Below are 57377 nucleotides of genomic sequence, written 5' to 3'. Positions count from 1 at the left end.
GCCAGCGAGCAGCGCCGCCCGCCGATGCTCCACGTCCGGCAGATCCCCATCGGCGTCGAGCCCACGCTGGATCCACGCGTTGCGCAGGCCAAACTCGATCTCCAGCGAGCCATCGCGGCGTCGCTTGCCAAGCTTGGCCGCGCGCCACGAGAGCATCGCCGTGTCGAAGTGGACCCGCATCGCCAGGCTCAGCCGCACGACCTCAGCCAGCGTGCCTTCACGGCGCCCGCTCAAGGGTCGCAGCGGCGCGGCGCTCAGCGACATGGCCCGCAGCGCCGCGACCCGCTTGCCGCGATCTTCGGGCTCGGTCAGGCCCAGCTCCTCGGCGAGCCCAAACCGATCCTCGACCTGAACGGCCCCGCGGATGTACTCGACAAAGTGATCCAAGCGGCGACGCTGGGGCCCATCGGGCGGCAGCAAGGTGCGCTGGCGCAGCGCGTCGGCCAGCAGCGTGCGGGCCTGGGCGGTGACCTCTTCGCGGATCCGGGCCTGGCCGACCCGCTGCCCTTGGGGCGTGAGCAGCAGCCGACCCGAGACCCGACCAAGCGGCTCGGGCAGCTCGAGCTCGCCAACCCGCAGCCCGCTCGCCCACAGGCCGATCCCGTCGGAGCTGGCGTCGCCGGCCACCTGCAGCCGACCGATCACGAACGCGTGCACGACCGAGCTCGCCAGCAGCGGTGGAACCCCGCGGGCGCGTCGGCGGATCGCGGTGGTGGTGCTTCGCTCGCCGCGGGGATCGTCGATCGTGACCACGGACTCGCCGCTGGTCCGCGCCGTCGATCCCGGCTCCAAGTCTTCGACCTGCGCGAGCAGATCCGCGAGCCCCGGGCCGACCTCGAGCATCGGCCGCGGCAGCTCACGGTGAACCGCGCCAGCTGGGACCAAGCCAGGCCGCGGGCACTCGCTCAGCACCGAGGCCAGGCTGACCAAGCGCGTGGGACTGAGCGCGCGCGGATCATAGCGATCCAACAAGGGCACGGTCTCGAGCCCCTGCGCGTCGGGCCCCTGCGCATCCAGCCCGAGCCCGCGCGCGACCAGCAGGTGGCCAAGCAGCCGCTGACGCGCGAGCGGATCGGTCGGGCTGCGCTGCAGGTCACGCTCGATCGTCTCGCGTCCGCGCAGCAGGTGGCGCTGGTCCTCGAGGGGATGCGCGACCACCAGCGGGTGCGCCTCGGCGACGACCGGCATGTCGAGCACGGTCGCGGCCCCGACGACCCGGACCAACAGCGCCCGCGCGGCGTCGTCGTGGAGCAGCCACGGGTACAGCCGCGGATCATCGGAGATCAGGCGATCGTAGCGCTTGTGCGGGTGGGCCACGAGCACGAAGCCGCGCTCGCGCAGCTGACGAAGCGCGTCGCGCAAGGTCTTCGCCGGCCCGAGCTGATTGGACCGGATCAGCGCGCGGCCAAGCTCGACGTCGAGCAACACCGTGTCGCGCCAACCCAGGCGCAGCCCGTCTTCGGTCGTTTGGTAGCGAAGATCGATCGCCCGCGGACCAAGGCCGTCGAGCGCCGAGCGCAACAGCGGGTTCTCCCACGGCTTGGCGCGGCTCATCGCGTGGACCAACAGCGCCTCCCAGTGGGCCCGAACGCGGACGCGACACAGATCGGCGATCTTGCCGATCGCAGCGTGATCCCGGCGCAGCTTGGCGACGTCGAGCTCGGAGCCCTCGCCGCGGACCCGACAGATCAAGGTGACGCCGGGGATGACCTTGGCGTGCTCGTGGATCTGCGCGACCCGGCGCTCGTACGCCAGGATCACGATGAAGCCAGTGGTCGCGGTCGCGGCCCGGTGCACGTAGGCGTCCACGGAGACGCGCAGATCCACCATGAGCGCGCCCTGGTCCTCGCCGGTGTTGATCGGGCTGTCCTTGATCAGCGCCAGCGCCTCGTAGCTGCCGGCCTGCAGTGAGGTGAGATCCGCCGGATCGACGTCGCCCTGCCCCCCGAGCGCGCGCAGCGGGACCAAGCGCAGCTCTGGAAACCGCTCGCGCAGCAACAGCTCTTGCGACGGCGCCAGGGCCACGACCTGGGCCCGCGCGTGGGCGGGGACCTCACCGGCTTGGTGGCGCCACACATAGATGAGCTCGCGACCGCGCCGGGCGTCTTCGGTCAGCTGCGCGAGCGAGACCGGGCGGCCGCTCGCGCAGGTCAGGCCGTCGCTCAACCCCGTGGGCCAGCTGACCTGACCCAGGCCGTCGCTGCGGCCTTGATAGTCGTGCAGCCAAGCGACCAGGAGCTCGAAGTTGGCGTCGCGGACCACGCTGCGCTCGTCGGCGGTCAGGCGCAGCTTGGGGCAGTCGATCCACCCGACCAAGCTCCCCACGTCGACCTGCTGCTCGCGCAGCGCCGGGCCCAGATCCACAAGCAGCAGGCCGTCGCGAACCAGGAACAGCGAGCCCCACTCGCGTCCGCCCCCCTCGTCAGAGGCGACCGCCCGCGCCGGTCCATACAGCGCGTGCTCGCCGAACATCACCGGCGCCCGCTGCAGCGCCGGACCCAAGCTCAGCGCGCCGTCCTCACCCAGGTTGTCCACGTCGCGATCGGCGAGCCGCTGCGATCGCCACAAGGTTGCGAGCTCTTGGGTCACCTCGCCGCGGCGCCGCAACCACCGACCCAGGCGCGAGCTCAGGCCGGGGCGCGGCTCGGTCACCCGCACGACAAACCGACTGCTGCCGACGCACGGGCCCAGCTTGCGCTCGATGTAGGGATCGCGCCCCTCGCTGAGTTGCTCGCGCCGCTCGAAGCGACGCCCGCCAACTGGGGTCTCGAGCTCCAAGGCGATCGGCTCGCGCGCGAGCGCGGCGTTGATCGCCCGGCCGATCAGCATTCGAAACCGGCCGACACGCAGGTGGGGATCCCCCCCGCCCACCGGCTCACCCAGGTCGGGCTCGAGCGCCCCGGCCAGGATGTCGGTCAGATCCAGCCCGTCGAACGAGGTGCCGGGCGTGATCACGTCGATCGTCGTGACCCGCAGCTGCTCGTCGGCGCCCTCGCCAAGCTCGACCCGGGCCTCGGGGATCTCGCTCATGGCATTCGCGGCGCGGACCAGCAGCAAGGTCCAGTCCCACGGCCCGTCGTCGCGCTCGCTGGCCTGCTTGCGCAGCTGCAACAGCGCTTCTTCGCGCGAGACCGTGAACCGATGGCGCGAGTCCGCGAGGCTGCCGAGCCGCCGACTCTCGAGCAGCGCGGCGATCCCAGGGTGCAGGGCCGCGCGCGTCACTTGCGGGCCCCCTGGCTGTCGCGCTCGAGCTGCTCGGCGAGCTTCGCTACGTCGCTGACTTCGGGCGCGTGATCCAAGTGGCCAAGCAGGCCGCACGTCAGGGCCAAGCCTGCGACCAGCGGGCGCTCGGTGAAGCGATCGATCGCGGCCTCGACCAGGCTGTTGTGGAGGTTGAGCCAGACCGTTCGCCGGGCCAGGCTCGAGGCCGGGATCGTGCGGCCGCCATGAAACGCGAGCGGCGCGGCGGCGCCAAACACCTCGGGACCAAACACCGGGCTGTGCTCGGGGCGCCCGAGCAGATCCACGAACTCACCGACGCAGACCACCGCCTGTTCGAAGCCGAGCCCGCGCAGCAGACTCTCGACCACGCCGCACAGACCTGCCGCCTCACCCTTGCGCGGCACGACCCGGGCGATCGCTCGCTCGACCGGCAGCAGCTCGGTGCCCGTGAGCGCGGTCAGAGCCGTCAGCCACGAGCGATCGTCTCGCAGGTCGCCCGCGAGCACCGGGAAGCTGGTCGGTCGCAGGTCACGGACCAAGCGGGCGAGCCCGGCGGCGATCGGGGTCTCGGTCTCGCCCGCTCCACCCGCGCGCAGGGCCGCTGGCGCGACGACCAGCAGCGGCCGCCCGCCCATGGTCCGGACCGCGACCGCGAGCCCAACCGCGCACCCGTGGGCGACGTCTCGCAGGATCGCGCGCGACCGAACCTTGCGCTCGAGGTGGCCATACTCGAGCTCGAGGTGCGCGTGCAGGGCCCCGTAGATCGCGTGGCGCTCGTGGGTCCAGCGCGGGTCCACGGCCGGGTTGTCAGGCGCGTCAGCCTCGTCGAGCTCGCCGTCGCCAGTCGCCGCGAGCTGCTCGAGCCGCGCGAGCAAGTCTTCGCGCAGCTGGTCCAACAGCGCGAGCAAGCGCCCCTCCACCGCGTCGCGGCCCTCGTCGTGGAGCACCGTGTCCCGCGCCAGGCTGGTCCGCAACAGCGGGCTGTCGGCCCAGATCTGCAGGTGCTCGGCGCTGGCCCCGAGCGCATCGGCGACCTTGGCCATGAGCTGCCTGGGCCCGCCCTCGGCCAGGATCAGGCCGCGCCGCAAGAACACCGCGTTGGGCGGGACCGCGAAGCTGACCCGCAGCGTCGACTCCCCGCGGACTTCGGCGCGGGTCAGCCCGGCCCCAAGCCCGAGCTCGGTCGGCTCGGGTGAGTCTTGGATCAGCTCGGCCGGCTCGTCGCCGCCGAGATCCTCGAACGAGAGCTCGATCGGACAGAACCGACACCAACGCCACAGGCTGTCGCGGATCGCCTCCGCGATCGGCTCGCGCTCGGTCGCGCGTCCGCGCCGAAACAGCGAGATCGTCGTGCCCTCGATCGGGTCTTCGACCGCGACCTTTTCGAAGCTCCGATCCCCATGAAACACCAGCTCCCAGCTCTCGCCCGCCCGCCCGGTGTGGAGCAGCACCGCCTCTGGCTCCCACGCGAACACGCTGACGAAGCCGATCCCAAACCCCCCGGCCATGGTCCGATCCCCGCTCTTGCCCGACGAGAACAAGCGCGTGAGCTCTTGATCGATGATCGCCTCGTCCATGCCCGCGCCGGTGTCGATGACCGTCAGCTCGAAAATGACCTCGTCGCTGCTGCCATCGAGCGGGTGGGTCTCGAGCGTGACCTCGACCCGATCGCTACCCGCGTCCATCGCGTTTTGGACCAGCTCGCGCAGGAAGTCGTAGGGTGACTCGAACTGCGCGACCAACCGCTCGAGCAACGCGTCGACTTCGGCGGCGGACATCGGCCGCTGCGAGTGTGCCAGATGACCGGCGCCGCGCCCATCACCCCGCCGCTGACACGAGGCGCCTGCTATGCTCGCCGCGGTGAAGCCGGCAGACACGCCGCCGTCGCAAGACAGCACGCTGGTCGGCGACCTCCCCGAAGCCCCCAGTTCGCTGCCCAGGCTCAACCAGTCCAAGAACGCGTCCGCGAGCGGGCGAGCAGCCCTCGCCCGAGCAGAGAGCAGCTCCGCGCAAGACCCCGAGCACGCGACCCGCGTCGAGTTTGGCGACGACCAGCAGCCAACGCACCGAGCTCGTCGCAGCGGCGCGACCCAGCGCCCGCTCGCCCGCGGCGACGAGGTCGGGCGCTATGTGATCCTCGAGCGCGTCGGCGCGGGCGGAATGGGGGTCGTCTACGCCGCGTGGGATCCCAACCTCGATCGCAAGGTCGCCCTCAAGCTGCTCCACGGCGACCGCCAGGATCACAGCCAACGGCTGCAGCGCGAGGCCCAGGCGCTCGCCCGCTTGACCCACCCCAACGTGATCTCGGTCCATGACGCCGGCTCGCTCGCGGGCCTCGACGATCGCGTGTTCGTGGCCATGGAGTTCATCGAAGGTCAGACCCTGCGCGGCTGGGCGAGGATCGAACGCGACGGCGCCAAGCGAAGCCACCCCGCCCCAGCGCGGGTCTGGTCGCAGACGCTCGAGGTCCTGCTCGCGGCCGGGCGCGGGCTCGCGGCTGCCCACGACCACGACCTGATCCATCGCGACTTCAAGCCCGACAACGTGATGATCGGCGACGACGGTCGCGTGTGCGTGATGGACTTCGGGCTCGCCCGCGCGGCCCGAGGGGGCGACTCGCTCGGCGCGTCCACCGACGGCCAGCTCCAGCCCGCGAGCGCGTCCGCGAGCGCGCTGCGGGCGGTCATCCACGAGCAGCGGTCGCCGGCCCCCGCGACGCCGGCCGTGTCCGACCCACCCAACCCCGCCGCGTCACCCGAGCACGCCAGTCGGGTCCCGCCCCAGACGCTGCTCGAAGACCGCTCGGTGCTCGAGTCCGAGCTGACCATGGCCGGCTCGCTGCTCGGGACCCCGGCGTACATGGCCCCCGAGCAGCTGCGCGGCGACGTGACCGATGCGCGCGCGGATCAATTCTCCTACTGCGTGACCGCGTGGCAGTGCCTCTACGGCGTTCGTCCATTTAGCGGCGACTCGCCGCTGGCCCTGCTGTTTGCGATCTCCAACGCCAAGCTGGTCGAGCCGCCCTCGACCCGCGCGGTCCCAACCCGGATCCGGCGCGCGCTCGAGCGGGGCTTGGCCGCCAAGCCCGAGCTGCGCTGGCCCAGCATGCACGCGCTGCTGCGGGCGCTCGCCGATGATCCAATCTCCCGGCGGCGACCGTGGGTGCTCGGCCTTGGCTCGCTCGCCCTGGCGGTCGCGGCTGCAGGCGCCGCGATCATGCTGCAACCACCCGTCCCGGTCCCGCCGCCACCACCTTGCGAGCACGCGGGCACGCAGCTGCAGGAGCTGTGGTCTGACGCGCGCGCGCTCGAGTTGGACAAGGTGTTTGCGCGCAGCGAGCTGGTCTACGCCACCGAGACATGGAAGCGGGCCCGCGCCCAGCTCGACGCCTGGTCAGCAGACTGGATCGCCGCGCGCGTCGACGCCTGCGAGGCGACCGAGCTGCGCCACGAGCAATCCGCCGAGCTCTTGGATCTGCGCATGGCTTGCCTGGATCAGCGCTTGGTCCGGCTTGGGGCGCTGATCGACGTGCTCGACCACGCCGATGATGCGGTGATCGAGAAGACCATCGAGGCGGTCGAGGCCCTGCCCAGCCTCGACGTGTGCGCGGACCAGACCTGGCTGACCGCGGCTCTGCGACCGCCCGACGATCCCACGGTGGCCGCCGCGGTCGATCGCGTGCGTGAGGACGTCGCGCAGATCGAAGCGATGGTCGACGGCGGCAAGAGCCACGACGCGCTGCCGCTCGCCGAGCAGACCCTGGCCCGCGCGCAGGAGCTGGGGTGGCAACCAACCCTGGCCGAGGCTGGGCTCGCGCTCGGCCGCGTCCGGCAAGAGCGCGGTGAGTTCGTCGACGCCCGCGCGGCGCTCGAGGCCGCGTTCTACACCGCGCGCCGAGGCAGCCAAGACGAGGTCTCGGTCCTCGCGGCCTCGCTGCTGGTCTACACCTTCGCCGCCGGGCTCGGCGAGCTCGACGCGGCCCGCGGCTGGGCCCAGCACGCGCTCGCAGAAGCCGATCGCGTCGGTCGCAAAGATCTACTCGCGGAGGTCCACACGGCGATCGGCATCGCCCACTACTTCGCCGCCGAGATCCCCGACGCCGCCGCGTCGTTGGAGCGCGCGCTCGAGCTCCACGATGGCGACGAAGCGTCCACCTCGCTCGCTACCGCTCACATCAATTACGGCACGATCCTGATCCGCGTTGGGCACGAGCACGAAGACCGGGCGCTGGCCGAGCTCGAGCTCGGGCTTCAGATGCTCGAGCACCAGGTCGGCCCGCAGCACCCCTCGCTCGCGCTCTCACTGAGCAACTACGCGACCGTCCACGGCGCCCTCGATCACTTCGGTGAGGCGATCGATCTGCTCGAGCGGGCCCTCGTGATCAACGAGGCCGCGCTCGGCCCCGATCACCCCATGACCGCGCTGCTCGAGCTGAACCTCGGCAAGAACTTGGTCAATCTCGCTGCGCTACCCAAGACCGAAGCGCGGCGACGGACCGCGCTGCTCGAGCGCGGGCGCGGCCTCGCCAAGCGCTCGCTCGCGACCCATCTCCAAGTGTTCGGTCCGCAACACACCATGGTCGCGCAGTCGAAGCGCCTGCTCGCGCGCGCGCTGCTCGAGCTTGGGCGCCCGGTCGAGGCGATCCCCCACCTCGACGCCGCGATCGAGATCTGGACGGCGAGCTTTGGCGCCGAACATGCCGAGGTCATCGAGACTCGTGCGCTACGCGAGCGGTGCAACTAGTACCTTGGGCGCGAGCGGCTTAAAAGCGAACGCCCCGAGAGGCAGCGACAGGGAAGCGCCGGCGGGTCAGGGCGTGACGGCCCCCAGAGCGGGCCGCTGGTGGAATGTGGAAGCCTCCACTCAAAAGGCTGCAATGGCGCTTCGGTGCAGGAGGGGCTCGGGCACTCGCATGGGCGTGACCCGCGGGCGCGGCCACTCGATCTGGTGCTTCAGGATCCGGCGCTTGAGCGCGTGCCGCGTGACCCCGAGCAGGTTGGCGGCCTCCACGATGCTACCAGCAGTTACGAGTGCTTCCTCACAGAGCTTCCGTTCTGCTTCGGCGAGATTGAGGGAATCGAGAACGATCGGCATGCAGCGACAATAGTTGGATCACGATGCGGTGTAAAGAAAAAACGGGGCGCTAGGTCACACTTAATACATGTACCTAAGATCAAGAAGAGCCACAAAAGGTCACTTTGGTGTCTAGATGTTATGAATCATAGTTTACAGACCGCGCGAATATGCAACATTGACAATCATGCTACCTCTAGAACCTAACCAGGTATCCCGTCCGCATGGTGGATCACCCATGCACTCACATTGATGCTTCGCCGCGCGATTTTGCTGGCCCTATGGCCACGGCCAGCATCGAAGTAAGATGCGGTTTCTGTGTCGGAGACGAGCCGTGCGTCAGCGCTGTCCGCGATCCGCGTGTTGGTGGTCGACGACGAAGTCAACCTCCGCTTCGCCATTGAGCGGGTATTGCGCCGCTCCGGTCACCTCGCGGACTCGGCCAGCACCGTGCGACAGGCGATCGAGCGGCTGCGCTCTCAGCCCTACGACACCGTGGTCACGGACCTGCGCATGCCGGGCGGTGATGGGCTCGAGCTGATCCAGTGGCTTGGCAGCTACAGCCCGTCCACCAAGATCTTGGTGATCTCGGCCTACATCACGCCCGAGTTCCGCAAGATCTACGGCAACCAGGCCTCGATCGGGATCCTCGAAAAACCCGTCGAGCTCAGCAAGTTGATCGAGCTGGTCGAAGAGCTTGGGCCACGCCGTGGCTTCTACGGCAACTCGATCGAGGTCGAGCTGTTCGACTACGTGCAGATGGTCGCGCTCTCGGGCCGCGACAAGCTCGTCAAGGTGGTCACGCCGATCAGCGAGGGCCACATCTGGTTCGAGCACGGCGACATCGTTCACGCCGAGTTCGAGTCCTATACGGGGGAGACCGCGTTCTACAAGGTGCTCGCGGTCGGGCGCGGGACCTTCACGGAGGTGTTCTACACCGACCCGCCGAAGCGAACGATCATGGGCTCGGCGACCGGGCTGCTCATGGAAGCCGCCCGGCAGATGGACGAGGGCACGCTCGGCCAAGACCCCGAGCCACCGCCGCCACCACCATCGTCGTCGGACCAGCACGAGAGCTCGTTCGCCGACCTCAACGACGACGATGACCACGAGTCGCCGCTCTCCGACGCGGACCTGCAGCCGTCCGGCGGGTTCGATCCCTTCGATCCAACCCAGTCCGACCCCGCGCACCCTGTCGAGCCAAACGATCCCTTCGACATGCGGTCGCCGCCGCCTCCGCCTCCGCCTCCACCCGAGCCGCAGAACTCCGCGATGGGTCTGCTCGACGACCCGGAGACCCGCGAGCTCATGCTCGGGCAGTTCTTCGAGTTCGAGGGTGTCAACGGCGTGGCGATCATCTCGAGCACGGGCAAGGTGCTGGCCGAGAGCATGGGCGGCAACAGCTCGCTGGTCACGCTGGCGGGCTTCTACATGCGCGGCGCTGCACGGATCGCCCGCTCGCTTGGCTACAACGTGTTCGACGGCGTCATCGCGCGGTCCGAGACTGGCCAACAGCTGATCATGGTTGGCATGGGCGCGACCTCGGCCGTGCTCTCGATCGAGGCGAGCTTCAACCCCGAGCAGGTCCGTGACGAGATCATGGGTCTCGACTGAACGTCATGAGCGCGATCCCAGAAGTGCTCCAGCTCCTCGACAAGATCGCCGCTGTCCAAGGCGTGCGCGGAGCCATGCTCGCGACCGCCGACGGCCCCGTTGGCGCGACCGAGCACGCCCACCTGCAGCCCGCGGTCGCAACCGACGTGGGCAAGACCGTGCGCCGCTTGGTGGTCGCGTCGACGACCGCCAACTCGCCGCTGCGCGAGCTGCTGATCAACTTTGGGCCCTCGCGCATGATGCTGCGTCCGCTCGCCGAGGATGTCCTGGTGGTCCTGCTCGATCGCGACGCCGAGACCCAGCCGGTCCGCGAGCTGCTCGACGTCGAGGTCGCGCGGATGCTCCGGGTCATGCGTGGCGAGCCCGAGGCGCCAGCGATCGCGGTCGGCGTGCACGAGGGCGACGATGAAGTTGGCGAGCTGCTCGCGAGCCCGCTCGGCCCCGTGCTGCTCGAGATCGAGAGCGTCTATCAGACCTATCGCAAGCGTCGCGGCGCGGACCAAGCTCAGACCCGGTCCGAGATGCACGAGCAGATCCGCGAGTGGCTGCTGTGCTGCAACCCCTCCAACTACACGCTGCCGCTGCTGCTCGATGGCTTGTCCGAGACGATGAGCGACGACCCAACGGGACGCAACGGCTTCGTTGGTGAGGTCCAGGGGATCCTGCGCCGCGCCGGGGCCCTGCGGTAGTACGAGTCAGAGGCACTAGTCAGAGGCTCTGTGTCTGGCCAAGCAGGTCGTGCGCGTGGACCTGCGCGATGTAGTAGGCCGGCTCGCGCCCGCCCTCGAGCTCGCCGCGCTCGACGAGCTGCTGGAGCCGACTGCGCAACAGCCCGATCTGTTTGCCCGGCGGCAGCTCGAGCGCGCGCATCAGGTCGTGACCCAGCCCAGCCGGCAACTTGGGCTTGCGATCTTCGGCCTGCAGCGCCCGGATCCGCCGGGCGAGCTCGGAGATCAATTGCAGGCAGCTTTGCCGCTTGCCGGGCCGCCCGCTCGTGATGTCCGCGCGCGAGAGGTTGAGCAGCTCGTCGCACGCGGGGCCGACCTCACGGGTGAAGCGACGCACGGCGGCGTCGGTCCAGCTGCCGTCGTACTGGCCGGGCCACAAGTGCCAGCGGATCAGCTCGGCGACACGCTGGCGGACCGCCGGTGGAAACCCGATGCGCTGGGCCGGGCCGCGCTCGAACATCTGCTCGCCGATCTCCGCGTGAGCGTGGAAGGTCACGCGCCCGTCCGCCAAGAACCGTCGCGTGGGGACCTTGCCAATGTCATGCAGCACGGCCGCCCACCGCACCGTCGGGCTTGGGACCGCCTGCCAGACAACGGTCTTGGTGTGGGCCCACACGTCTTTGTGGCGACGGCCGGCGACTCGCGAGAACTCGATCGTCGCCTCGAGCTCGGGCAGCAGCTGCGCGAGCAAGCCGGCCTCGTGCATCACCTGAAGGGCCACATGTGGATGGCGTCCGCAAAACGCCGCCGTGAGCAGCTCGTAGCGCTGACCCGGCGAGCAGGCCTGAACAGCCTGCGCGTGGCTAGCCAGCTGCGCGAGCTGCGAAGCCCCGGGCATCACGCCCGCGCGCCCGGCCGCGACAACCGGGGCCAGGAGCGCGGCGGGCCCCATAGGCGCAAGCGCGGGCGCGGCCGCGGCCGCGGGCTCGGGCTCGCTGAGTTCTGGCGAGGGCATGGCGGTGGCGTCGACAGGATGCACCACCAAGCGGCGCTTCGCAGTAACCACCAAAAGCTCCCGCGAGCGAGGCTTGCCATGATAGGCTGTGGGCAGAGCGATGTCGCGGTCCCCGCAGCTCGGCTACAACCACAATATTCCGCATCGCGGCCGGCTTTATCACGTCCAGACTGAGGACTCGGGCGTAAAGCGGGCCCACATCTTCACGCACGTCTTCTACGACGGCACGATCATTTCGTCGAACAAGGTCGACTACGACCCAGGGGCGGAGGTCGAGAACCTCGACCAACACATCATCGGACTCATGCAGGAGTCCCATAAGTCGATGATCCGCAACCTGCGGCGCGGGGTCTACGACGACAAGATCGTGCAGTACATCGGGGAGCACCCCGAGGGCGCTCACGATGCGGCGCCCAAGGAGAGCCCCCCGCCCAGCGAAGACGTGCGACCCGAGCGTCGCGCACCCGCAGACCCGCGCGAGGTCGAGCCCCAAGGCCCGCCGCTGACCCCCGGCCACCCTGGCCCCACGGTGGATCCAACCTTGACCCACCCTGCGTTCAGCTCGCGCGAGGCTCAGGCCCAGGTCGCCGCCAGCGCGGGCGCGGGTGCCGGTCCCAAGCGATCCAGCCGCGGTCCCAGCCGCGTGCGTCGGCGCGCGGTCGGGGGCATTGGCGGGCGCGGCGTCGCGGCGGATCAAACCGCCAAGGCCAAGATCAACGAGCGCCGCGACGTGATCATCGGCAAGTTCGCGGCCGAGCACCAAGCCCAGCTCGACGAAGAGATCCTCGCCCTCCTCAGCGAGTGAGCACCTCTAGTCATGACCCCCACAGCGACCTTAGACTTCGCCGACTGCAGCCGCTTCGCGTCTGGTCGCTTCGCTCCTCGGGGACGCTTGTTCGCATCCGCATGTGTGGCCCCCTAAAAGGGGGCTCTGAACGCATTTCCGGTGTCCATGGGACGCACGACGTGCGGAAAAATCGAGCTAGAGGAGCTCTCCGTTGGAGTCGAGCTGCGCCAGCTCGCTGTAGCCACCGATGCTGCGGCCCTTGATGAAGATCTGTGGGACCGTGCTCTGGTTGGTCGCGGTCCGCAGCCACGCTCGCGCGGCGGCGTTGCCCGACACGTCGAAGGTCTCGAACGGGATCCCCCGCGATCGCAACAACCGTCGAGCCATCATGCAGTACGGGCACATCGGCGTCAGATACACCACGACGTCGCTGTTGAACCCGTCCGGGTGCGGAAACGATGATCCACCTGGCACATTCTGCAGCTACCCCCGCTCGGTGCTCGTGGCAAGCACCGAGCGCCAGAAGTAGTATCTTGCCCACGCCATGTCTGAGAACGAGCTGATCAACAAGGGCCTGACCGAGCTCAAAGCGCTAGGGGCTGAACTCGAGAAGGCAGTCAAGTCCGCCAGCGAGGAGGCCAAGGAGGGCTGGATCAAGCTGCAGCCACACATTCAACAAGCAGAGAAGCTCGCGTCCGAGAAGGCCAGCACGATCGCGCAAGAGGTCGGCGAGTCTGCCGGCGAAGTGATCACCGACGTCCGCGACCGCCTCGAGAAGCTGCGCGATCGGATCCGCAGCGAGAAGCAAGACTGAGCGACGTGACGACTCCGTTTGTTTGTGTACTGGTTGCGTTCGTGGCGATCTGGATCGCGCGGATCCCCGTGTTCGTCGCGCTTGGGCGCAGCGAGCAAGACTTTGACAACAAGCAGCCCGCCCGCCAGCTGGCCAGCCTCGAAGGGTTTGGCGCGCGCGCGGTCGCGGCCCACCGGGGCCTGATCGACTTCTTCGCGCCCTTCGCCGCCGCCGTTGTGATCGCCCACATCTGCGGCGCGGACCCGCGGCGCTCTGCCGTCCTGGCCATCGCGTTTGTGGTCTCGGAGCTGCTCTACGTGACCGCGTACCTGGCCAACGCCGACTACCTCCGCTCGTTTGTCTGGCTGATCGGCGTGTTTACCATTTTGGGTCTGTTCGGCCTCGCAGCCGCAGCCTGACCCGCCATTTGGGCCCATCACAACGGTGGGCCCAAATGGCCTAGACTCACCAGGTGGCGGGGTCCGAACAATCAGGTGACGAGCGCCGCGGAGGCGATCGCATCCCCATCAACGAGGAGTTCTCGAGTGATGCCTCGACGTGGGTGTCGGACCTCTCGCGTGGTGGGGTCTTCGTGCACAGCGCGGCGTTGTTACCGGTTGGGTCGCTGATCGAGCTGCGCTTCACGATCCTCGTCGACGATCCAACCGTGATCGAGGCGGTCGCCAAGGTCGTGCGGCACTCTCGGCGGCCGCAGGGCATGGGCGTGGAGTTCGTCAGCCTCGACCCGCAGATGGCCGCGCAGATCGAGGCGCTGCTCGAACAGCGTCGCCCGCTCGACAGCGGGGCGCCGCTGCGTCTGCCCGAGCCCAGTCCACGCGACGCCCCCGACGACGACACCACGCGGGTGCTCCTCGCTCGGCCAGCGCCGGCCAGCTTCGAGCCGGTAGACGACGACGACGACGACGACAGCGCGACCGCTTCGTTTCCGCGCGTCCCAAGCGACGCCAAGCCGGCCGAGACCACGACGGTGTTTCGGCCGCCGCCGATCCCAAGCAAGCCAGCGAGCAGCGCACAAGACGAGCGCACGCGGCAGTTTCCAACGCCCCAGCGCGGGCAGCCCAAGCCCAAGCCCAAGTGACCTGCTCGGGGCCGGCGCCTCCCCGCAGCCCTTGCCCTCGTGAGCGTGGGGCGCCACACTTCGATCCGTGGGCATCGGCAAGCGGCTGTGGGACGTGACGCGTGCGAACGTCTCGGACTTCGCGAGCGCGTTCTCGGTCGACGCTGACACCCGCGAGCGGCGGCGGCTCGACAACGAGGTCGAGCGAGAGGTCGCCCAGGAGGTCGCCGACACGATCGGGGCCAAGGCCGGCCGACGCGCGCGTCGAGCCGCGACCAAGGCCGAAGACGCCTGGGAGCGCGCGTTCGAAGAGGCCCGCGCCCGCGGTGGTCCTGGCACCAACCAGCGCGAGATCGAGGGTTGGTATCGCACCCTCGAGGTGCCCGTTGGCGCGGACTTTGCCACGGTTCGCAAGTCCTACCGGCGCTTGATCGCGCAGTACCACCCAGACAAGTTCGCCAGCGATCCTGAAAAGTACGCCGCCGCGACCGAGGTCGCGCGCAAGATCACCAACGCCTACGACGGCCTCCGCCCGATGCTCGAGCCGTAGGGCGGCCCTTGACCGCTGCGGCGGGCTCCACTAGATCGGCGGCAGCCCATGGCCAAGCAAAAGCGCCCCAGGGGCCGAGCTGCGACCGCGGATCGGCACGAACTCTACGAGCTGTCGGTCCAAGATCCGCCCTCGGAGGTCGCGTTCACCACCTCGACCTTTCGCAAGCTGCGCGGCCGCGAGGCGATGAGCGTGCGCGAGGATTTTTGTGGAACGGCGGTGTTCAGCCTCGCGTGGGTCATGAGCGATCCGCAGCGCACGGCGATCGGCGTCGACCTCGATCGCGAGACCCTGATGTGGGGGCTGGAGAAGCGGATCCGCCCAGCTGGTGGCGACTACGAGTCGCGCCTGACCTTGCGCAACGGCAACGTGCTCGAGCCCAGCGCGCCGCTCGTCGACGTCGCGGTCGGCTTCAACTTCTCGTACTGGTGCTTCGACACCCGTGACGCGCTGCGCAGCTACTTCGAGGCCGCGCGGGCCGGGCTCGCCGCAGATGGGGTGCTGTATCTCGACGCCTACGGCGGCACCGAGGTCTGCATGCACGACGTCAACGAGCGCGAGGTCCAGGACGACGCTGGCGTGATCAACGGCGGCGAGAGCTTCATCTACGCGTGGGAGCAGGTCGACTTCAACCCGCTCACCTCGCACATGGACTGCGCCATTCACTTCGAGTTCGAGGACGAGTCGCGCATCGACAACGCGTTCACCTACTCGTGGCGGGTGTGGAGCCTGATCGAGCTCAGCGAGCTCTTGCAAGAGGCCGGGTTCACCAACGTGCGGATCTGGTCCGAGGACGAGGACGAGGACGGCGAGGGGCTCGGCACCTATCACGAGGTCGACGACCTCGACAACGAAGGCGTCTGGTGGGTGTACATCAGCGCCGAGAACTGCTGATCAAAACCGGGGGCGCTCATGGGCGGCAAGCAACACAAGAAACGCAAGAACAAAGCGCCGACCCAGGCTTCGCGCGCAGATCTCCACGAGCTCTACGAGCGCTCCGTGCAGTCGCCCGAGGCCGACTGCGAGCTGTTCGCTACTATCTATGAAGAGGTGCGCGGCGCGGCGGCCAGGGTGTTGCGTGAAGATTTTTGCGGCACCGCGCTGCTGTCCACGACCTGGTGCCTAGGCGAGCCCGAGCGGCGGGCGTTCGGCGTGGATCTAGACGGGCCCACGCTCGAGTGGGGCCGCACCCGCAACATCGCGCCCAACGCCGAGGCGCTCGGCGAGCGCCTGACCCTGGTCCAGGCCGACGTGCTCGAGGTCGATCCACGCACGGTCGAGCCTGCCGACATCATCGCGGCGCTCAACTTCAGCTTCTGCGTGTTCAAGCAGCGCCATGAGCTCGCGCGCTACTTCGAGCGAGCCCTCGCTGGCCTCGCTGAGCGCGGGGTCCTGTTCCTCGAGCTGTTCGGTGGAACCAAGGCGATCGACACCGACGAAGAGATCCGCGAGCTCGAGGGCCACACCTATATTTGGGAGCAGGAGTCCTTCAACCCGATCAACAACGACATCGTCTGTCACATCCACTTCGAGTTTGAAGACGGCTCGAGGATCGAGCGCGCGTTCACCTACGAGTGGCGGCTGTGGTCGATCCCCGAGCTGCGCGACCTGCTCTACGAGGTCGGCTTCTCCAATGTCCGCGTGTACTGGGAGAAGGTCGAAGAAGACGACGACGACGACGACGACGACGACAGCGACGTCGAAGAAGACGAAGAAGAAGAAGAAGAAGACGACGACGACGACGACGACGACGACGACGACGACGACGACGACGACGACGACGACGAGATGCTCGAGGGCACGGGCGAGTACGAAGAGGTCGTCGAGGTCGAGCAGCAAGACAGCTGGCTGGTCTACGTGGTCGCAGAGCGCTAGAGCTGCCCTCGGGGAGCCCTGACCTGCGCAGCACGCTCGAGCCAGCGAGAAGAGTCTACGAACGCGTCCGCAAGCGGGCGAGAAGCCCTCGCCCGAGCTGAAACCCTCGCCCGAGCTGAAACCCTCGCCCGAGCTGAAACCAGTTGCCCAAGCAAGAGCGGCGGTCCGAGCACAGCTCGGCCGCCGTGCTCGTAAGACAAAGCGCACGTCGAAGGCCACGCGCGGTGTTTTGGGATACGCTTGGGCCACCGAGGTCGCCTTTGCCCAGCGCAACACCCTTCCCTTCGCTGATCGTCCGTGCCACTGGATTCGCCGCCCAGGGGGCGTTTGCGGAGGCCCAGGCAGAATTTCTCGACCCGGATCCCGAAGTCGTCGCGCGCCTCGAAGCCCTCTTGCGCTCGCGCGAGGCCGGCGTGGTCGCGCACTACTACATGGACGCCGAGCTGCAGGGCGTGCTGTGGGCCTGCGACTGGCCGCACATCAACATCTCGGACTCGCTGGTGATGGCGGATCGCGGCGTCGACATGGCGCGCGCCGGGGCCAAAGAGATCGTCGTGCTCGGGGTCGACTTCATGTCCGAGAACGTGCGCGCGATCCTCGACGCGTCCGGTTTCCAACAGGTTGGGTGCTGGCGGGTCGCGGAGCAGCCGATCGGCTGTTCGCTGGCCGAGGCGGCCGAGTCCCGAGCCTACGCCGCGTGGCTCGAGCAGGCCGCGGCGACCCCCAACTCGCTGCACGTCGTCTACATCAACACCAGCTTGCGGACCAAGGCGCACGCCCACCACGTGGTCCCCACGATCACCTGCACGTCGAGCAACGTGGTCGCCACGGTGCTACAGACCTTCGCGCAAGAGCCCCAGGCGCACGTGTGGTTTGGCCCCGACACGTACATGGGCCAGAACCTCGCGCGGCTGTTCGCGACCCTCCTCGAGCTGGGTGATGACGCGATCGCGGCGCTGCATCCGGCCCACACCAGTGAGACGATCCGCGCCTTGTTGCCGCGCTTTCACTACTTCGAGCAGGGCAACTGCGTGGTTCACCACATGTTTGGCGCCGCCGTCACCGACCAGGTCGAGCGCGACTACTACGACAGCCCCACCGCCAACGTCGACGTCACGGCCCACCTCGAGGTCCCCGGCGAGATGTTTGCGCTGGCGCTCCGGGCCCAGCGCGAAGGTCGGGGCGTGGTTGGCTCGACCAAGAACATCCTGGATCACATCACCGCAAAGCTCGACGCGGCGCTCGCAGAGCCGGCGGTTGACCCGCCCAGGCGGCTGCGCTTCGTGCTTGGCACCGAGGCCGGAATGGTCACGGCGATCGTCCGGGCGCTGCGGGATCGGCTCGCCGCCGCCGAGCGGGCTACGGTGGAGATCGAGATCATTTTCCCCGTCGCCGCGCAGGCCGTGACCACCACCGGTGACACGGTGCTGCCGATCATCCCGGGCGTGTCCGGCGGTGAAGGGTGCTCGACCGCGGGCGGCTGCGCGACGTGTCCCTACATGAAGATGAACAGCCTCGACGCGCTGTGCGACCTGCTCGAGCGCTTGCCTGCGGCGGGGTCATCGCCGTCGGTCGACCGCGCCGCCGTCCATCGCGAACTCGCAGGTTACGAGCCTCGCAAGTACGGTGAGCGCATCGCTGGCAAGACGGTGGCTGCCCTGGGCACAGAGCCAATTCTGTACATGCGCGGCTTCCAGCAGACGGGGTCGCTGCCCCAACAATTGCTCGCTGACCTTCGCGCGCGTTGACACTGCGGTGGCACTCGGCCCCGCGCAATGACGCGAAAAATCGGCATGATTTGCGCGTCGTGACCCATGCATTTGGGATCGCGCATGCATGGGAGGCTGGTACGGTGTGTCAGATGCAGGACATTCGGCCTCGATGAATTCGGTGAACGCTACCATGACGTCTGGTTCGATTCTGGTCGTCGACGAGGACATCGAATCACTCAATTCGATCGAGGCGGCGCTGCAAGATACCGGCGGCCCAATTTTGCGGGCCCGCTCGGGGTCGATGGCTCTGCAGCTGGCGACCGAATGCGACGAGCTCGCCGTGCTGCTCATCGCCGCCTCCATGTCCAGTATGAGCGGCTTCGAGTGCGCCGAGCGGCTGCGCGAGTGCCCGCGTTTCTCGACCACGCCGATCGTGTTTGTGACCAACACCACGGTCGATCCCCGCGGGTTTCGTGGGTCCCAGCATGGGGTCGTCGATCACATCCTCAGCCCTGTCGATCCGCTCGAGCTTCGGTCCAAGATCAGCGCGTTGCTGGGCCGCGGCGTTCAGCTCGAGCCGCACGCTGATCCCGATCAAGTGCAGTTCGCCAAGCTCGAGAAGTCCGCCAAGGCTTTCACCCACGAGGTGGGGAACCTGCTCAACAACATGTACCTGCAAGCACAGCTGCTCGAGCGGCTCATGCTAAAGGAAGGCGCAGGCGCCGACCCAAGCAAGCGCGCGCGGCTCCAGCTGATCATGGGCGAGATGCAGCGCCTCACCACCTTGCTCACGGAATTTCAGGGGCCGTGGCCAGGTCTCGAGCTGCGCCACTGAACAAGTCACTCGAGCTTCCGACGTGGGCGAGTGTCCAGACACAGCCGCTCCCACAGCTGCCGGTCCTCGTCGTCATCGCGATGGGGCGGCGCAAACTCGTCGGCGAGTCGCGACGCGAGATGCAGTGACTCTTGGGCCCGCTCGATGCTCTGATGCAGACCAGCGAGCACATCTTGCAGGCTCGCCCCGGACGCGGCGGATTTGCGCAAGACCGCAAGCTGCAAAGGCACTGGATTAATGGCATTGCGTAGCTCGTGCACCAGGGCGCGGACGGTCAGACCAAGGGCGCGCTGGGCGTCCCGATGTGCGAGCTTCCGTAGCTGTTCCCTAGCTGATTCATCCACACGGCAATGTTAGGCGCGCGGCAACTTTAATCGCCGGCAAGTTTGAGCGTTCATGCGACGTCGGGGCAGCAAGGTTTGCTGTGATCCATACGTCGCGAATCCCTGTAATCCTCGTGGGCCACAATGGCAGGAGTGAACGAAGACAAAGCTGACCTCGAAACATCGGGAATCCCCGTCGCGATGGCGATGGACGACACCAAGCCAATCTCGATTGACGAGCCGTCCCCACGCACCGGCGACCTTCCGTATCTGGGCTGGATTCCGATCGGGGCGTTGATCCAAAACTCCTACCGAATCTTGCGGCAGCTCGGCGAGGGCGGCATGGGCATCGTGCTGCATGGCGTCGACGAGAGGCTCGAGCGCGAGGTTGCGATCAAGTTCATCCACCCCAAGCACGTCGACACCGAGGAATTGCACGAGCTGTTTGTTCGAGAGGCCCGCGCGATGGCGCGCGCTCGCCATCCCAACCTGGTCGAGATCTACGCCCGCGGCGAGTACCAGGGCTCGCCCTACTTCGTGATGGAGTACATCAAGGGCACGACCTTGGAGGAGTGGGTCGCGGGCCATGAGCAACGCCCGGTCGCGCTCGACGACGCGCTCTCCGTGCTCGACCAGATCTGCCGTGGGGTCTCGGCGCTGCACGCTGTCGGGGCCGTGCACCGGGATCTCAAGCCAAGTAATGTGATGATCGGCCCCGGGTTTCGGGCGGTCGTCACCGACATGGGACTGGCGATCAATTTGGGTGGATGGGCAGCCGGCCGTGAGCCGGTCGCGGGGACCCCAGCCTATATCGCGCCCGAGATCGCGGTGGAGCGTCACGTGTCGCCGCAGTACGCCCACGCTTCGGACGTGTATGCGATCGGCGTGATCGCCTACGAGCTGCTCACCGGCCGCCACCCGTTCGAGTCCAAGCGGGTCGCGGATCTGCTGCGGGCCCACATCCACGAGACGCCGCGCAAGCCGAGCGAGGTCGCGCCCGGGCTCCCCGATGTGTTCGACGACGTGCTGATGCGGGCGTTGGCGAAAGATCCAGAGTCGCGGATCGCGTCTGCCCACGCGCTGCGGACCGCGCTGGCGGTCGCGCGCGACCGCTTGAGCGAGTCGAGCGCGCCCACGCGGATCATGATCGCCGACGACGACCATGCGTGCCTGCGCTGGACCGCGAAGTTCATCAGCGGGTCGTTCCCCAACGCCACGTTGGATCTCGTCTCGGATGGCGCGACGGCGCTGCAACATGCGATGCGCGATCCCCCGAGCGTGGCGATCTTGGATCTGAGCATGCCGGGTCTCAACGGGACCGAGCTGACGGCGGCGCTGCGGGCCAACCCACAGACGCGCGATGTCCCGATCGTCGTGGTCACGGGCGTCGGTGGAGCGCCGGACTGGCGCTTGCTGTTGCGACTTGGGGCGTCGGGGTTCTTGGTCAAGCCTACGGATCCAGACGCACTGGTCACGACGATCCGGCGGTTGCTCGTGTAAGTTCGGTCTTTGCTTGGTTGTGCGCGGGGGTCGGGGGCTCCGACGTGGCAGCGCGCACGGGCTGCCGACGACCCGAACCCGGCTAGGTCTACTCCAGTCTCGTGGCCCCGCTTCCTCTCGTGTCTTCTCACTGGCCCGGCCGCGCTTCTCTTCGTTAATCTCCACGTGCGTAGATACGCCGGGTTCGGGCCGTCGGCGGCCTTTGTGCGCTCGTCGTTGTTCGGGCCGGGTTCTCCGCTGCAGCCACGCGGAGGCTGATGCCCGAGCCCGCGGGGGTCGGGGGCTCCGACGTGGCAGCGCGCACGGGCTGCCGACGACCCGAACCCGGCTAGGTCTACTCCAGTCTCGTGGCCCCGCTTCCTCTCGTGTCTTCTCACTGGCCCGGCCGCGCTTCTCTTCGCTAATCTCCACGTGCGTAGATACGCCGGGTTCGGGCCGTCGGCGGCCTTTGTGCGCTCGTCGTTGTTCGGGCCGGGTTCTCCGCTGCAGCCACGCGGGGGCTGATGCTGGAGCCGGCACCGTCTATGTGGGGATCGAGGAGAGCCCCCTTGCAGGGGGCCACACACATGCGCCTACGAACAGCCAGCCCCGAGGAGCGAAGCGACCGGACGCGCCAGCGGCCGTAGTCGGCGAAGTCTGAGGTCTATGTGGGGGTCCTAAACCGGTCCTAAACCGTCTAGGGTTCTTCGCGGTCGAGGTCGAGCGTGGCGATGAGATCGTGCGCTGTGGTCTGCATGATGCGGGCCTGGACGAAGTCGCCGGGGTTGGCGGTGCCGTCGAGCAGGATCACCTTGCCGTCGATCTCGGGGGCCTGGCCCTCGTGGCGGCCGTCGAGCAAGAGCTCGCTCTCGTCGGAGATGCCGTCGACGAGGACTTCGATCAGGTCGCCCTGCATCGCTGCGAATTTTTGCTCGCGGATCCCCGCTTGCAACTCCATGAGCTCGGTCGCGCGAGCGTTGGCCAGCGCATCGTCGACGCGCTCGGGCTGCATGGCGGAGGTCGTGCCGTCTTCGCGCGACCACGGGAACACGCCCAGGTGGTCGATCTCGCCCTCGGCGATGAACTCGCGCAGGCGCTGGTAGGCGGCCTCGTCCTCGCCCGGGTGGCCGACGAGCATGGTCGTGCGCAGCCAGATCCTGGCGGACTGGGCCCGGATCCGCTCGACCAAGTCGCGCACGGTCCGCTCGGTGTAGCCGCGACGCATCTTCTTGAGCACGCCCGTGTCGACGTGCTGGATCGGCACGTCGAGGTAGGTGGCGACCTTGGGGTGGGTGGCGATGCGCTCGATCAGGCCGTCGGTGACGGCGGTCGGGTAGGCGTAGTGCAGGCGGATCCAACGAAGCTCGGGGATCTCACCAAGCGCGTCGAGCAGACCTTCGAGGTTCGAGGGCGCCAGCCCGCGCGCGCCCAGGTCGGTGCCGTAGGTGGTCAGATCCTGGGCGACCAAGCAGATCTCGCGGGTGCCCGCGCCGACCAGAGCGTGGACCTCTTGGACGATGTCGAACACCGGACGCGAGCGCTGCGGGCCACGCAGCTTGGGGATGATGCAGAACCCACACGGGCGATCGCAGCCCTCGCCGATCTTCACGTAGTTGGTGTGCCCGGCCCCGTAGGTCTGGCGCGGCGTGCTGTGGTCGTACAGCCACGAGCGGCGATCCAGCGGGCTGACGCCCATGCGCTGGGCCGCGCCACCCAGCACGGTCTGAAGGCCCAGCATGTCGGCGCTGCCCAAGAAGTGATCGACCTCGGGCATCTCGTCGGCGAGCTCGGTCGGGTAGCGCTGGCTCAGACACCCGGCAACGACCAAGCGCTTGGGTCCGGCGCCAGCTTCGGCTGCGCCCGCCTTGACCCGCGCGAGCTCGAGGATCGTCTCGATCGATTCTTCCTTGGCTGCGTCAATGAACCCGCAGGTGTTGACGACCAATGTGTCGGCAAGCTCGGGGTCGTCGACCAGCGAGTGACCGCCCGCACGCACGACCCCAAGCATGACCTCCGTGTCGACCTGGTTCTTCGGACAGCCAAGGCTGACGAAGTAGACCTTCTGCGGTGTCTGGGGCGGGAGATCTGAACGGGCCGGCTCGCGCTCACCGACGATGGGCAGGCTGATGGGCATCGCCCGCACGTGTAGCCCGGAGTCGGGCGCCCGCAAAGCGCGAGGTGTCTGGAGCGGTCAAGTCCTCGAGCGCAATTCGAGCCAGAGTTCGTCGACCAGGTCTTTGGTGCCGCCGTCCCAGTTCTCGCTGACAAACAAGCGCTGACGCACATCGGCCGGGGGATAGAGCTGGGGCTCCGCGGCGTCCAAGATCAGCCCCTGCGCGACCGCGGCCGCGTTGGGGGTGGCAAATCGCAGGGTGTTGGCGTTGAGCGCGGCGATCTTTGGATCGAGCAGGAACTCGATGAAAGCCAGCGCCAGCTGGGGATTCGCGGCCTTGGCTGGGATCGCCAGGTAGTCGATCCACAGCGCGGCGCCCTCGTCGGGGATCACATAGCGCAGGCTGGGGCGCTGGCTCTGGGCGCGGAACAGGTCCCCGCTGTCGATCTGCGCGATCCAGGTGTCGCCGGCGATCAGCGCGGCCGCGGGGTTGCTGTCGTAGGCGCGCAGCAGCTGCTTTTGCTCACGCAGGCGCGGCCAGACCTGCTCGCGGATCGCCGGCTTGTCGGTCGAGTTGATGCCGAGGCCGCTGGCGAGCAGGGCCTGATCCATGACGTCGCCCTTGCTGTCGATCACCGAGATCCGTCCGGCGTAGCGGGGATCGAACAGCGCGTTCCAGCTCGTCGGTGGATCCACGCGATCCGCGTCGTAGCCGATCCCCGTGGTGCCCCACAGGTAGGGGACCGCGTAGGCTCCGCCGCCGCGCTCTTGCCTGGCATGCCAGACCGGGAACGCCGGGTCGAGGTGCTCGACGGCGCGGGGCAGCTCGCTCAGCTGCAAGAGGACGCCGTCGCGCTGTAGCGACGAGAGCAGATAGTCGATCGGGATCACCAGATCATAGCGAGCGCCAGCGCGCAGCTTCGCGTCCATCTCGGCTTCGGACAGGTAGAAGTCCTGGGTCAACGAGGTGCGTGGGTGCGCCTGGACAAAGCGCTCGATCACCTCGGGGGCGAGATAGTCACCCCAGTTGTAGAGGCTGAGCCCGCGCGTCCGCGAGCACCCGACGCTCGTCAAACCCAGTCCCAAACCCAGTCCCAAACCCAGCGCACCCGCCCCAACGAGCAAGCTCCGGCGAGACAGGCTGTTTTCAGCTCGGGCGAGGGCTTCTCGCCCGCTTGCGGACGCCTTCGTAGACTGGTTCACCTTGGGCAGCGAACTCATGTCAGCTCCAGCACGTCGTCGTCGTCCCAGTCGAGGTCGCATGCTTCAGAACCCTCCCACGCGAGGGCGCGGGCGACCAGGATCGGGGCCGCGAGCCCCTCGACCGCGAGCTCGTGCTCCCACAGCGGACCCACGCAACTGCGTGCCAGCAAGCGCGCACGAACCCGGCCCTGCTCGCCCGCCACGATCCGCAGGCGCTCCGGTCGCAAGAACCCGGCGCGGGCAGGATCCGGCACGCCGCTGAGCTCGCCGAGCAGGCGCGCGGTCTCGAGGTCGGGCGGGCGCGCGTAGAGCTGCTCGGGCGCGGCGCTGGCGAGCACGCGACCCCGGCTCATGACCACCAAGGTGTCGGCGAGCGCGAGGGCGTCGGCGGCGTGATGGGTCACGTGCAACATCCCGATGCCCTTGGCTTTGCGGATCCCGGCCAGCGCCCGGCGCAGCGCAGCGCGGCGGGGTCGATCCAGGGCGGACAGCGGCTCGTCGAGCAGCAGCCACGGCGGCGCCCGGTACAGCGCCCGCGCCAGGGCGACGCGCTGACGCTCACCGCCGGACAGCGCGTCGATGTTGCGCGCTGCAAACACCGCGGGATCCAGGCCCAGCCGCTCGAGCAAGGCGTGGGCCTCGGTCACACCGCCAGCGTCCGCGCGGCTGCGCCCAAGCGAGCTCGTGCGGCCCAGCCGATCCACGAAGGTCACGTTTTCGAGCACGCTCAGGTGCGGAAACAGAGCGGGGGCTTGGAACACCGTCCGCGTCGGCCGGGCTGCGGCGGCGAGCGTGTCGACCCGCTGATCCCCGATCCACAGCTCGCCAGCGTCGAGCGGTTCGAGCCCCGCGATCCCGCGCAGCAGCGTGGTCTTGCCCGAGCCCGAGTGGCCCATCACGCACACGTGGCGCCCGGCCTCGAGCTCGAGATCCACGCCGGCCAGCGCAACGACCGAGCCCCGACCGGCGCCAGCGAAGCGCTTGTGCAGGCCCCGGGCGCGCAGGTTCACGCTGGGCTCGGCGCTCACTGGGGCCTCCAACGGGCGAGCGCGCGTGCGGTCAGCACCGCGAGCACGGGCACCAGCACCAGGACCAGCGACCAGCGTCGGACCAGGGCGATCGAGCCCGCGCGGGCGTGGATCGTGAGCGCGACCGCGAGCGTGTCGCCGCCTGGGCCCGAGGTGAACGCTGGGATCGCAGCTTGGCCCAAGACCCACGCGAGCGTGAGCACGCCCGCAACGATCAACGCCGGGCGCGCGAGCGGCAGCCACACCAAGCGCAAGCGCTCACCCACCGAGGCGCCCAGATCGATCGCCGCGTCGATCAGCGCGCGCGGGATCACGACCGTCATCAGGCGCGCCGTCACGAAGCCCAGCGCCAGCGCGGGCCCGAGCATTGCCACCACCGTCAGCGTGGGCCCGGGCGCCAGGCCGAGCGCGGTGCCGGCCCCGAGCGTCAGCAACCCGTGGATGCTGGGTGGGATCGCCAGCGGGGCGAGCACGGCCACGCCGATCCACGCCGGATGGGGGACCTGGCGGCTCGCCAGCGCCAGGCCAAACCCCGCGCTGGTGGCCAGCGCCGCGACGACGCCCGCGATCCCCAACGAGCGCACGAACAGCCCGGCGAGCAGCCGATCCGTTGGACCCAACCCAACCGGGTGCTCGCCAACCACCAGGGCCACGGGCGCGATCAACAGCAGCGCGAGCACGCTGTGCCCGGCCACCCGAACCCAGGCGGGCGCGGCCGGGACCTCGCGCCAGTCGCTGCGCTGGGCGGCGGTCAGCTCACGGGTGATCAACCATGCGCACGGCAGCGCCAGGGCGATCAGCACCACCACACACACCGCGGCCCGAGCGGGCGCCTGCTCGCGAATCAGCGCGTCGCGGATCAGCAGGCCCGGCGTGTAGGCATGCCCGCCGCCCGCGATCTCGAACGCGAGCTCGTCCCCGAGCCCCTGCAAGAACGCCCACGTGCACGCCACCAACATCGCAGGGCGAAGGTGTGGCCACTCGATCTCGCGCGCACGCGCGAGCGGCCCCGCGCCAAGATCCCGCGCCGCCTCGATCAACGCCAGCGGTCGGGTCCGCAGCCGCAAGCCCAACACCAGCGCCGCGAAGGGCAGGACGTCGATGATCAGCGTGACCACGGCGGCCAGGGAACCCGGGGTCAGACCCAGCGCCAGCACGGCGTGGGCCACGACCGAGCGACTCACCAACAACAGCGCCAGCAACACCACGGGCGTGACCGTCTGCGCGAGCAGCAGGCCAAGCGCCCCGCTCAGGATCGCCGCGATCGCCGACAGCCCCAGACCACGCAGCAGCACCCGGGCAATCGCCGCCCGCTCGACCCCGCGCAGCTCGAAGGGCCAGGCCGCGTCAACGAGCAGGCCAAGCGGCAGCAAGACCACCAAGGTCAGCCACACAAACGCGATCACGCCAAGCACCCGCCCGGGCTGAGCGACGGCCCAAGCACCCCCCCAACCGACGCGTCCCTCCCCCCGCGCTCGCTCCCCCACGCGTCTCGACATAGCAGGCCACGCCGCCGCTGACGAGTACACTGGAGGCCACCATGGCTACCGCTTCCGCCGGTCTCCCCCACCAGCCCAAGCTCGTGAGGATCGCCCACGCGCTGCTGCTGTTTGGCTTCGCCGCGCAGGTCGTGCTTGGCCACGCCGTCGCCTTCGGCCTCGACGGCCCGCTGTTCGCCTGGCACCAAGATCGCGTCGCGCTCGCGCTGTGGGGCACGGCCGACTATGGCATCGAGGTCTCGGCCTACCGCGGGTGGATTCAGGCCGTGTTTGGCGGCACGCTGATCTCCTACGCGTGGGCGATGTTGTTCCTCACCGCGGTCCCGCTGCGTCGCCGCGAGGCTTGGGCTGCGTGGGCCATTGCGATCGCCACGCTCAACTGGGTTGTCGTCGACACGGCGATCTCTTCCGCCCATGGCGTGTGGATCAACGTGGCCTTCAACGCGGTCGCGCTGACCTCGACCGCGGTCCCACTTGGCTTGATGATCCCGTGGCTGCGCGCGCGTGATGCCATGCAGCCCCAAGCCAGCGCTGACGCGCTACAGCTTGCCGGCTGACAGTGGTACGCTTGCCCGAGGGTCGCCCTTGCTGCTTCTGCGCCTCGTTCGAATCGCACGCCAGGTTCGTGATCGTCGCTCGGTCGGCTTCGTCGCGATCGCGCTATTGCTCACGCTCGCGATCGTTGGCAACGCGGTGTGCTTCTACGTGTTCGATCGCGCCGTCAATCCCGAGATCTCGTGGGGCGACGCGTTTTGGTATAGCGCGGTCTCGATCACCACGATCGGCTACGGTGACTTCAGCGCCACCACGCTCGGCGCCCGACTGGGGACCTTCGTCTTCATCGTCATCGTTGGGCTGACCAGCTTCAGCCTGTTCTTCGGGATGGTGCTCGACGCGGTCGCGCTTGCGATCTCCAACGCCCAAAAAGGACTCGGCCGCGCCATGGTCAAGGACCACATCCTCATCGTCCACTTCCCCAGCGAGCAGCGCGTGATGCAGCTGATCGACGAGATCCGCAGCGACCCCGAGCAGGGCGCCTGCGAGATCGTGATCGTCACCGACGCGATCGACGAGCTGCCGTTCAAGCTCAAAGACGTCATCTTCGTCCGTGGCTCCTCACACGACATAGAGACCTACTCGCGCGCCCGCGCACAGGCGTGCCGAATGGCCGTGGTCTTGTCGCCCGACTATGGCAACCGCGACAGCGACGCGATCGTGGCGGCCGCCGTCAGCGTGATCGATCGGGTCCACCCAGAGATCTACATCGTCGCCGAGTGCCTCGACGAGAAGCACCGGCCATTGTTCGACTCGTGCAATTGTGACGCGATCGTGCTTGGCATGACGATCGCCGGGAACCTCATGATCCAAGAGGTCCACGATCCCGGCATCGCGCAGCTGATCGAGGTGATGAGCAGCAACCGCCGGGGCACCACGCTGTTCTCGATCGAAGTCCACGACGCAGGCGTCAACTACCTCGAGCTCGCGCGCGCGCTGCTGGGTCGCTCGGTCCACGTGATGGCGATCAACCGCGGGCTCGAGACCAAGACGATCCTCGACGGGCTCACGTCGATCGTCGGGGATCGCATCGTCTACTCGGCGATCGAGCGGCTCGACTGGCGCGGCTTGCAGGGTCGGGCGAAGGCCTAACCCCTGGCCTCGACCGCGGCATCGACGGCGAGGTCGAGCCGGTCGGCGCCCCAAAACAGCTCCGGCCCCGAGCGAGTCTTGACCACGAAGGTCGGCGCCCCGAACACGCCGGCCTCGACCGCGGCCTCGGTCTCGGCGAACAGGGCTTGCTTGACGCTTGCTTCGCCCGCGGCCTCGATCAACGCGGCGCCATCGAAGCCCAGGCTGTCACAGATCCGCGCGAGCTCGGCGGGGTCCGAGATGTCGCGGTCGTCGGCCCAGTACGCCCGAAACAAAGCGTGGATCAGGCGTCGCCCCGCGGCGGTCTCGTGCGCCTTGGCGGCCAGCGTGACCCGCAGCGCCAGCACGGTCCGCATCGGAAATCGTGTTGGAAACCGATAGGGCACCTCGGCCGCCGCCGCCTGTCGCTGAAGGTCGAGGGTCGTGTGCTGGCGCTTGGCGTCGTTTTGCGTGAACAGGGGGACGTTCGCGGTGCCGACCTGCTTGAACAGCGCGCCGAGCAACATCGGATGCCAGCGCGCGTGATCACCCAAGGCTTGCTCGGCCCGGTGACAACCCAGGTACGCAAACGGGCTCGCGTAGTCGAAGTAGACGTCGACGGGCGCGTGCGGTCGATCGAGAGCTGGCGACCGCGGCGACGCAGCGCTGGCGCCGGTCAAGTGACGCTCGACCATCTCGAGGCGGTCGACACCCCAGAACAATAGGTCCGGCTGGGGGCTGGCATCAGTCGACGCGGGCGACGGGATCACACAGGTCGGGACCCCAAACACGCCGGCCGTGATCGCCTCCTCGGTGCGCTCGCGCAGGTCTTGCTTGATCGCGGGATCGTTGATCTTGGCGAGCACCGCGTCGGCGTCGTGGCCGGCCTCGCTCAACACACGATGCAGACCGGCGCGGCTCGACAGATCGATCCCATCGACCCAGTAGGCCCGAAACAGCGCGTGGGCGAGCGGCATGAACGGCGGCCCAACCACCAGCAGCGCGCGCAGAGCCTCGACCGTGCGGATCGGGTGGCCCTTGGGCATCGTCAGTGGCACGCCCGCGCGCGCAGCCTGGCGGTGAATGTCAGCCAAGTTGTGGCGCGCCTTCGCTGGCGAGAGTGTCTGTGACAAGTCTTGCGGAGTCGCCCGCGCCCGAAACACACCCCCGAGCAGGATCGGTCGTGGATCGACGGCCACGCCCACGCGCTGCCCTAGCGCTTCGATCCGCGTCGACGCGACGTAGGCGTAGGGACACGAAAAATCGAAGTAGAAGCGCAGCGCTCGGGTCGGCATCGCTGTGAGCATAGCGAGCATCGCTAGCGCGCTCACACATCACAAAACGGCGAAGCGCAGCGCGCAGCGAAGTGGCATTAGCGCATCGCGGCTATCCCAAGCGTGAAGGTTTGCCCAGGGCCGGCGCCGTGAGCCCACACAAACCGCCCAATCACGCCGCATTGTCGCGTCTAGCGCGAGTGCCCAGTGATAGCCAGTTTGGGCCCCAAACTGCCTAGAGCTTGCCTTTCTCGTCAAGTTAGCTATGTTTGCGGCCGCGCTGACGGATGTGGTTTGCGCTCGCTGTCGAAAATGTGTGGCCTTCAACGAGCCATCGACGCGAAGCGCATCATCACCCACGACCCGCCCGGGACCACGTTGGTCACCGAAGCCAAGCGCCCAGACCAAACCAGCCAATGAGGACCCCCATGGAAGTAGCCGTCAACATCGATGAACCCCCGGACGAGGACGCGCTCTACCGCCACTCCAAGCGGGACAAGTGGGGCGTCGCCGTGTTCTTGTGGGAGCGTGATGGCAAGCGGGCGTTTCGCTTCACCGACGGCGAAGTCCGCGTGTTCAAGAAGGGCTTCTACGAGCTGATGGTGCCAGCGCCCACGCCCGACGACGGCTCCGCCGACGAGCTGCGCGCCAAGGTTCGCGCCAGCGCATCGGGCAAGAAAGAGATCCTGCCCACGGTCGGCGATCAGCTGGTCTTGCTGCTCAAGGATTACCCCAAGGGCTTCGCCGGCGACGCCTGGCGCGAGAAGCATCGCGGCAGCGGCCGCCGGCTCAAGCGGCATCGGGACCCGGCGATCAAGCAGGCCCGTGAGCTGCTCGCCGCGGATCGCATCAACGAGATGCACGAGCATGGCGACTACGCCGGCGTGCTCGAGTCACTCGTGCAAGTCGTGGCCGGGACCGACTTGGTCCCAAGCGCCCACGTCGGCAAGCTGCGCGAGACCAAGCCAACTCAGGACTTCTCGGCAACGATCCGCGACATCGCCAACGCGCCCGCCAGCGTCACGCTCCGCCAGTTTCAGGCGGCGCTGGTCGGCGCCCAGGGTCCCGCAACCTCGTGGCAGGTGCTGACCGCCCCGCTGGCGCTGCTGGCTCCGCACAAGCACTTGTGCATGCGCCCAAGCGTGTTCTCGGTCCAGGGCAAGATCGTGCTGCCGCGCTTCAACCCGCCCAAGCGCGCGAGCGAGACCGCGTACCAACGCTACCTCGACGTCGCCCAGCACGTGGAGAACGAGCTCACCGAGCTCGGCCACGCGCCCTCGGATCTGCTGGATCTTCACGACTTCGTGTGGATGACCTTGCGGCCTGCGGCCCGCGAAGAGCTCGACCGGATCCACCAGCAGCAGCTCAAGGCGCCCGCTCCCGCGACGCTCGTGCAAGCGGCGGCGCAACCAGACGCCTGACAGACGCCTGACCAAGTTCAGCGCCCCGCTTGCGGGGGCCTCGAACGCAAGAGGCCGGACTGCTCCCAGCAGTCCGGCCTTTTTCGTTTGTCGCTCGAGACAGCTCAGGGGTTTTGGTCGGCCGGCGGCACACCAAACACCCAATCGGTGGTCGTCTGCGGCGAGTGACAGCCAATGCAGCCGGCCAGATCGGGCCCGCTGCTTGCGAGCTCACCACCGAGCACGTTGCCCATACCCCACCACCAGTCGCCAGAACCCTCGCTGTAGCCCGGGGGGCCCTTGTACATGATCGTGCCCGCTGCCGGCATGCCCATGTCGTCGAGGTGCTCTTTGACGATGATCGAGCCCTCGGCGAACTCCGTCGCCATTGGGTTGGCGGGATCGATCGCCTTGTACTGCGCGGCGAGGTCTGGTGGCACCCAGACGTTGACCGTGGCCATCCCACCGTCGTGGCCGGCGCTCATGAACGGCGCGGCGTTGATCAGCACCCAGCTCTGGTAGCCCATCGCCTCGGCGATGATCGCGGCCTCATCGACGCCGCCGGGATCGCCGTCTCCATCGCCGGTGGGATCGCCGTCTCCATCGCCGGGGTCGCCGTCGCCATCGCCGGGGTCGCCGTCTCCGTCGCCGGGGTCGCCGTCGCCGTCACCGTCGCCGCCGCTGGTGTCGGTGTCCCCGGTGTCCCCGGTGCCGTCGTCTGTGCAAGCCGTGGGTGCCACTAACAGCATGGCCGCGGCACAGAGCAAGATGAGAGGAGTCGAAGTATTGATCCGCATGTTGTCGCCTCGTTTTCTAGTTGTCTTCCAGCCAGTGAGTGTCGGGAGCCAAGCAGCCCGATCTGGCTCACGTAGAGGACGAACAACGGGCCCCAACGATGGATGTTTCGTCGACGCAAAAAAGGGTCGACGCCTAAAATAGCCCGAGCTGCGTGGCCTCGGAGTGAGCCGCCACCGTCGCGCCAATTGACTCGAGCCACTGCCGACCTTCTGCCGCCCACTCTGGATCACCACGCAGCAAGATCTTCGGTTGCCCACACGCTCGCCAGTATGCTTTGAGCGCCTTGCGGTTCATTCGACCCGGACACGCGGCGTCGACGAGCTCGGCGCCCGGTCGCTGCGAGACCCAGCGCATCGCCTCTTGGCGGACGCCCTCGGGGGCCGCCACCAACACCGCCGTCGAGAAGCTTCGCCGCTGCAGCGACGCGGCCCCGATCGAGTCGTGAGGCCACAACAGCAGTGACGCCTCGGCTTGCTGGTCGCGGCGCGGTTCTAGCTCGGGCAAGTAGGGCGCGAACCGGGGGTGAGCATCGAGCGGCAGCGCGCCACCGACCGAGTCTGCGACCTGCCGGGCAGCGACGGCGCTCGGGACCAACAGCAACACGTTGCCGCCCAGCTGCGCGAGGGTCTCGAGCCCCCGGATACCAAGCTGACGCGCCGGGCTGTCGCAGGCCCAACCCGGCTGGGCGCGCAGCAGCAGCCAGTCACACACCACCGGGGTCGCCCGCGGACCCACGGCCCAGGTGTAGAGCACGCGAGGCCGGCCGTCGCCGCCGGGGGTCCGCGGGCGCATGCTCAACGACGAACCACCGAGCGGGAGCCCAGACGCGACCGCACACAAGACCAGCCGACCCACCCCAAACTCGCGGCCCCACTCGACGACCACCGCGTGCGCGAGCGAGGCCCGCTGCTGCGGCGCGAGGTTGGAGAGCGCCAGCGACAACACCAGCTGGCGATGCGCGATCCAAGGTCCAGGGACCAGCCGCGGCGCCGCGCCGACGTGGGTCATGAACGCGGTCCGGTTGCCGTCGCACACATCCACGGCGAGCCGCTCGCGTGTCAGCATCGACTGGATCTGCAGGACCTCGTCGGCGACCGGATCGTCGAGCTCGCTCATGTCTCGTCTCCCCGGTGCCAGCGCGGCTCAGCGTTGCCGGCCGCTCGCTGTCGCCGGGCGCGGGCGCGGGCGGCCCGAAAGAAGCCCTTGAGCAGCGCCGCGCACTCGTCCCCCAGGACCCCGCCGATCACCTGTACGCGGTGGTTGAGGCGGGGATCTTCACACAGCTGGTACAGGCTGCGCACCGCTCCGGCCTTGGGGTCGTGGGCGCCGTAGACCAGCCGCGTGATCCGAGTGTTGACGACCGTCCCCGCACACATCGGACACGGCTCGAGGGTCACATACAGGCTCGCGCCGTCGAGCCGCCAGCGCTGGGCTTGCCGACATGCCTCGCGCATCGCCACGACCTCGGCGTGCCCGGTTGGATCGTGATCCTGTTCGCGGTTGTTGAACCCCACCCCCAGGATCCGCCCGTCCCGCACCACCACCGCCCCGACCGGCACATCACCGCGTTCGCCAGCCTCGGCGGCCAGCTCGAGAGCCAGGCGCATGTACCCCAGGTCCGCCGCGGTGGGCTCGTCAGCCACCGGCTCAGGATCGCCCGGTGACGGCCGCGGTGCAATGCGTGATCCGCTCGCTCCTACTCGCTCCCCTAAAAAGACGAGAGCCCCGCTTCATCGAAGCGGGGCTCTCTTGCGCACCCAGAAGGATTCGAACCTCCGACTTTCGGTTCCGTAGACCGACGCTCTATCCAGCTGAGCTATGGGTGCATGCTCGCTTGGTGCGGGGCCGGCTGCATAGCAGCCGCCCGAGACGGACGCAAGCGGTCGGACTTTCAGAACCCCAAGAACCCCTCTGGCAGCTCGGACAGGGTCTTGGGACCCCACAGCAGCATACACAGGGCGAACGCGTTGTGGCCGGCGTGAACCGCCATCGCAACCCACAGGCGCCCACTGAGCAAATAGCTGTACGCGAACACCAGCCCCAGCCACACGTAGATGACGGCGCCAACCGGGTTCCAGTGTGCCAGCGAGAACGCCACCGCGGGCAGGATCCACGCCAGCGTGGATCCCGAGCCATGCAGCAGCCGCCGGAAGAACATGTGGCGAAACAGCAGCTCTTCGGTCAGCGGGGCCAGCACCACCGCCGAGACCGCCAGCAGCACCAGCTCGAAGGTCTCGCGCCGGCCCACGAGCTCGACGATCGCCTGCTGCTCCTCGACCTCGGTTGCGAACACCTGCTGCTGGATCAGGCTCAGCAGCCCGCTCCCCAGCAGGGCGATGACGACCCCGCCCAGCGCAATCACCACGCACGCGCCGAGGCCCCTGCGCTCGCCCTTCTCGACCAAGGGCTGGGTCGACGCGTCCGCGCGGGCCAAGAACAGCGACGGCGAGCTCGCGCGCTCCGTGGGCGCCAGCATCCGCTCCATGTACAGGTACGTGATCCCAGCGGTGCCGATCAGCACCGGACCCGCGACGACACCCGACCACCCCGCAGCCTCGGCGCTCGGGAGCACGCCAACGAGCATCAAGCCCATCAGCACGGCGATCCCAACCACAAACGACAGCGCCAACAGCACCACCTCCGTGCTCGCATGGATGAGCGACTCGACTGGGCTGTCGGGAGGGCTGTCGGGCGGACGTTGCGCGGGGTTGCTCACGACTCGACCGTGAGTGTGCCGGCGGTCCCGGTGTCCGGCAACCTGCCCGGCGCGCGCATCGGCGTCTTGCAACCGGCGGGCAATGCCGCTAGCTTCGGCGGCCCGCATGGAGCCATGACCGAGCGGCCGAAGGTGCAGGATTGCTAATCCTGTGTAGGGGCAACCTTACCGAGGGTTCGAATCCCTCTGGCTCCGAGAAGGGACAAACGCCGCCTCAAACCGAGGCGGCGTTTGCTGTTTGTGGCCCGGGCTCCCGGACTCCCCTTCTCCCCTTCCTACATCGCGAGTGGCACGCAGGTCGAGACGCCGGCGCCGACGATGCGGATCGGGGCTTGTGCCACCACGTTGGTGAGCATCTTGGTGTCATCGAAGTCGTAGTGAGTGACCTTCGAGAAGTTGGTGTTCTGCGACTCGGTGAACATGTAGAAGTCGCCGCCGTAGAACGCGAACGCGAACGCGTTGGTCAGGCTCATGTTGAGCTGCTCGGTCAACACCACGCTCGCGTCGGACTTGTCGTACTCGACGAGCTTGGCTGGGCTGCCCGCGAACGCGAACAGGCGACCGTCGCCGGTGCCGGTCAGCTCGCCGCCGTCGTAGTTGATGTTGCCGATCGTCTCGATCATCAGCTCTTCGCTGTCCATGCGCCCGAGCCGGCCTGCGTTGGGGCCTTCGCCAAACCCACCCATGCCGCTCCAGCTGTGGGCGTAGAGCTTGTCGCAAGGGTCGAACTGGCTGTTCGACACGAAGCCCATCCCGAACTTGTTGAAGTTCATCTGCCCAGGCGCGTAGCCGGGGTCAGAGCACATGTTCGGGTTGTTGACGTCGATCGTGTAGATGTCGTCGTTCTGGAACATCACGAACGCGTTGCCGTTGCGGTCGACCGACATCGAGAACGCGTTGTTGTTGGGGCAGCCAAGCGCGTTGGTGATCAGCTGAAACTGTAGCGTCAGCGGGTCGAAGCTCCACAGCTCGGCGTCGTCCGACAGCACGTAGATCAGGTCGGTGTTCTCGGCGCACTGGCAGATCGGATCGCCGTCGCCGTCGCCGTCGCCGTCGCCGTCGCCATCTCCGTCGCCGTCGCCGTCGCCGTCGCCGTCGCCGTCTCCGTCGCCATCGCCATCGCCGTCCCCGTCCCCGTCTCCATCGCCGTCGCCTGGGTCTCCGTCGCCGTCGCCGTCTCCGTCTCCGTCTCCGTCGCCGTCGCCGTCGCCCTGCTCGGCGGTACCGCTCTCGTCTTCTTCGGCCGTGGTGGTGTCGCTGGTCTCGGCCGTGCCGGTGGAGTCGGCGTTGCTGCTCTCACCGTCCTTGACGTCATCGCCGCAGCCGAGCACGAGAAGAGGAACGCAAAAACCCAGGGGACGCAGCCATTGGAGTCGCATGCGCGGAGTCTATCCTGGCCGCGCCGTGCGTGGCGATGATCCGAGCGGCTTGGGATCCCCAGCCGGCCCTTGGGCCCGCGCCTCAATTGCTGGCCGCTTCGCAAGTGTATTAGCGTCGGCGCGTGACCGCGGCGATCGACCCCCGACCCCGTGCGCGCCCACACCTTGGCTCGGGTCGCGGACTGCTCGGTCTGGGGCTCGTCGCCCTCGTGGCGTCGGCGTGCGGCCCGGGGTCCCCGCCACCGGCCAAGCTCGCGCCCACGCCGATCCGTGAGAGCGAAGACCCGGGCGCGCGCGACAACTCACTCACCTCGTCCAAGGCCCCGGCTAAGCCCGAGTTTGCGCCGCCGGACCTCGAGTTGCTTCGGTTTGCGTGCGAAGGCTTCGACCGCGCTGTCGCTGCAGGCGCGCCGCCGGATCGCCTGCTCTCGCACGCGGCCGCCCGCGCGGTCGAGCTTGGCGGGGCGCCGGTCGAGGCTGCGACGCGGCGATGGGCGTTGCTGCCACCGCAGGCGCTACTCGAGGAAGTTCAGCGCTACGCCGCCAGCTCCCAGGCCGGGCCCGACGCGTGCGCTGGCTTGCGCGCGCACCTCGAGCGCATGGCGATGCAGTCGGCGAGTCACTGATCCTCGCTGCTCGTGCCGTCGTCGGACGTGTCATCGCCCGCAGCCGGCGTGGGTGTGTCGAGCTGCTCGGGCCCAGGTCCGGCGTGCAGGTGAGCAAAGCTCGAGCGGGCCGGCGGCTCGAGCGGAACGTAGCCGCTCTCGCGGATCACCCGCTGGCCCTCGGCCGAGAACACGAACGAGATGAATTCGTGGGCCAGAGGATCGGGCTCCTCGGCTGGGATCACGAACGAGAGGTCTTTGTAGATCGGGTAGCTGCCCGAGCGCACCGCGTCCTCGTTGGGGCGGTGGCCCTCGAACTCGAGCACGACGATCGGCAGGCTCTGGATCGTCGCCAGCCCCTGATCGAACAGCCCCACCGCGCCGGGGGTCGAGATCAGCGCCTCTTGCATCGCCCGATCGTGAAACAGCCTGCGCCCGCGATCGGCGGTCCATGCTTCGGCGTCGACCGCCTCGAGCTCCGGCACCGCCGCGTACACAGCCAGGTGACTCGAGTCGCCGGGCTCGCGCTTGAGCAACACCACGGGCGAGCCATCGGCCCAGTACTCGCGCCGGCCCGCGTAGAGATCCAGCAGGTCTTCACGGGTGACGCCGCGGACCGGGACAGAAGGATTCGCCGCGAGCACCACCGCCACGCGGGCATAGGGGATCGAGACCACCCCCTGCGCCTGCTCGGCGGGCTGCAGGCCCCGCGAGATCAGCCCAACCTCGATCGCCCGCTCGAGCGTCGCCCGAACTCCACCGCTCGAGCCGATGCTCTCGTGAACCCGCACCCGCAACCACGGCCGCTTTGAGACATACACAGCCGCGAGCTCGCGGGTCAGCGGCAGGTTGCTGCCAGATCCCGCCAGCCGCAGCAGGTTGCTCGGCTTCGGAGCCGCCTGGGCCTTCGCTGGCGGCGGAATGGTCTCATCGAGAAACGGCGGCAGCGGTCCACTCTCGACCAAGCGGACCAGCAACCACCCCGTCAGCAGCAGCAACGCCGAGCCGATCAGCGCCAGACTCCAGCCAACGATCCTGGCCCGCCGCGATCCATCCGCGCGCTCCGGCGACATAGCAGGGCGACGACTCGCCGCGACTGCTGCTTCGCTGCCGCTGGCGGGGTCCGTCATCGGGGCTCAGGTAGCCCGGGCAGAGGGTTTCTTGCCGCGGATCTCGTACTTCTCGGGATGGAAGCCCTTGCGGCCCTGCACCTCGATCGCCTTTTGCACCCGCTTGACGGTGTGATCCACCGCGGGCAGCTCCGGCCCGTTCATGAGGTCGGCGACCTCGGGGTTGACGGTGACCGAGATGATGTCGCCCGCCATGTGCTCGGCCTCGCGCCGGATCTGGCGAAGAATCTCGTAGCAGATCGTGGAAGGGCTCTTGTGATAGCCCTTGCCGCCGCACACGTCGCAGGCGATCCCAAGCCGGCGCTCGAGGCTCTCGCGCGTCCGCTTGCGGCTCATCTCGACCAAGCCCATCTCCGAGATCTTGGTGATGTGGGCCTTGGCGCGATCCCGTCGCAGCGCGTCTTGCAGCCGGCGGTAGACCTTGCGCCGGTTGGACTCGCGGTCCATGTCGATGAAGTCGATGATGATCAACCCGCCAACGTTGCGCAGCCGCAGCTGCTCGGCGATCTCGTCGGCGGCTTCGAGGTTGGTCTGGGTGATCGTCTGCTCGAGGGTCTTGCCCTTCGAGCCCACGAACTTGCCGGTGTTGACGTCGATCGCCGTGAGCGCCTCGCCCTGATCGAACACCAGCGAGCCGCCGCTCTTGAGATCGACCTTGCGCTCGAGCGCGCGATCGATCTCCGACTCGATCCCGTAGCTGTCAAACACCCCGTCGCGGCCGGTGAACAGCTCGACGCGGGCCGAGTACTCCGGCAAGAACGCGTTGCAAAATCGCAGCAGGCGATCGTGCGCGACCCGGTCGTCGACGATCACGCGATTGAACTCGGGCGACAGGTTGTCGCGCACGGTGCGAAGCATCAGATCGAGGTCGCGGTACAGCAGCACGGGCGCCCGGTGCAGCCGCTCGTTGGCCTTGATGTTGGCCCACAGGCGGATCAGGTAGTCCATGCCCGCGCGCACCTGGGCGCTCGAGGCATGCCGCGCGACCGTGCGCACGATGAAGCCCGCCCCCTTGGGTCGCATCTCGTCGACGATCCGCCGCAACCTGCGACGCTGGCGCTCACTGCTGATCCGCCGCGAGATCCCGATGTGGCTGACCGTCGGCATGAACACGACGTTGCGCCCCGGCAGCGAGATGTACGTGGTGATCCGCGCCCCCTTGCTGGAGATCGGGTCCTTCACGACCTGAACCAAGATCTCTTGGCCGGGGTGGACGAGATCGGTGATGTTGGCGACCTTGGCCGAGCCGCGGCGGGGCACGCCGCCATCCCCAACGACCTTGTCGACGGTCGCGCCTGGACCCGCGATGTCACCGGCGTACAAGAACGCCGCCTTGTCCTCGCCGATGTCGACAAACGCCGCTTGCATGCCGGGCAGCACGCGCAGGATCTTGCCTTTGTAGACGTTGCCAACGATCCCGCGCTCGCGTTCGCGCTCGATGAACAGCTCCGTGAGGATGCCGTTTTCGATCAGCGCGACCCGGGTCTCGGGGCCGTCGGCGTTGATGACAATTACCGATTCTGACATTGGAGAGCGTCGCCCGATGGGCATTCGCGCCAGCCGCACCAAGCGTGGTGACTTGGGGTAGCGCCCGCTAGATTGGTAGCACGGACCGTCAGCCTACGAAATACAGCCACGCGCGGGTGGAGGCGCGTTGCCGCCCCCCACACCGGGGCCTGCTTGAATGCGCAGGCAGTCACCCCGCGTGAGGGATGACACCACGCGGATCCGACCGCGGGCCATCCCGCTGCGCCGTCGACTTTGCGGTGCGTCTCGCTGGTCAAGGCCCGCGGGCCGGTGATATGTCAATTCGGTGGAGCTTCGTCCGTCGGTCGCTGGCTACGCCTTCGACGCCGCCGCGTTCGCAGCCCTGCGGTTGCGGCTTTCCAGCGGCTCCCTCTCGGAGGCGACCGCTCGCTTGCCCGTGGCACCCGAGCCCCTCACGAGCTTGGTCCCGCCGCCGCTGCGAGACTTTCGAACCTTCGCGGGCCGGGCCGGCGCGCGCGTCAGCGAGGCCAGTCGCAACCTGGGGTCCGCGGCGCAGCGCGGTCGGCTCGCCCTCCGTCACGGTCGGGCCGCCGTGTTGATCCTCAATGGCGGAATGGCGACGCGCTTCGGCGGCAGGCCCAAGGGCGTCGTCCCGGTGGTCCAGGGTGAACCCGAGACCTTCCTGTGGGTGAAGCTGGCCCAGATCGCCCGGCTGATCCGCGAGTACGACGCAACGATCCCCGTGGTGTTGATGCACAGCTTCGCCACCCAGGCGGCGAGCCGCGTGCACCTGCACGACATCGACTGGGCCGGGATCCCCCGAGACATGCGCTTCGAGTTCTCGCAGTCGATCATGCCGCGGGTCGGCACCGACGCGGTCCCGCTGCAGGATCTACCCGGCGCCGCCGCGCTGCCCGACAGCCTGCTGTATTGCGCGCCCGGCCACGGCGACACCTTGCTGCGCCTGCGTGCCAGCGGGATCTTGCGGGACCTCCGGCAGGCGGGGGTCGAGCACCTGCTGGTCTCCAACGTCGACAACCTTGGCGCCGAGCTCGATCCCATCCTGCTCGGTGGCCACATCCAGGCGGTCGACGCGGGGGCCCACATGAGCGTCGAGGTCGTCCGTCGAGACGGCGACAAGGGCGGCTGCGTGGCGGTGCTCGGCGGTCGGCCGGTGATCATCGAGGGCTTCCGCATGCCGGAAGACATCAGCCTCGACGCCTACCCGCAGTTCAACACCAACACGCTGTGGTTTTGGCTGTCGGCGATCGATCGGGACTTCGACCTGGACTGGTTCCCGATCGAGCGGGTCGTCGCCGGGCCGCAGGGTAAAGCCATGCCGGTCGTGCAGTTCGAGCAGCTGATCGGCCAAGTCACGGAACACCTCGAAGCGCACTACTTCGAGGTCGATCGCGAGCGACGGTTCTTGCCGATCAAGACCCGCGACGACCTGACCGAGGCGGCGCCCCGCATGCGCGCCCTGGTCAAGCGCTTGCGGTCCAAGGATCTGTAGTCGTCGCCAGCGGGCTCAGCTCTTGAGCTCAGCTCTTGAGCCCGACCAGGATCGCGTCGACGTTGGTCTTTGCGTCGCCGAACAGCATCCGCGAGTTCTCGTTGAAGAACAGCGGGTTCTGGACGCCGGCGTAGCCGCTGGCCATGCCGCGCTTCATCACGACCACGGTCGCGCTGTTCCAGACCTCGAGCACCGGCATGCCGGCGATCGGGCTGGTTGGATCGGTCTGGGCGCTGGGGTTGACGATGTCGTTGGCGCCGATCACCAGGACCGCGTCGGTCTCCGGGAAGTCATCGTTGAGCTCGTCCATCTCGAGCACGATGTCGTAGGGGACGTTGGCCTCGGCCAGCAGCACGTTCATGTGCCCCGGCAGCCGCCCGGCGACCGGGTGGATCCCGAACCGGACCTCGGCGCCCGACTTGCGCAGGAGCTTGACCACCTCCGAGAGCGAGTGCTGCGCCTGGGCCACGGCCATGCCGTAGCCGGGCACGATGATCACGCTGCTCGCGCTCCGCAGCAGCTCGATCGTGTCGCTCACGTCGAACTCGACCACGTCGTCGCGACCTTTGCCCTCACCGGGCTTGGGCTCGCCGCTCGCGGCCGGCGCTTCACCCCCACCGAAGCCACCCAGGATCACCGAGATGAACGAGCGGTTCATGGCGGCGCACATGATGTACGAGAGGATCGCGCCGGAGCTGCCGACCAGCGCGCCGGTCACCAGCAGCAGATCGTTTTGCAGCATGAACCCGGCGGCGGCCGCGGCCCAGCCGGAGTAGCTGTTGAGCATCGAGACCACGACCGGCATGTCGGCGCCGCCGATCGCCATGACCAGGTGGATCCCGATCAGCCCCGAGATCCCCGTCATGATCAGCAGCGACGTCAGCCCGCCGTGGTTGGTCTGACCGACGAAGTCGTAGCCAAGGTACACGCAGGCGAGCAGCATCCCGAGGTTGAGCAGGTGCCGACCGGGCAAGGTCAGCGGCCGGCCCGAGAGCGAGCCACGCAGCTTCAAGAACGCGATCACCGAGCCGGTGAAGGTGATCGAGCCAATGAACACGGCCAAGAAGATCTCGAGCTCGTGGACGAGCGCCTCCGAGCCGCTCAGCTCGTGCAGCGGCGCCATGTAGCTCGACAGGCCGACCAACACGGCCGCGAGCCCGACGAAGCTGTGCAGCACGGCGACCAGCTCGGGCATCGAGGTCATCGCGACCCGCGCCGCCATGAACCCGCCGATCAGCGTGCCGATCAGCACCGCGCCAGCGAGCACGCCCAGCCCCTCGGGCCCGAGCGTGAAGGGCGTGACCCCCTCGAACCCGCCCAGGGTGTACGCGGCCGTCGCCGCGATCGCGATCAGCATCCCAATGATGCCGTTGATGTTGCCCCGGCGCGCGGTCTCTTGGTTGGACAGACCCGCGAGCGAGAGGATGAACAGAATGCTCGCGGCGATGTACGCGACGTTGAGTAGTCCAGCTGGCAGCATGATCGTGCCCTCTACCTTTGGAACATCTTGAGCATGCGCTGGGTGACCAAGAAGCCCCCAGCGACATTAATGGTCGCGACCAGGATCGCGATGGCCCCGAGGATGACCGCGGGATCGCTGAGCTCACCCCCGATCTGCAACATGCCGCCGATGATGATGATCCCGCTGATCGCGTTGGTGACAGACATCAGCGGGGTGTGTAGCGCTGGGCTCACGTTCCAGATCACCTGCCAGCCAATGAAGCAGGCCAGGATGAACACCGTGAAGTGATCCAGGAAGTCGTCGTTGCCGCCCCAGCCCACGGCGATCAGCGCCAGCCCGCCGAGCACCAGCCACAGCGGGTTGGACTGCTTCTTGGCGCCGCCGCCGTGACCCCCGTGGCCCTTCTTGCTCGAGCTCTTGGGTTTGGATCGCGGCGCGCTCGCGGGCGTGGCCGGAGCTGCAGGCTTGGCTTCGGCTTCTGGCTTGGGCGCGGGCTTGGCCTGCGGCGACGGCTCGATCTTGGGCGGCGGCCAGCGCAGCTCGCCGCGATTGAGGATCAAGGTGCCGCGCACGACCTCGTCGTCCTCGTCGACCTTGAACCCCTCGGCCCCGCCCATGTCGTCGAGCAGGTGATAGAGGTTGTTGCCGTACAGGTTGGACGCCACGTTGGCCATCCGGCTTGGCAGGTCCGTGTAGCCGATCAGCGAGACGCCGTGCTTGATCGTGACCTGGTCGGCGACGACCTGCGGACAGTTGCCGCCGCGCTCGGCCGCGAGATCGACCACGACCGAGCCCTCGCGCATGTTGATCAGCGCCTGCTCGGTGATCAGAAACGGCGCCGGCTTGCCGGGGATCAGCGCGGTCGTGACGATGATGTCGACCTCTTTGGCCTGCTCTTCGAACAACGCCCGCTCGGCGTCCATGAACGCCTCCGTCATGACCTTCGCGTAGCCGCCGGCCCCGTCCCCGTCCTCTTCGAACTCGAGGGTCAGGTACTCGGCGCCCATCGACTCGACCTGCTCCTTGACGGCGGGCCGGGTGTCGAAGGCCCGCACGATCGCGCCGAGGCCCTTGGCCGCGCCGATCGCCGCGAGCCCAGCCACGCCAGCGCCGATCACCAGCACCCGCGCGGGCGGGACCTTGCCCGCGGCCGTGAACTGCCCCGTAAAGAAGCTGCCGAAGTGCTGCGCCGCCTCGATCACCGCGCGGTAGCCCGCGATGTTGGCCATCGATGACAGCGCGTCGCACTTTTGCGCGCGAGAGATCCGTGGCACCGCGTCCATCGCCAACACCGTGCCCTTGCGGGCGGCGAGCAGCTCGACCAGCTCTTGGTTTTGCGCCGGCCAGATGAACGAGATCAGGACCTGACCTTCGCGCAGCAGCTCCGCCTCGTGCTTGCCCAGCTCGGGGTGCTGCATGGGCTCGCGAACCTTGAGCACGATGTCGGCCTCGGCCCACAGCGCCTCGGCGCCCGCGACGATCTTGCAGTCGGCTGCCGTATACAGATCATCCGAGAAGTCGGCGTTGGCGCCTGCACCACTCTCGATCAAGACCTCGAAGCCGAGCTTCTGCAGGCGCTTGGCGGTCTCGGGCGTGGTCGCGACGCGACGCTCGCCAGCGAGGACCTCCTTGGGGATACCTACCTTCATCGCAGTACCGCCTTTACTTTTGTCCATGTCGGGTGCGCCCAAAGTGTCTCGATTCGCATCCACTCGAGACGGATTAACCAGTTGGCTCGCAGGAGGCAACTCGTAGCCGCGGCGAGGCGCGAATGACAGGCGACGACCGTGGACATGAGGGGAATGGCCGCCCAATGGGGGCCGCCGAGCGTTGCATCAGTATCACGAACGCTCGCCCGTTTTAAGCCGGGCGCCCCAGGCTAGCGCGCCCTTCACGCTTCGGCGCGACACAGGCCGGTCGCGCAACCCGGGCAGCCGCGCCGTATAAGGTGCCATGGCCGAACCCCGGGACCCAGGCGAGCTCACCCACTTCGATCGCAGCGGCGCCGCGCACATGGTCGACGTCGCGGCCAAGCCCGAGACCCCGAGGATGGCCCGCGCGCGGGCGCGCGTGCGCATGGCTCCGCCAACCTTGGCCAAGATCGAGGCCGGCCGGCTCGGCAAGGGTGACGTGCTGGGCGTCGCGCGACTCGGGGGGATCGCTGCGGCCAAGCAGACCGCGATGCAGATCCCCCTTTGTCACCCGGTGAGGATCACCGGGATCGCGATCGAGTTCGAGCTCGACGCGAACCTACCCGGGGTGATCGTCGAGGCCAGCGTCGAGGTCGTCGATCGCACCGGCCCCGAGATGGAAGCGATGATGGCGGCCTCTGGCGCGGCGCTGACGATCTACGACATGTGCAAGGCGATCGATCGCGGGATGGAGATCGTCGAGGTCGCGCTGATCGAGAAGCGCGGCGGCAAGTCGGGGCACTGGACGCGCGACGAGCCGTGACCGGCACGAACTGTGGTCAGCCGCTCGCGCTCGGCTGAGCGACACTGGGCGGGACAGGGCTCGAACCTGCGACCCTCGCGGTGTAAGCACGACGCTCTACCAACTGAGCTACCCGCCCGGTGGCGAGAAGCTAGCAGAGTCCCGGTCTCAAACCAAGCTGGCGACCAGCCGGACCACGAAGCGCCAGAACGGCTCGACCGTGTCGAGGGCCAGGCTCTCGGTCGGCGTGTGGGCGTCGAAGATGTCTGGCCCAAACGCGATCATCTCGATCCCGGGGATCCGATCGTTGAGCACCCCGCACTCGAGCCCCGCGTGGATCGCCTCGCGCACCGGCGGCCGACCAAACAGCTGCTCGTACGCGGTCTCGGCCACGCGCAACAGCTGCGTGTCGACCCGGGCCTCCCAACCTGGGAACCCGTAGCGATACTCGATCGTCGCGCTCGAAGCCTCGAGGCTCCGCTCGCAGCGGTCCTGAAACGCCTCGAGCGCGCCTTGCTTGGACGAGCGCGACAGCATGACCAAGCGCATCTGGTCACCCTCGGTCGAGATGCTGCCAAGGTTGTTGCTGGTCTCGACCAGGCCCGGGATCACCCGCGACCAGCTCAGCACGCCGTCGGTCAGGTTGCGCAGCGCCTCGAGCATCGCGCGGCTGGTCATCGCCGAGACCGGGCCGGCGACGGTGTCGTGCTGCTCGGCTGGGAGCTCGACGAAGCTGACCGTGAGATCGGGGTCAGCCTCGGCAAACGACGCCGCGAGGCGGGCCCCCGCGCGCTCGATCGACTCGGCCAGCCTGCTCACGCGGGATCGTGGGCACCACAGGATCGTCTCGGCCGCGCGGGCGATCGCGTTGGGCCGACCGCCACCGTCGCAGCTGCCCACGCGCACGCCCTCGAGGTCGACCTGCTTGTCGATCAACACCGCGATCAGCAGCGCGATCGCGTTGGCCCGGCCCTCGTGGATGTCGACGCCGCTGTGACCCCCTCGCAGGCCCTGGATCGACAGCCGGACCGCGACATCGTCGTGGTGACGATCATCGCGATCGAGCTCCCAGATCGCGTGGAGCTCTCGCCCGCCCGCGCACGACAGATAGATCCGGCCGTCGGACTCGGCGTCGAGGTTGATCAGCCGCCGAGCCGTCACCAGCGACGGATCCAACCCGAACGCGCCGGTCATGCCCTGCTCTTCGTCGGCCGTGAACAACAGCTCGAGCGGCGGGTGATCCAGCTCGGGGATCAGCGCCAAGGCCAGCCCGGTGGCCACACCGATCCCGTTGTCCGCCCCGAGCGTCGTGCCCTCGGCTTGCAACACCTCGCGCTCGCGACCCTGGATCACGCGCACGGATCGCCGCAGCTGGATCGGATCTTTGTAGAAGTCGTGGGCGCTGTCGCTGCGCTTCTCACAGACCATGTCCATGTGGCCTTGGATCGCGAGGGGCTGGCTGCCAACGCCCGCGCCCTTGCCTGGCACCCGCAACACCAAGTTGCCGCCGGCGTCGCCGCTGTAGGCCCAACCCTGGCGCTCGGCCAGCGCCTGCAGGTGCGCGCGAACGCCAGCCTCGTGCAGCGACGGCCGCGGGATCCGGCGCAAGGCATCAAACTGCCGCCACAGCTCCGCCGGCTCGAGACCCACGAGGGCCGGGTCGAGATCATCGCGCATGTCGGCGCATGCTACCGACCCAGAAAACCCCCGAACAGTCGCGGTAGGCTCGCATGGCCGCTCTGGCTGCGCGGAACCTGCGCCTACCTCGTGATTCCCGCTGTTGGCCGGGGTTCTTCGCGGAAAGACTGGTTTTGGGTTCAGACGTCGTCGTCGTCGTCGAGGACCCTCGCCTGCGACTCGCGGATCCGCCCGACGACGGCTTGCAGCGCCTCGGTCAGCGGCTCGGGAGCGCCGGGCAGCAGCAAGTTGGTGCGGTCGAGCAGACGCAGGAGGCTGCCCCACCCGTCGATGAACGCCGCGAGACGCTTCGCGTCGAGGTTGGCGGTGCGTTCGAGCAACAGTTCGCGCACGATGTCGTCGAGCGGATCGATCGAGTCGGTGGGGTCGTCATGCACGGTCACCCACCATTGTAGATCCGCGGCGCGTCGCGGCCTAAAACCGGCATGAAATGCCCAGGTGCAATCTGGGCGCGTTGGATGTCGACCCGCACACCGGCACAGTCCCCGAGCGGGGGCGTCGGTCAGCGGTGCGTTCGAGCAGTGCTACATTCCGGCCGTGACCGACAGCGAACGCCAGCTCGCCGCGCTCGTGGAGGACATCCTCGAGTCGTACGCCAAGCAGGGCAACATCAACCATCTCGACGGCAGCAACTTGCCGTCGCGGGCCGCGGTCGATCGGGTGGTCACGGACTTGATCTCGGTCGTGTTTCCCGGGTTCATTGGCGAGGACCAGGTCGACGAGCTCAGCTCCCGCTACTTCGTGGGCGAGCGCTGTGCTCGTAGCCTGCGCTCGCTCGAGCGCATGATCGGCCAGGCGCTGGGCATCCAGTGCGGCACGGGTGAGCGGGCGAAGCCACGCCCGGCCGCGCAGGTCCAGGCCGAGGCCCACGCCCACGCGATCGACCTGCTCGCCCACATCCCCAAGATCCGCGAGGTCATCTCAACCGACGTCCGCGCGGTGCTCGACGGTGATCCAGCGGCCTTCAGCGCGCCCGAGGTCATCACCTCGTACCCCGGCGTCACGGCGATCACGGTCTACCGCATCGCCCACCACCTGCACGCGCGCTGCGTCCCGCTGATCCCCCGCATGATGTCGGAGCTCGTCCACGGTCGGACTGGCATCGACATCCACCCGGGCGCGTCGATCGGCCCCTCGTTCTTCATCGATCACGGCACCGGTGTGGTGATCGGCGAGACCTCTGTGATCGGCGAGCACGTCAAGCTGTACCAGGGCGTCACCCTTGGCGCGCTGTCGGTCGAGGTCAGCGATCGCGGCCGCGGTCGCAAGCGCCACCCCACCCTCGAGGATCACGTCACCGTCTACGCGGGCGCAACGATCCTCGGCGGCGACACGGTCATCGGGCGCGGCTCGACGATCGGCGGCAACGTGTGGCTCACCCACGGGATCCCGCCAGAGACCACGGTCATGCTCGACAAGCCCTCGCTGCGGATCTTCACCAACTCGGAGGAGCAGCCATGACAGAACACTCGCTGCAATCGAGCGCCCGCGCGAGCTCGCTGCACAACCTCGATCCCGCCTCGCTCTCGCGCATGTCAACCACCGCGCTCGACGAGCTGTTCACCGAGCTCGAGCCGGCCGAGCTCGCGCAGCTGCAGGGCCACAAGCGCGGCCGGGTCCTGGCCGTCACGGGCCTCGACTGGGTGCCCGCAGCAGCCCGCAGCGCCCTGCTCGGCTTCGTCAATCAGCTGCCGATCTGGCGCGGCGAGGTGTTCGAAGGGGAGTTCGGCGCCAACGCGTGGCTGCTGCCCGGGAGCCGCCTCGAGTTCGCGCGCTACGTCGTGCGCGAGGCCCCGGCGCTCGACGGCAGCGGCCCGGTGATCCGCCTCGACTACGACGTGTCCGCCAACCCCAAGCCGCTGCGCCGGATCGTTGGCGAGCTGCGTTACCTTGGGCCGGGGTTGTTCCTGGTCCGCATGCAGCTGCTGTGGGGCAGCCGGGTGATCCGAGCCTCCTACTTCACGCTCGAGAGCTAGTTATTACCCCCACATAGACCTTAGACTTCGCCGACTGCAGCCGCTTCGCGTCTGGTCGCTTCGCTCCTCGGGGCTGGCTGTTCGCAGCCGCATGTGTGGCCCCCTAGGAGGGGGCTCTGAACGCAGTTCCCATCTCCATGGGACGGGCGCCGCGCTCTAGGACGCTTCGGAGCGCCGGATCACGATCGTGGTGCCGGGGTTGTCGGCGCTGGCGGTGACGCCATGCCAGTGATCCGGCACGAAGGGCGTGCTCCACAAGAACAACCACCGCGCGTCGGTCGGTCCAAGGTTCACGCAGCCGTGGCTGCGCACGTAGCCGAAGCTCTGATGCCAGAACGCGCCGTGGAGCGCGTAGCTGCCCTCGAAGTACATCACCCACGGGACATCTTGGATCGCGTAGTTGCCGTCGGTCGCGGTCGTGCCGTCCATGTTGGAGGTGATCTGCTTGCTGCGCACGCGGTAGCGCCCGGTCGGCGTCTCGAACGGCTCCTCGTTCGTGCCCTTCTTCCCAGTTGACACCAACGTCACGTACACCGGCCGCGCGCCCTCGTAGGCCACCAGCATCTGCTTGGTGATGTCGACGTCGATCCAGCGATCCCACGGCTCGAGGCCCTTGGGGATCGGCTGCAGGTCCGGCAGGCGCATGACGTCGGCCTTGACGAACAAGCTGTCCTCCGCGGCGGGGGCGACTTCCCCAGCTTCGGCGCCAGCTTCTTCGCCAGCTTCGGCGCCAGCGTCTTCACCCCCGTCAGCGTCAGCCCCTTCGACCGGCCGCTCGTAGGGGATCACCGAGAAGTAGGTCTGCCCGCCGATCTGCACCTCTTCGCCAAGATCGAGGAAGGTCCGCTTCTCGAGGTTCTTGCCAGTCGCGTGCAGCTTGTCATCGTCGCCAAGCCGCAGCAGCTTGGTCCCGTTCTTGGCCATCACGAAGCCGACCGGAAAGCTCATGGACCGGGTCAGCTCTGCGCCCTGGTAGTCCTTGGGATCGACGCCGTGGGCGCTGCCCTTCTCGACGACACCGCCGCGAGCCGTCCGCCAGTAGCTACGGCTGCCGTCGCGGATCGTCTCGCCAAGCGACAGGTAGTAGCCCTTCTCGAGCCAGGGCGTCGGAGACAGGGGGATGCTGATGGGCTCCTTCTCTTCGACCGGCTCCGGGTTGCCACCGTCGTCGCCACCGTCGTCGCCACCGTCGTCCCCGCCATCGTCGCCGCCATCGTCCCCGCTCGGGTTCGCGCCATCTTCGATCACCGCTGGCTCGCCGGTGTCCCCACCTGCGCCGTCGTCATCGTCGACAGCCGGGAGCGCGCCACCCGTCTCACCGCCACCATCTCCGGCGGCCGGCTTGGTCGGCTTCACGGCCGGCTTGGTCGGTGCGACTGGAGGTGGATCCCCGCGGAGCTCGGCCTCGAGCCGCAGTCGCTCGAGCTCGAGCACCGCCCGCTTCTCGCGGGTGGCGAGCAGCTGCTCGGTGTTGGGCACCTGCCACCACATGGGCGTGTTCCACTGGCGCACGTAGGCCCAGTCGTAGGGAAAGGGCTGATCCAGGCGGGCCGGCGCTGGCTCGTAGCTCATGAACGGTGGCCGCTCGTCGACCATCAAGCCCTTGCTCGCGCACGCGAAGCCGCCACCTTCGAGCGGGTACCAGCCCTTGTGGCAGTCCTCGTTGACGACGCGCTCACCTGCGCGCACCCGCGTTCCGATCCGCAGGAAGCCCAGCCGCTCCGAGTCCATGTCCGGCTTGGCATAGACCGCGACCACCTCGTAGCCCGCCGCGGCGTGCAGCGTGAGCTGCTCATCCGTCAGGGGCTCGGTGGGAAATTTGAACACGCCGTAGCCGGGCGGGGCCTCGGGCTCGGCTGTCCCCGGGTCCTCGAGCTCGGGCTCGTCCTCGCCTGCCTCGGCTGCGGGCTCGGCCTCGGTCGTTCGTTCACCGGCCTCGGCTTCGGCTGCGATGGTTGGATCGACCTCGGCCGGTCCAGCCTCTTCGGTGGGCGGGACGGCTTGGGTCTCGGCCGGGCTCGGCGCGTCGGGGGTACAGGCCAAACCGAGCGAGCAGAGCCCGAACCAGAACACGAGGCGTGGGCGCGACATCACCCAGTGCATAGCGTACGAGACGATCCGGGTGAAGAATCTCGCCAGGTCAGGCTGGCGTCGGCGGCGCAGAGCTAGGAAAAAGCACGCGCCCACGCGGAAAAGCAGCTCGCTCCCCTCGGTGAACGCGTCCGCAAACCGGCGAGAAGCCCTCGCCCGAGCTGAAAGCACCTCGCTGCCCGAGGTGAACCTGTCCACGAACGCGCCCGCAAGCGGGCGAGAAGCCCTCGCCGCGCGGAAAACAGCTAAGGTCGCGCGCACGTGAGCGAGCTCGAACTCGGTCGTGGGCGTGGCGCCGACGCAGATCCCGTGCGCTTGCCGACGCGGGCCCTGCTTCGCCACATGATGGCGCTGGGCTCGAGCGGCTCGGGCAAGACGGTGCTCTCGAAGGTCGTCGTCGAAGAGATCGTCCGCGCGGGCATCCCTGCGCTGTGCCTGGATCCTCAGGGTGACCTGTGCAGCTTGGCGCTCGCTGCACTCGACCTCGACGACGCCGCAGATCCCGAGGAGCGCGCCAAGCAAGAGGCGGCGCTCGCCGCTCACGGGGTTGATCTCGCCGCGGCACGCTCCTTCGCCGCGCGCTGCGACGTGGTGATCTTCACCCCCGCGTCCAGCCGGGGCGTCGCGCTGGGCGCCGACCCGCTCGCGGCCGTGATCGCAGGCCACGCCGAGCCCAGTGAGATCGACGACGATCTGTGGACGCGCGCCGCCGCGACCGTGGCCGCGCTGCTCGGCTTCGCCAGCGACGACGATGACGGCGAGGGCTTCATCGCCGTGCTCGACACGGTCTTGCGTCAGCTCGCCGAGGCGGGGCGCCCACCCGCGAGCCTGCGCGCGCTGACGGATCACCTCAACAGCCTCGACGACGCCGGCCTGCAGCCCTACGCCCGATTTTGGGAGCTCAAGAAGCTGCGCCAGGCGATCCGCAAGCTCGCGCGCCTCGAGGTCGGTCCACGGCGCAAGTTGTTCGACGCTGGTGTCCCGCTCGACATCGATCTGCTGCTTGGGCTTGGGCCTCACGCTCCCACACCGCCGGGCAAGACCCGCGTGGCGATCGTTCACCTCAACAGCCTGCACCAACAAGAAGACAAGGAGTTCTTGGTGGGGGCGATCGCCGAGCGCCTGTACGCGTGGATGCTCTCGCACCCGCGACCTGATCCGCAGGTGCTGTTCTACCTCGACGAGATCGCCCCCTACATGCCGCCGGTCCGCAAGCCGCAGTGCAAGGACAGCCTCCAGCTGTTGTTCAAGCAGGCCCGCAAGTATGGGGTCTGCTGCCTGATGGCGACGCAAAACCCCGGCGACGTCGACTACCGAGCGATGGCGCAGTTTGGGACCTGGGCGCTGGGGCGGCTGATGACGCGGCAGGATCTCAAGAAGATCGAGCCAACCGTCAAGTCCCTCGCGCCGACCGCCTGCGACGGGATCATGGCCGAGCTGCCGCGGCTCGAGCCTGGACAATTCGTGCTGCTCTCACCCGATCACTTCTCCGAGCCGACCACGCTGCAGACGCGCTGGCTGTACACGCACCACGAGACCCTGGATGAAGGCCGCATCGAGGCGCTGGCGGATCAGCGCTGGCGAGAGCGCTTCGCTGGGTTGCTCGAGCGCGCGGTGACGCCCGCGCCAGCACCGAAGCCAGAGCCGAAGCTCGAGGTCTCCGATCCACCGACGACCGCGGCGTCCGAACCGGCGCCTGCGCCCAAACAAGAGCCCGCCTCCAAGCCCGCGCCTGCGCCAAAGCCAGCTGCTGCGCCAAAACCAGCGCCTGCGCCAAAACCAGCTGCTGCACCAAAACCAGCTGCTGCACCAAAACCAGCGCCTGCACCAAAACCAGCTGCTGCACCAAAACCAGCTGCTGCACCAAAGCCAGACAAGGCCGCCCGCGCGGCGATCGAACGTGAGAGCCAGCTCGCGACCTTGCGCGAGCACGGCCCCGTCGACGTCAAGCGCTTCGCCGAGCTGCTCGAGGTCAGCGAGACGACGGCCCGCCGCGCGCTCAAGTTGCTGAGCAAGGCCGGCCTCGTCGGCGACTTCAAGGACGGCCGCGCCAGCACCTACTGGGCGCTCGACACTGGCGCGCGACCGGATCTCGCCATGCCTGACACGGTGTTGGTCGCAACCCCAGGCATCGGCCAGGACCAGGCCGCCGTGCTTGGCCAAGGCCTGCTCCGATCAACCTTGCTCGGGCTCGGCCCAGCCGCCGAGTCGCTGGTCAACGTGTCGCTGGTGCACAAGCTGCTGTGGCGCGTCGACTTCGAGGAGCGCATCGCCTCTGGCCTGCTCGGCCGGCTCGTCGGTCCCGGCTACGAGGATCGGCTGGGCAGCGTGTACTTGCATCCGCAGGCGCTCACGACCTTGACCTGGAACGCCAACCGCGGGCTCCGCTTCACCGAGCGCCCCGCCGAGCACGCCAGCGACGTCCACGATCTCGACGGCGTCGTCCGCTTCAACCGCATGCCCCCCGCCGGCCTGCGCTTCGACGAACAGGAGTGGCTCGGCCGCCGCGCCGAGGCCGAGGTCAGCGAGGCGTTCGCCGCCCGCTGGGGCGCGCGCGTGATCACGATCAGCCCCTGCTTCGTGCCGCTGTGGAAGCTGCTGATCCGCCGCCACGAACCAGCCGGCATGCGCTTCGCAACCCTCGACGCGATCGCCGGCCACAACGTGGACTGGCTCAGCGGGTCGACTGCCTGAGCGGGTGGACTGGCTCAGCGGGTGGACTGGCTCAGCGGGTGGACTGGCTCAGCGGGTCGACCGGCTCAGCGGGTCCGACCGGCTCAGCGGGTCCGACCGGCTCAGCGGGTCCGACCGGCCCAGCGGGTCCGACCGGCCCAGCGGGTCCGACTGGCCCGGCGGGTCCGACCGGCCCAGCGGGTCCGACCGGCCCAGCGGGTCCGACTGGCTCAGCGGGTCCGACTGGCTCAGCGGGTCCGACCGGCCCAGCGGGTCGACTGGCCCTCCGAATTTAAACGGCCGCCCACCCACAGAGAACCAAGGCCCCTGGGGGGCCACAACCGGCCAGCGCGAGACTCATACCGCCCCCGAAGTGCAAGGCGGCCGCGGGGGCTAAACGAGCTCAGCTACCGCGCTGCTTCTGGATGACCTGGCGGGCCAGGCCCTTGAGGGTCTCGAACACGCCCGTTCCGTCGATCGCCACGGCCTCGAACTCCGGCACCTGCGTTGGATTGAGCGCGGGCGAGAGCTCCGCGACCGGCAGCACCTCGGGCATGTCACGCTTGTTGTACTGCACCACGTAGGGCAGCTCATCGAGGTTGAAGCCCTGCTCTTCGAGGTTGTGCCGCAGGTTCTCGAGGCTCTCGAGGTTGGCGTCCATGCGAGCGTCTTGCGAGTCGGCGACGAAGCACACGCCGTCGACACCACGCAAGATCAGCTTGCGGCTGGCGTCGTAGAACACCTGGCCGGGGACCGTGTACAGATGGAAGCGCGTCTTGAACCCGCGGATCTCACCGAGGTCGAGCGGCAGAAAGTCGAAGAACAAGGTCCGCTCCGTCTCCGTTGCGAGCGAGACCATCTTGCCCTTCGCCTCGGGTTTGGAGACCTTGTAGATCCACTCGAGATTGGTCGTCTTTCCACACAGGCCTGGACCGTAGTAGACGACCTTGAAGTTGATCTCCCGCGCGCTGTAGTTGATGAACGACATGGAAGGGCTCAGCCACCTTTTCGCAGCTCGGTCAGGACCTGCTTGGCTAGCGCTTTGAGCGTATCAAAGACACCCTCACCCGTGACAGCGCACGCCTCGAACTCGGGCACGTTGTTGGTATTCAGCGTCGCTCGGAGCTCTTCGAGCGGGACGGCGCTGGGCAGGTCGCGTTTGTTGTACTGAATGACGTAGGGGATCTTGTCGAGATCGTAGCCCTGCTCTTCGAGGTTGAAGCGCAGGTTGTCGAGGCTCTCGATGTTGGCTTCCATCCGCTCGAGCTGCGAGTCGGCGACGAAGCACACGCCGTCGACGCCCTTGAGGATCAGCTTGCGGCTGGCGTCGTAGAAGACTTGGCCAGGGACCGTGTACAGATGGAAGCGAGTCTTGAAACCGCGGATCTCACCGAGCGACAGCGGCAAAAAGTCGAAAAACAAGGTTCGCTCGGTCTCTGTCGCCAGCGATATCATCTTGCCTTTCGACTCTGGGCGGGTCTTGCTGTAGATGAACTGCAAGTTGGTGGTCTTCCCGCACAGTCCGGGACCGTAGTAGACCAGTTTGCAGTTAATCTCCCGCGCGCTGTAGTTGATGAACGACATCGCCGGCAGGCACCTCTAGGGGCCAAACAGGTTGTCGATGTCTTCGTCCGTGATCTCTTTGAAGACGTCTTCTTGTGCGCCCTTCGGCTTCGCGGCGAGGGTGTCGAAGATCGTGGTGAGCGCTTCGTTCGCCTTCTTGACGCGAAGGCGGACCAGACCTTGGGTCGTGTTCTTGTCGAACAGCACCACGAGGATGATCCGGCGCGCGACGATTGTCATGTGCACCGAGATCTCCTTGCCCTCGTGATATTGGCCGGTGAACTCTTCCTCTTCGATCAGCTTGGCGATGCCACCGGTGGCGGCGACGTTGCCGGCGACCAGCGAGCTGAGGGAGGTGGTGTCGAGCTCCGCGTCGACCCCAGAAGCAGCAATCAGCTGCCCATTCTTGTCCACGATGAGGATCGTGCGGGCCCGGGAATCCTGATGAAGCCTGTCGGCGACCTCTCGGATCTCCGTCAACTCCTCATCATACAAAGCGAGCTGCGGGTTCAGCATGTTCAAGACGGGACTCCTGACCGATCGTCGTCCACTCGGGCTCGGTGTCGTTCCCCCGCCAGCTGTCGGTCCAAGCACGGACGGGGGCCACTACGAAATGAACCCCTAAGCCGCACGACTCGCAGAACCCGCGGACCCTGACATGGGACGTGGGCCCATCGAACACGCGGGGCTGGAAGTGGGGGGTTCACGGCGTGGGGCAGGCCGCCAACCTAACAAACTCCTTGCGCCAAGTCCATGCGAGACGCGCCGTTTGGGACGAGGCTCGAATCTGGCGCCGAACGGGCTCTGAAGCCTCGCATACGGGCGAACAAGCCCAATCGGCCGCGGCGCGGCCCGGGTGAGCAGTCGCTCGATTACTTCGAGCAGACCCCGGAGCCGAGATCACGCGCGCCAACGCACCCCCCGATGACACCCCCCGCGAGAGGGTGGAGATCTGCGCAACAGCGCGGTCAGATCACCCGGCGATCTTCCAGGGCCCGGTGCAAGGTCGTCATGTCCGCGTACTCGAGCTCCCCGCCAACCGCGACACCCGAGGCGATCCGGCTGACGTTGATCCCCAGCGGGTGCAGCAGCTTCGAGATGTACAGCGCCGTCGCGTCGCCTTCGACGTTGGGGCTGGTCGCGACGATCACTTCGCGGATCCGTTGGTTGTCCGGCAGCGAAGACATGCCCTCGAGCCGGGCCAAGAGCTCGGCGACCTTGAGCTCGCTCGGCCCGATCCCGCCAAGCGGATCGAGCACGCCGTGGAGTATGTGGTAGCGGCCCGCGAACACGCTGGCCCGCTCGAGCGCCATGCGATCTTGGGGCTGCGCGACCACGCAGATCAGCTGCGGATCCCGGCGCGGATCGAGACAGATCGAGCACAGCTCCTGGGCGGTCAGATCACAGCAGGCCGAACACAGGCGCAGCTGCTCGTGGACGTCGGCGATCGCCTCGGACAGCGCGCGCGAGTACTCGTCGTCGCTGCGCACGATCGCCAGCGCCAAGCGCAGCGCCGACTTCTCGCCGATCCCCGGCAGCCGCGCCAGCAACTTGGTCAGGCGCCGCAGCGGATCGCCCCCGCCGCTCGAGCCACTCACGGCGCTCACAGGTTGGGCATGCCGCCGGGGAACATGCCAGGGGGCAACATCGAGCCGAGCCGCTCTTGGGCGAGCGCCTTCGACTTCTCGATCGCGTTGTTGACCGCCGCGACGATCAGGTCCTGCAGCATGTCGCGGTCTTCGCTGAGCGCCGATGGATCGATCTCGACCGCCGTGAGCTGCTGGGCTCCCGTGATCTTGACCTTGACCATGCCACCGCCCGCCGAGCCCTCTACGATCTGCTCTGCGAGGCCCTTTTGCATGTACTCCATCTGCTCACGCATTTGCTGCGCCTGCTGCATGATCTGCGAGAGGTCGAAGTCCGCCATGCCGGGGATCATAAATGTAGTCCTGGCCGCGAGCCAGGGTTGGCTGGCCCGGCCCTATCCTGGGACGCCGCGCTGACCCAGCGGGGGCAGCGGCGGGGTCTCGAGCACGTCGACCGCGAGCAGCTGCGCCGAGAAGGTGCTGAGCAGCGAGCGGATCCGTGGGTTGCGTTCGGCGTCGGAGCAGACCGATTCACGGTGTCGCCGGCGGCGCTCGGCGTCGACCAGGGCGAGGCTTGGCGTGTGAGGGAGCACCGGGTTGGCGTCGAGGATCTCGAGCCGCATGACCTCGCCGAAGTACTCGGCCGTGAACCGCTCGAACTCCGTGCGGAACTCGGGGTTCTCTCGCAGCTGGGTCTGGGCGAAGCCCGTCGCCGGAGACGCGAGCTGGATCACGCCAGGTTGGATGCCGACCAGCCCGAGGGTTTGCAGCACCGCCCACAGCAGATCGTTCTCTGCGAAGATCTTGGCCAAGAACGACTCCCACGCGTCCCACGGCTCGAGCTCGTGCCACGCGATCGACTCGCGGGGGAGGCAGCGCGAGCTGGGGCAGCCGGCCTCGGCGTCCGGTGGGGTCTGGGCCGGATCGAGATCTTCGTTGGTCAGCGCGAAGCCGTCGGCCCGTTGGGCTGAGCCGGCCTCCGCCACCGGACGCCGGTGCGCGTCTGGGTCCGGGTGCGCGTTCACTGGTTGTTGCGCGCGCGCGGGCTCGGCTCGCGGGTCCGCTGCCGCGGGTTGTTGCGCGCGCGCGTGCAACAACA

51 protein-coding genes and 3 tRNA genes (1 of these 54 running past the window's edge) are annotated in these 57377 nt (G+C 68.1%); 23 read left to right on the top strand and 31 right to left on the bottom strand.

Going from position 1 to position 57377, the window contains the following annotated elements; genetic code table 11:
* Together DB30_RS29700 and DB30_RS29695 are read right to left on the bottom strand one after the other, a co-directional pair.
* On the bottom strand, positions 1 to 3222 hold the 5' portion of the coding sequence (locus DB30_RS29700) for a hypothetical protein (RefSeq protein WP_052555289.1). Its footprint begins 108 nt before the window's first position; only the first 3222 of its 3330 coding nucleotides appear in the window; the start codon lies at positions 3220 to 3222; its stop codon lies beyond the left edge, outside the window.
* A complete protein-coding gene (locus tag DB30_RS29695) occupies positions 3219 to 5000 on the bottom strand; it encodes an ATP-binding protein (RefSeq protein ID WP_052555286.1) in 1782 nt (593 codons plus the stop codon). Before DB30_RS29695 ends, DB30_RS29700 begins: the two co-directional genes overlap by 4 nt.
* 82 nt (positions 5001 to 5082) lie before the next feature.
* Here DB30_RS29695 and DB30_RS29690 point away from each other — a divergent pair, with 82 nt between their 5' ends.
* Positions 5083 to 7965 (top strand): serine/threonine-protein kinase, encoded by a 2883-nt coding sequence (locus DB30_RS29690; protein ID WP_240480359.1) that lies wholly within the window; start codon positions 5083 to 5085, stop codon positions 7963 to 7965.
* A 120-nt stretch (positions 7966 to 8085) separates the two neighbouring features.
* Here DB30_RS29690 and DB30_RS29685 read toward each other — a convergent pair whose 3' ends face one another.
* Complete coding sequence (locus tag DB30_RS29685) at positions 8086 to 8316, bottom strand: helix-turn-helix domain-containing protein (protein WP_052555282.1); 231 nt, start codon at positions 8314 to 8316, stop codon at positions 8086 to 8088.
* 297 nt (positions 8317 to 8613) lie between these two features.
* Between DB30_RS29685 and DB30_RS29680 the strand changes: the two genes are divergently transcribed.
* Together DB30_RS29680 and DB30_RS29675 are read left to right on the top strand one after the other, a co-directional pair.
* On the top strand, positions 8614 to 9909 hold the full coding sequence (locus DB30_RS29680) for a response regulator (RefSeq protein ID WP_052555280.1): 1296 nt from the start codon (positions 8614 to 8616) through the stop codon (positions 9907 to 9909).
* A 5-nt stretch (positions 9910 to 9914) separates the two neighbouring features.
* On the top strand, positions 9915 to 10598 hold the full coding sequence (locus DB30_RS29675; protein ID WP_052555278.1) for a roadblock/LC7 domain-containing protein: 684 nt from the start codon (positions 9915 to 9917) through the stop codon (positions 10596 to 10598).
* A 19-nt stretch (positions 10599 to 10617) separates the two neighbouring features.
* Here DB30_RS29675 and DB30_RS29670 read toward each other — a convergent pair whose 3' ends face one another.
* Complete coding sequence (locus tag DB30_RS29670; RefSeq protein ID WP_146661179.1) at positions 10618 to 11592, bottom strand: HDIG domain-containing metalloprotein; 975 nt, start codon at positions 11590 to 11592, stop codon at positions 10618 to 10620.
* Between the two features lie 100 nt (positions 11593 to 11692).
* Between DB30_RS29670 and DB30_RS29665 the strand changes: the two genes are divergently transcribed.
* The gene (locus DB30_RS29665; protein WP_052555274.1) at positions 11693 to 12397 is read left to right on the top strand and encodes a hypothetical protein; all 705 of its coding nucleotides are present in this window, start codon (positions 11693 to 11695) and stop codon (positions 12395 to 12397) included.
* Positions 12398 to 12574: 177 nt separating this feature from the next.
* On the opposite strand, the gene DB30_RS29660 is transcribed toward DB30_RS29665, so the two are convergent.
* A complete protein-coding gene (locus DB30_RS29660) occupies positions 12575 to 12853 on the bottom strand; it encodes a glutaredoxin (protein ID WP_240480358.1) in 279 nt (92 codons plus the stop codon).
* Positions 12854 to 12923: 70 nt separating this feature from the next.
* Here DB30_RS29660 and DB30_RS29655 point away from each other — a divergent pair, with 70 nt between their 5' ends.
* The 8 genes from DB30_RS29655 to DB30_RS29620 all read left to right on the top strand — a co-directional run bounded on the left by DB30_RS29655 (position 12924) and on the right by DB30_RS29620 (position 19222).
* A complete protein-coding gene (locus tag DB30_RS29655; RefSeq protein WP_052555272.1) occupies positions 12924 to 13193 on the top strand; it encodes a hypothetical protein in 270 nt (89 codons plus the stop codon).
* A gap of 5 nt (positions 13194 to 13198) precedes the next feature.
* Entirely contained in the window at positions 13199 to 13591 is a 393-nt protein-coding gene (locus DB30_RS29650) for an MAPEG family protein (RefSeq protein ID WP_165704009.1), read from the top strand.
* A 53-nt stretch (positions 13592 to 13644) separates the two neighbouring features.
* Entirely contained in the window at positions 13645 to 14271 is a 627-nt protein-coding gene (locus tag DB30_RS29645) for a PilZ domain-containing protein (protein WP_146661175.1), read from the top strand.
* A gap of 67 nt (positions 14272 to 14338) precedes the next feature.
* A complete protein-coding gene (locus DB30_RS29640) occupies positions 14339 to 14800 on the top strand; it encodes a J domain-containing protein (RefSeq protein ID WP_052555266.1) in 462 nt (153 codons plus the stop codon).
* A gap of 48 nt (positions 14801 to 14848) precedes the next feature.
* Positions 14849 to 15694 (top strand): class I SAM-dependent methyltransferase, encoded by an 846-nt coding sequence (locus DB30_RS29635; RefSeq protein ID WP_052555263.1) that lies wholly within the window; start codon positions 14849 to 14851, stop codon positions 15692 to 15694.
* Between the two features lie 18 nt (positions 15695 to 15712).
* Positions 15713 to 16675 (top strand): class I SAM-dependent methyltransferase, encoded by a 963-nt coding sequence (locus DB30_RS41780; RefSeq protein WP_052555261.1) that lies wholly within the window; start codon positions 15713 to 15715, stop codon positions 16673 to 16675.
* A 260-nt stretch (positions 16676 to 16935) separates the two neighbouring features.
* Positions 16936 to 18423 carry a quinolinate synthase NadA gene (gene nadA / locus DB30_RS29625; protein WP_052555259.1) on the top strand — a complete coding sequence of 496 codons (1488 nt, stop codon included), beginning with the start codon at positions 16936 to 16938 and terminating at the stop codon, positions 18421 to 18423.
* A 154-nt stretch (positions 18424 to 18577) separates the two neighbouring features.
* Positions 18578 to 19222, top strand: a complete 645-nt coding sequence (locus tag DB30_RS29620) for a response regulator (protein ID WP_052555257.1) — start codon at positions 18578 to 18580, stop codon at positions 19220 to 19222.
* A 5-nt stretch (positions 19223 to 19227) separates the two neighbouring features.
* Here the strand turns inward: DB30_RS29620 and DB30_RS29615 are convergent, their stop codons facing one another.
* Positions 19228 to 19431 carry a hypothetical protein gene (locus DB30_RS29615; RefSeq protein WP_146661169.1) on the bottom strand — a complete coding sequence of 68 codons (204 nt, stop codon included), beginning with the start codon at positions 19429 to 19431 and terminating at the stop codon, positions 19228 to 19230.
* Positions 19432 to 19698: 267 nt separating this feature from the next.
* Between DB30_RS29615 and DB30_RS29610 the strand changes: the two genes are divergently transcribed.
* A complete protein-coding gene (locus DB30_RS29610; RefSeq protein ID WP_052555253.1) occupies positions 19699 to 21045 on the top strand; it encodes a serine/threonine protein kinase in 1347 nt (448 codons plus the stop codon).
* A 676-nt stretch (positions 21046 to 21721) separates the two neighbouring features.
* Here DB30_RS29610 and rimO read toward each other — a convergent pair.
* From rimO to DB30_RS29590, 4 genes are all read right to left on the bottom strand, one after another.
* On the bottom strand, positions 21722 to 23158 hold the full coding sequence (gene rimO / locus DB30_RS29605) for a 30S ribosomal protein S12 methylthiotransferase RimO (protein WP_052555382.1): 1437 nt from the start codon (positions 23156 to 23158) through the stop codon (positions 21722 to 21724).
* 57 nt (positions 23159 to 23215) lie between these two features.
* Positions 23216 to 24211 carry a polyamine ABC transporter substrate-binding protein gene (locus DB30_RS29600; protein ID WP_052555250.1) on the bottom strand — a complete coding sequence of 332 codons (996 nt, stop codon included), beginning with the start codon at positions 24209 to 24211 and terminating at the stop codon, positions 23216 to 23218.
* A 143-nt stretch (positions 24212 to 24354) separates the two neighbouring features.
* Complete coding sequence (locus DB30_RS29595; RefSeq protein ID WP_052555247.1) at positions 24355 to 25368, bottom strand: ABC transporter ATP-binding protein; 1014 nt, start codon at positions 25366 to 25368, stop codon at positions 24355 to 24357.
* A complete protein-coding gene (locus DB30_RS29590; protein WP_165704008.1) occupies positions 25365 to 26774 on the bottom strand; it encodes an ABC transporter permease subunit in 1410 nt (469 codons plus the stop codon). Before DB30_RS29590 ends, DB30_RS29595 begins: the two co-directional genes overlap by 4 nt.
* A 134-nt stretch (positions 26775 to 26908) precedes the next feature.
* Between DB30_RS29590 and DB30_RS29585 the strand changes: the two genes are divergently transcribed.
* A complete protein-coding gene (locus tag DB30_RS29585) occupies positions 26909 to 27424 on the top strand; it encodes a hypothetical protein (RefSeq protein ID WP_052555241.1) in 516 nt (171 codons plus the stop codon).
* A gap of 28 nt (positions 27425 to 27452) precedes the next feature.
* A complete protein-coding gene (locus tag DB30_RS29580; protein ID WP_052555238.1) occupies positions 27453 to 28514 on the top strand; it encodes a potassium channel family protein in 1062 nt (353 codons plus the stop codon).
* On the opposite strand, the gene DB30_RS29575 is transcribed toward DB30_RS29580, so the two are convergent.
* On the bottom strand, positions 28511 to 29788 hold the full coding sequence (locus tag DB30_RS29575; RefSeq protein ID WP_165704007.1) for a 2-hydroxychromene-2-carboxylate isomerase: 1278 nt from the start codon (positions 29786 to 29788) through the stop codon (positions 28511 to 28513). The two genes, DB30_RS29580 and DB30_RS29575, sit on opposite strands and share 4 nt — an antisense overlap.
* Before the next feature lie 407 nt (positions 29789 to 30195).
* Between DB30_RS29575 and DB30_RS29570 the strand changes: the two genes are divergently transcribed.
* Positions 30196 to 31188 (top strand): hypothetical protein, encoded by a 993-nt coding sequence (locus DB30_RS29570; RefSeq protein ID WP_052555232.1) that lies wholly within the window; start codon positions 30196 to 30198, stop codon positions 31186 to 31188.
* A gap of 104 nt (positions 31189 to 31292) precedes the next feature.
* Here DB30_RS29570 and DB30_RS29565 read toward each other — a convergent pair whose 3' ends face one another.
* The 5 genes from DB30_RS29565 to DB30_RS29545 all read right to left on the bottom strand — a co-directional run bounded on the left by DB30_RS29565 (position 31293) and on the right by DB30_RS29545 (position 34681).
* Positions 31293 to 31916, bottom strand: a complete 624-nt coding sequence (locus DB30_RS29565) for a hypothetical protein (protein ID WP_052555230.1) — start codon at positions 31914 to 31916, stop codon at positions 31293 to 31295.
* 181 nt (positions 31917 to 32097) lie between these two features.
* Positions 32098 to 33081, bottom strand: coding sequence for a hypothetical protein (locus DB30_RS29560; protein WP_052555228.1), 984 nt, complete (start codon positions 33079 to 33081; stop codon positions 32098 to 32100).
* Entirely contained in the window at positions 33078 to 33572 is a 495-nt protein-coding gene (gene tadA, locus DB30_RS29555) for a tRNA adenosine(34) deaminase TadA (protein ID WP_052555380.1), read from the bottom strand. The genes DB30_RS29560 and tadA overlap by 4 nt, the downstream gene beginning before the upstream one ends.
* Before the next feature lie 145 nt (positions 33573 to 33717).
* Positions 33718 to 33791: transfer RNA gene (locus tag DB30_RS29550), tRNA-Arg, on the bottom strand.
* A 65-nt stretch (positions 33792 to 33856) separates the two neighbouring features.
* The gene (locus DB30_RS29545; RefSeq protein ID WP_052555225.1) at positions 33857 to 34681 is read right to left on the bottom strand and encodes a CPBP family intramembrane glutamic endopeptidase; all 825 of its coding nucleotides are present in this window, start codon (positions 34679 to 34681) and stop codon (positions 33857 to 33859) included.
* 108 nt (positions 34682 to 34789) lie between these two features.
* On the opposite strand from DB30_RS29545, the gene DB30_RS29540 reads away from it, so the two are divergent.
* Positions 34790 to 34876, top strand: a tRNA-Ser gene (locus tag DB30_RS29540).
* 80 nt (positions 34877 to 34956) lie between these two features.
* Here the strand turns inward: DB30_RS29540 and DB30_RS41775 are convergent.
* Positions 34957 to 36060, bottom strand: coding sequence for a hypothetical protein (locus DB30_RS41775; RefSeq protein WP_205633098.1), 1104 nt, complete (start codon positions 36058 to 36060; stop codon positions 34957 to 34959).
* A gap of 122 nt (positions 36061 to 36182) precedes the next feature.
* Here DB30_RS41775 and DB30_RS29530 point away from each other — a divergent pair, with 122 nt between their 5' ends.
* A complete protein-coding gene (locus DB30_RS29530) occupies positions 36183 to 36686 on the top strand; it encodes a hypothetical protein (protein ID WP_052555221.1) in 504 nt (167 codons plus the stop codon).
* On the opposite strand, the gene DB30_RS29525 is transcribed toward DB30_RS29530, so the two are convergent.
* Both DB30_RS29525 and DB30_RS29520 read right to left on the bottom strand, forming a co-directional pair.
* Positions 36680 to 37795 carry a substrate-binding domain-containing protein gene (locus tag DB30_RS29525; protein WP_146661155.1) on the bottom strand — a complete coding sequence of 372 codons (1116 nt, stop codon included), beginning with the start codon at positions 37793 to 37795 and terminating at the stop codon, positions 36680 to 36682. The two genes, DB30_RS29530 and DB30_RS29525, sit on opposite strands and share 7 nt — an antisense overlap.
* Positions 37796 to 37801: 6 nt before the next feature.
* The gene (locus tag DB30_RS29520; RefSeq protein ID WP_052555218.1) at positions 37802 to 39322 is read right to left on the bottom strand and encodes an Rne/Rng family ribonuclease; all 1521 of its coding nucleotides are present in this window, start codon (positions 39320 to 39322) and stop codon (positions 37802 to 37804) included.
* Positions 39323 to 39608: 286 nt separating this feature from the next.
* Between DB30_RS29520 and DB30_RS29515 the strand changes: the two genes are divergently transcribed.
* Positions 39609 to 40796, top strand: a complete 1188-nt coding sequence (locus tag DB30_RS29515) for a UTP--glucose-1-phosphate uridylyltransferase (RefSeq protein ID WP_052555216.1) — start codon at positions 39609 to 39611, stop codon at positions 40794 to 40796.
* Positions 40797 to 40824: 28 nt separating this feature from the next.
* Here the strand turns inward: DB30_RS29515 and DB30_RS29510 are convergent, their stop codons facing one another.
* Positions 40825 to 42273, bottom strand: coding sequence for an NAD(P)(+) transhydrogenase (Re/Si-specific) subunit beta (locus DB30_RS29510; RefSeq protein ID WP_146661219.1), 1449 nt, complete (start codon positions 42271 to 42273; stop codon positions 40825 to 40827).
* Between the two features lie 14 nt (positions 42274 to 42287).
* Complete coding sequence (locus DB30_RS29505) at positions 42288 to 43907, bottom strand: Re/Si-specific NAD(P)(+) transhydrogenase subunit alpha (protein WP_052555212.1); 1620 nt, start codon at positions 43905 to 43907, stop codon at positions 42288 to 42290.
* A 304-nt stretch (positions 43908 to 44211) separates the two neighbouring features.
* Here DB30_RS29505 and moaC point away from each other — a divergent pair, with 304 nt between their 5' ends.
* Positions 44212 to 44712 (top strand): cyclic pyranopterin monophosphate synthase MoaC, encoded by a 501-nt coding sequence (moaC, locus tag DB30_RS29500; protein ID WP_052555210.1) that lies wholly within the window; start codon positions 44212 to 44214, stop codon positions 44710 to 44712.
* Between the two features lie 45 nt (positions 44713 to 44757).
* Here the strand turns inward: moaC and DB30_RS29495 are convergent.
* From DB30_RS29495 to DB30_RS29485, 3 genes are all read right to left on the bottom strand, one after another.
* Positions 44758 to 44830: transfer RNA gene (locus DB30_RS29495), tRNA-Val, on the bottom strand.
* Between the two features lie 29 nt (positions 44831 to 44859).
* Positions 44860 to 46368, bottom strand: coding sequence for a beta-Ala-His dipeptidase (gene pepD, locus DB30_RS29490; RefSeq protein ID WP_052555208.1), 1509 nt, complete (start codon positions 46366 to 46368; stop codon positions 44860 to 44862).
* Between the two features lie 140 nt (positions 46369 to 46508).
* Positions 46509 to 46766 (bottom strand): hypothetical protein, encoded by a 258-nt coding sequence (locus DB30_RS29485; RefSeq protein ID WP_165704006.1) that lies wholly within the window; start codon positions 46764 to 46766, stop codon positions 46509 to 46511.
* Positions 46767 to 46926: 160 nt separating this feature from the next.
* Between DB30_RS29485 and DB30_RS29480 the strand changes: the two genes are divergently transcribed.
* Complete coding sequence (locus DB30_RS29480) at positions 46927 to 47850, top strand: serine O-acetyltransferase (protein ID WP_146661153.1); 924 nt, start codon at positions 46927 to 46929, stop codon at positions 47848 to 47850.
* A complete protein-coding gene (locus DB30_RS29475; RefSeq protein WP_052555204.1) occupies positions 47847 to 48365 on the top strand; it encodes a hypothetical protein in 519 nt (172 codons plus the stop codon). The genes DB30_RS29480 and DB30_RS29475 overlap by 4 nt, the downstream gene beginning before the upstream one ends.
* A gap of 156 nt (positions 48366 to 48521) precedes the next feature.
* Here the strand turns inward: DB30_RS29475 and DB30_RS29470 are convergent, their stop codons facing one another.
* A complete protein-coding gene (locus tag DB30_RS29470) occupies positions 48522 to 50456 on the bottom strand; it encodes a L,D-transpeptidase (protein WP_146661150.1) in 1935 nt (644 codons plus the stop codon).
* Between the two features lie 261 nt (positions 50457 to 50717).
* On the opposite strand from DB30_RS29470, the gene DB30_RS29465 reads away from it, so the two are divergent.
* Positions 50718 to 53150 (top strand): ATP-binding protein, encoded by a 2433-nt coding sequence (locus DB30_RS29465; protein WP_052555201.1) that lies wholly within the window; start codon positions 50718 to 50720, stop codon positions 53148 to 53150.
* A 382-nt stretch (positions 53151 to 53532) separates the two neighbouring features.
* Here DB30_RS29465 and DB30_RS29455 read toward each other — a convergent pair whose 3' ends face one another.
* From DB30_RS29455 to DB30_RS29430, 6 genes are all read right to left on the bottom strand, one after another.
* Positions 53533 to 54117 (bottom strand): GTP-binding protein, encoded by a 585-nt coding sequence (locus tag DB30_RS29455; RefSeq protein ID WP_052555199.1) that lies wholly within the window; start codon positions 54115 to 54117, stop codon positions 53533 to 53535.
* Between the two features lie 8 nt (positions 54118 to 54125).
* Positions 54126 to 54713: a GTP-binding protein gene (locus DB30_RS29450; protein ID WP_052555197.1), complete on the bottom strand. Its 588-nt coding sequence runs from the start codon at positions 54711 to 54713 to the stop codon at positions 54126 to 54128.
* Positions 54714 to 54728: 15 nt separating this feature from the next.
* Positions 54729 to 55208, bottom strand: a complete 480-nt coding sequence (locus tag DB30_RS29445) for a roadblock/LC7 domain-containing protein (RefSeq protein ID WP_052555376.1) — start codon at positions 55206 to 55208, stop codon at positions 54729 to 54731.
* A gap of 452 nt (positions 55209 to 55660) precedes the next feature.
* Positions 55661 to 56290, bottom strand: a complete 630-nt coding sequence (gene recR / locus DB30_RS29440; RefSeq protein WP_052555374.1) for a recombination mediator RecR — start codon at positions 56288 to 56290, stop codon at positions 55661 to 55663.
* A gap of 5 nt (positions 56291 to 56295) precedes the next feature.
* Positions 56296 to 56619: a YbaB/EbfC family nucleoid-associated protein gene (locus DB30_RS29435; RefSeq protein WP_052555194.1), complete on the bottom strand. Its 324-nt coding sequence runs from the start codon at positions 56617 to 56619 to the stop codon at positions 56296 to 56298.
* Between the two features lie 54 nt (positions 56620 to 56673).
* The coding region (locus tag DB30_RS29430; protein ID WP_205633096.1) for a hypothetical protein at positions 56674 to 57377 on the bottom strand (704 nt) is incomplete at its 5' end.

It is taken from the genome of Enhygromyxa salina (assembly GCF_000737335.2).
GTDB classification, from domain to species: Bacteria; Myxococcota_A; Polyangia; order Nannocystales; family Nannocystaceae; genus Plesiocystis; species Plesiocystis salina_C.
Note: the sequence above shows the minus strand (reverse complement) of the source record. Positions and strands in the feature narration are given on the sequence as shown.

What these genes read in the sequence shown, in the direction of transcription:
- DB30_RS29695 (WP_052555286.1), bottom strand. Translation starts at nt 5,000, where the DNA reads ATGTCCGCCGCCGAAGTCGACGCGTTGCTCGAGCGGTTGGTCGCGCAG.
- DB30_RS29685 (WP_052555282.1), bottom strand. Translation starts at nt 8,316, where the DNA reads ATGCCGATCGTTCTCGATTCCCTCAATCTCGCCGAAGCAGAACGGAAG.
- DB30_RS29675 (WP_052555278.1), top strand. Translation starts at nt 9,915, where the DNA reads ATGAGCGCGATCCCAGAAGTGCTCCAGCTCCTCGACAAGATCGCCGCT.
- DB30_RS29670 (WP_146661179.1), bottom strand. Translation starts at nt 11,592, where the DNA reads ATGCCCTCGCCAGAACTCAGCGAGCCCGAGCCCGCGGCCGCGGCCGCG.
- DB30_RS29665 (WP_052555274.1), top strand. Translation starts at nt 11,693, where the DNA reads ATGTCGCGGTCCCCGCAGCTCGGCTACAACCACAATATTCCGCATCGC.
- DB30_RS29655 (WP_052555272.1), top strand. Translation starts at nt 12,924, where the DNA reads ATGTCTGAGAACGAGCTGATCAACAAGGGCCTGACCGAGCTCAAAGCG.
- DB30_RS29635 (WP_052555263.1), top strand. Translation starts at nt 14,849, where the DNA reads ATGGCCAAGCAAAAGCGCCCCAGGGGCCGAGCTGCGACCGCGGATCGG.
- DB30_RS41780 (WP_052555261.1), top strand. Translation starts at nt 15,713, where the DNA reads ATGGGCGGCAAGCAACACAAGAAACGCAAGAACAAAGCGCCGACCCAG.
- DB30_RS29620 (WP_052555257.1), top strand. Translation starts at nt 18,578, where the DNA reads ATGACGTCTGGTTCGATTCTGGTCGTCGACGAGGACATCGAATCACTC.
- rimO (WP_052555382.1), bottom strand. Translation starts at nt 23,158, where the DNA reads ATGCCCATCAGCCTGCCCATCGTCGGTGAGCGCGAGCCGGCCCGTTCA.
- DB30_RS29585 (WP_052555241.1), top strand. Translation starts at nt 26,909, where the DNA reads ATGGCTACCGCTTCCGCCGGTCTCCCCCACCAGCCCAAGCTCGTGAGG.
- DB30_RS29575 (WP_165704007.1), bottom strand. Translation starts at nt 29,788, where the DNA reads ATGCCGACCCGAGCGCTGCGCTTCTACTTCGATTTTTCGTGTCCCTAC.
- DB30_RS29570 (WP_052555232.1), top strand. Translation starts at nt 30,196, where the DNA reads ATGGAAGTAGCCGTCAACATCGATGAACCCCCGGACGAGGACGCGCTC.
- DB30_RS29565 (WP_052555230.1), bottom strand. Translation starts at nt 31,916, where the DNA reads ATGCTGTTAGTGGCACCCACGGCTTGCACAGACGACGGCACCGGGGAC.
- DB30_RS29560 (WP_052555228.1), bottom strand. Translation starts at nt 33,081, where the DNA reads ATGAGCGAGCTCGACGATCCGGTCGCCGACGAGGTCCTGCAGATCCAG.
- tadA (WP_052555380.1), bottom strand. Translation starts at nt 33,572, where the DNA reads ATGCGCCTGGCTCTCGAGCTGGCCGCCGAGGCTGGCGAACGCGGTGAT.
- DB30_RS41775 (WP_205633098.1), bottom strand. Translation starts at nt 36,060, where the DNA reads ATGCGACTCCAATGGCTGCGTCCCCTGGGTTTTTGCGTTCCTCTTCTC.
- DB30_RS29525 (WP_146661155.1), bottom strand. Translation starts at nt 37,795, where the DNA reads ATGACGGACCCCGCCAGCGGCAGCGAAGCAGCAGTCGCGGCGAGTCGT.
- DB30_RS29520 (WP_052555218.1), bottom strand. Translation starts at nt 39,322, where the DNA reads ATGTCAGAATCGGTAATTGTCATCAACGCCGACGGCCCCGAGACCCGG.
- DB30_RS29505 (WP_052555212.1), bottom strand. Translation starts at nt 43,907, where the DNA reads ATGAAGGTAGGTATCCCCAAGGAGGTCCTCGCTGGCGAGCGTCGCGTC.
- moaC (WP_052555210.1), top strand. Translation starts at nt 44,212, where the DNA reads ATGGCCGAACCCCGGGACCCAGGCGAGCTCACCCACTTCGATCGCAGC.
- pepD (WP_052555208.1), bottom strand. Translation starts at nt 46,368, where the DNA reads ATGCGCGATGATCTCGACCCGGCCCTCGTGGGTCTCGAGCCGGCGGAG.
- DB30_RS29475 (WP_052555204.1), top strand. Translation starts at nt 47,847, where the DNA reads ATGACAGAACACTCGCTGCAATCGAGCGCCCGCGCGAGCTCGCTGCAC.
- DB30_RS29470 (WP_146661150.1), bottom strand. Translation starts at nt 50,456, where the DNA reads ATGTCGCGCCCACGCCTCGTGTTCTGGTTCGGGCTCTGCTCGCTCGGT.
- DB30_RS29455 (WP_052555199.1), bottom strand. Translation starts at nt 54,117, where the DNA reads ATGTCGTTCATCAACTACAGCGCGCGGGAGATCAACTTCAAGGTCGTC.
- DB30_RS29450 (WP_052555197.1), bottom strand. Translation starts at nt 54,713, where the DNA reads ATGTCGTTCATCAACTACAGCGCGCGGGAGATTAACTGCAAACTGGTC.
- DB30_RS29445 (WP_052555376.1), bottom strand. Translation starts at nt 55,208, where the DNA reads ATGCTGAACCCGCAGCTCGCTTTGTATGATGAGGAGTTGACGGAGATC.
- DB30_RS29435 (WP_052555194.1), bottom strand. Translation starts at nt 56,619, where the DNA reads ATGGCGGACTTCGACCTCTCGCAGATCATGCAGCAGGCGCAGCAAATG.